Source organism: Veillonella rogosae JCM 15642, from assembly GCF_002959775.1.
GTDB lineage: Bacteria > Bacillota > Negativicutes > Veillonellales > Veillonellaceae > Veillonella > Veillonella rogosae.
The window spans coordinates 1-57,671 of the sequence record NZ_PPCX01000004.1 but is presented as its reverse complement, the minus strand read 5'-3'; the positions used below and the strand labels follow the sequence as shown (position 1 = coordinate 57,671).

Sequence of the window (57,671 nt, the reverse complement as noted above, 5' to 3'; positions counted from 1 at the left end):
ATCACCAAAGGATTGCAAAATGAAAGTACCTAAGACTATCTCACCTCGAGAGCTCAAAGAGAGTGAATATGAGGAACTCATTCGCTTACGAGCTGAAATTGCTTATATTAAAGCTGAAAATGAAGTCATAAAAAAAGAGATTGCCTTGAGAGAAGAAAAAGAGGCTGCGCGACTCAAGGCGAAAAAGCAGCGATTATCAAAACGCTCCGCCAACAAGGCTATCAACTAAAACATCTTTTGAAAGCTATGCCAATGTCCAAATCTACCTATTATTTTGAACTTACTAAAGTAGATCTTGTAGATAAAAGAAATACAGAGCTAAAAGATGAAATTCAAAAGATTTTTACAGAACATAAAGGCCGGTATGGTGTACGCCGTGTATATCAAGAGCTTCTTAATCGAGGCTTTGTAGTCAATCATAAACGAGTGCAAAGACTTATGCATATTATGGGGCTCGCAGGAAAGCGACCGAAAGAAAAGTACCACTCTTACAAAGGGAAAGTCGGTAAGGTAGCAGAAAATATCGTCAATAGAGATTTTAGTACAACTGCACCATTACAAAAATGGACTACTGATGTGTCTCAATTTAATTTCTCATGGGGAAAATGCTATTTGTCGCCTATTTTAGATATGAATACGAATGAGATTGTTGCTTATGACTTAGCATTAAGTCCTAACTTAGAACAAATTTCTCGTATGTTAGAGAAGGCATTCAAGAAGTTTACTAATCTTTCAGGATTAATCCTCCATTCTGATCAAGGATGGCAATACCAACATAAGTACTTTAGGAGAACACTCAAAGAGCATGGTATTATTCAATCTATGTCTCGAAAAGGAAATTGTTATGATAACTCTGTGATGGAAACCTTTTTTGGTAGATTGAAAACGGAAATATATTATGGTTTTGAGAGAGAATATTCATCTTTTAATGCTTTTGCAGCAGCGATAGAAGAATACATTAACTATTACAATAACAAAAGGATTCAAGCAAAAACAAAATGGATGCCCCCTGTGAAATACAGAGAAGCATCCATGTGTTTAGGCTAGTAAATAATATGTGTCCAGGAAAATGGGTACATATCAGAAGCGGTCCCTTTATAGTTATCATTTATTTGTAAATGTACGGTTCGCATATTCCCCCATCACCTTGCGGCTACTTGTCATGAAGAGATGCAAGAAGATAGTGATAGGCAATATAACTCCTAATTAAGGGTTATAGAGTAAAGATCATCTCCGTTTGCATGCGCGCATCTGTTTTGGATTTCTTATCTTTGGAACCAGCGTAGCGAATGCGTACTTCGTTATTTACCTTAACGCGAGAGTCATCAATTTTAAATTTCTTCATTTTTTCTTTGATTTGCTCGTCTGTTAAGGCACGCTCTTCTGGTTTCGCTACTTCATCATTAGCTTTATCAAGAGCCTCTTGTTGATCTTGAGACACTTGGTAAGTCTTGCCAGATTTCTTAGCCTTTGCAGCACGTTTTGCGTCTAATTTTTGGCGACGCTCTTCGGTGATTTTCTTATCGCGAGCGATGCGGTAATCCATTACATCACGCATGTTTTCTTGGTAAATACGCAACGCATATTGGCGATCATTTTCGTTCATTTGCTCCCGTTTTGTCACCACCTCATCGATAAGAGGCATGAGCTCATCTTTTGTATAGCTAGTGCCATCAAAAGCAAAGCCATGAGTATCAGTAATAGCACCATGTTTGATAAGTGTTTGCAGTGCCGTATATGTCCAATCATTTGGCGTTACAACATCTGCACTTACATGGTGTTGTACTTTAGTAGAGCTGCTAATTGTCTCTACATCAGCACCGATACCATCAATCATAGGACGTGCGCTTGGGATAGCAATACTTTCAGCGTGAACGAAACCAACAGAGGCTACTAAGCACAACGCTCCAATCCCTAATGCACGACGGATAACATTCATTTGACGTGTATGTTTTGTATTCATAAGAGTCTCCTTAAAATTACATTTTATACAATCTATTATATGAGTACCCTTGTGATACGTCAACTCTATAACCTTACACACCTGTGTAATACAATAATTATGAGTCCCTAGATTCACCTGAATCATTGCAATAACAGGACCTATAAAATTAAATCATAGTATACAAAAAGACCTTACACCAGATGATGTAAGGTCTCTGCATGGCGGAGGATTAGGGATTCGAACCCTAGCGACGGTAACCCGCCCTAACGATTTAGCAAACCGTCCTCTTCAGCCTCTTGAGTAATCCTCCATGCTTTACTGGGTAATCATATCATACCCAATAAGGCATTGTCAATCGTATTATTTCAACATGGATTCGATGAACCAGATTTGTTTTACTACTATATTAAATATAGTATTCTATGTAGTCATCGGGGATTTTCTTTTCCTCAGCCTTACCGTTATTAGTACGACGAGGTTTACGGACATACATATTTTCTGGATCCGTTTCAAAGATAACCATGTCTTTAGGGATATCATGTTTAATAACAAGGTTACAACCGATTTTTGTGCGCGCCCCAATAGTAATATCCCCTAAGATTTTTGTGCCTGTACCGATGAGCACTTCGTCTTCGATGGTTGGATGGCGTTTTACCTGTTTAGAGGACATCCCCCCTAGTGTAACTTGGTGGAATAGTGTTACATTGTCACCTACGATGGCGGTTTCACCGATTACAACGCCCATACCATGGTCAATAAATAAACCGCGGCCGATCGTTGCACCTGGATGAATTTCAATGCCCGTTACGTGACGAGAATGTAATGCCACACGACGCGCTAAGGTTGGCCACCCTGCCTTATAGAGGCGGTGTGCAAAGAAATGCCAGAACAAGGCCGTAATATGCGGATACGTCCAAATAACCATCCACACACTTGTTGCGGCTGGGTCAGAATCCATTACGCGCTTAATATTATATTGAATTTTGCCCCATAATTCACGCAAACCTTGCATCATAGTGACTCCATCTCAAATAACTCTACTCATATAACATATAGTATACAACATATGTGGTCTGTATTCCTATACATAAGATGTTTTATCTATGCGAAATCCGTTATTTTACATATTCGTTATTAGCAAAATCCAAGAGGGATAAATATTTTTCTACCCCATCTGGTGCAATAACCACTATATTCGCCTTTGGTTCTTCTCGTGCAATGCGCTTAGCTGCTACGATAGCGGCCCCCGCTGAAAGTCCAATAGAAACACCGCTTTCACGCATAAAGGTTTGTACTTCGCTAAAGGCTTCTTCATCGCTTACAGTTTGTACGCCATCCATCAAACTTTGGTCGAAGTTCTCTGGAATGAAGCCCGCACCAATGCCTTGAATTTTGTGAGGACCACCCTTGCCTTCTGTAATGGCCGGAGATCCTGTTGGTTCCACTGCGATAGCTTTCAGATTCGGATTATGCTCTTTCAATCGTCTAGTAACACCTGTGAAAGTACCACCTGTACCGATACCTGCCACAAATACATCTACATTCGGCACTTGCTCTACGATTTCAGCGCCCGTAGTACGGTAATGCATATCTGGATTCGCAGGATTTACAAATTGGCCCAAGGTAAATGCATTAGGATATTTCTCTAAGATTTCATTTGCTCGTTCAAGAGCGCCCTTCATGCCCATTTCTTTTGGTGTTAAGATGAGCTGTGCACCGTACGCCTTAATAAGTTCACGACGTTCTTTACTCATGCTTTCAGGCATAATAATTACAGTTTTAATATGTAAGATAGCGCCCACCATGGCAAGAGCAATACCTGTATTGCCACTTGTAGCCTCTACGATGATGCTATCCTCATGGATACGGCCTTTCTCCTTGGCGTCTTGTAACATGCCAAGAACGGCACGGTCTTTCACAGAGCCACCTACATTATATTTTTCAAGTTTTACATAAATATTGGTATTTTGTAATTGATATACCGGAGTTTTACCAATCAGTTCAGTTGTTTGATTTGTTACTATGCTCATCTGATCCTCCCTCTAGCGACAGATGATAAAAATCGCCCTCAGGAATATCCCAAGGACGATATGTATTTCACCTTGTTACTCACTATACACTAGGTATAAACGTTTATGTATTCTGATTAATACAACCATACTCTAACACCTGAATCAATTCATTGTCAAGAGAATGAGAATAACTTTTAAAACCCAAAAAACACAGGAAATAACAAGGTTCATCTATTTACTTGTAAGCACGTCCACCACCACATCCCACGTGATAGGAACGAATATGATGGCTAAAGATAATCCAATAAAGAGAACGGCCCCCACCAGTACACTTAGACGAGGAACTAAGGGTATGACAACGCTCTTGGCCAATCTATATGCTTTACTCAAGTCATGATGTAGCGCCACATGGCCCCATAAGAAGCCTGCCAGTACATAGGAAATAATATAAGGATCAAGAATCACATGTGTCGCTAGTTCATTATTGGTGTGCATAATGCGGTTGATAACGGGTGAAACTAGTACATTCATTAGCATAGCAAGTACCTTGAACCACACAACGCAGACAATATATGTCCACATGCTCCGCTTGGTCATCCACAGCATGTATAGGAGTCCTATTATACTTGCCCCTAGCGAGCCCTTCTCGCTTTCCAGGTATCGCTCCATCCAAGATGGCGGCTTCTTGCCCGTCTCTACTTGACTGTAGTAAAAGGATAGATTTCTTTCACCATGGGCTACATCGACGAGTCCCAAAACTTGGAATACGACGAGCAAAAACAAGACCGCTACAACGATTTGGAAACTTTCACTAAAGAAAATATCCATAAAATCAACATTGAGATGGCTTATGTTCATAAGGTTGCCGTATATATCGTAAAAGGCTAGATATTCAGCATTTGTTAGGAACAGGTCCATAACAAATAGGAGCAATATAAAGATAATATATCCGTTCCATCGAGTCCATTTGCTTTGTGATTCTATATAGGTATTCGTCCCTACCATAATCGACGCAGGGTGTATAGACAAGGTCACACCAATCATAAAAAACATTATGAACGATGTGACCACTGTTAAATATTCGTATGCCATATTAACGGTATGCTACGCGCTCAGGCTGCATGTCGTGGAAATGAAGGCGCTCTTTTGCAGTCTTTTCCCACTCTGTACCAGGCTTGCCGTAGTTTGCGTATGGATCTATGGACAAACCACCGCGCGGCGTAAACTTGCCCCATACCTCGATGTACTTAGGGTCCATCAACTTCACAAGGTCTTTCATGATGATATTGATGCAGTCCTCGTGAAAGTCCCCGTGATTACGGAAACTAAATAGATATAATTTTAAAGACTTGGACTCTACCATTTTCTTATCTGGTACATAGGAAATGTAGATTGTCGCAAAGTCTGGTTGACCTGTCATAGGGCACAAGCTTGTAAACTCAGGACAATTAAATTTAACAAAGTAATCGTTATCAGGGTGTTTGTTATCAAACGCCTCTAACACCTGTGGTGCATAATCAGTAGGGTAATCGGTCTTGTGACCTAACATCGTTACCCCTTGTAACTCTTTTTCAGATCTGCCGGATGCCATAAGGAACCTCTTTCTATAAATGCTATAACTCTATAATTAGATATATTAAATAGTTCATGTAACACTTAATTATAGCATATAAGGAATCACTTATATCACTACATCCTCATGTAATTCATCAAAGGTAAAAGCATATTCTTCTACACGCACAAACTCTTCCCAATCATTATGTAATAAAAGGGACATATGAATTTTACCCTATACCTCAAATAATGGATAAGGAGCTATTTTGTTACAGCCCCTTTATTGTATGTAAAAATACAATACCTCTTTTAGCTAATAAGCTTTAATTTTCTAATACCTCATAAGTTTTATAGCAATTAATATCATAAAAAATACGATTAGAAAAACATATGTCATATTGAATAGATTATTAATCTCTTTAAACCCATTTTGCTTAAATGCTTGTATTAATAAGTTTACTTGTTTACGACTTAATATATATAAAACTATGTGCAATACTATCCCCGCTAGTATTGCTGCTTTTAGATTTCCTTCGTATCCACCAGTTATCATTGCGCTAATAAGAGCTATATCCATAAGAATAATTGGAATGGTACATATAATAACTCTGTAGATAAAAAATTTACTATACATTAATTTACACCTTCTAAATAAGATACACTTTATTGAATAGTAGTGTTAGGAAAATAAAATCGTTTCTTTTTATTTTCATCAACCTCTTCAAAAATTTTACCACCTATTGAAATCTCCCCTTCAGCATAAAGACCATTTCGAGAAACAGCTCCAGCTATTGTAGGTTTAACCTCTTCCTTTTTATCATTTTTGGTTGAATACATAACCTTTCCGGAAATTCCAATACCGCCTCGGATAGCTCCTTCTAAATAAAAATTATCATTTCCTAATTTATTAACAGACTCAAGTTCAACTACTGCTAACTTTCCTCCTGCTCCTATCCCAGGGTTTTCAGGATTAACTACTGCAAGCCCTTTAACCTGTATTACACCAACATTATGATTTGCTTCAGAAGAAATTAGACCATTCTTATAATGCCATAAATTTTCTTGCCCAGCTATAATAGTTTTTCCTCCATCAAGTATAACTCCCGACTTTAAGTCTGTGAGTGGGACCTTCCCATCAAGACCTGGGCCCTTATTTACCTCCTTAAAACGCCCTGTAAGCTTACCATGGATTACCTCCCCACTGCGACTAAATGCATAGTCTTCACCAATAGAAGCTAAATTAGTATCTGCTACTGCTACGGTTGCTTCACGATTAGTATAATAAGCTTTACCACCGTAAAGAACATAACGTGAAGTCATATATGGGTTAGGTGGATACACAGGGACCAATTGATCAGCCAAGGCATTGCCAAACTGGTCCTCTGTATATTGAGCCGGGTAAGTTGTATAGTAAAATTCTACAGGATCTTTACCAACTATCGCATAATTATGCCCTCCCACAGTCACAACATGCGCGCCCGCTTCAGCTAATCTATCTCCTTCATTAGCATAAACTTTAGGTCGATTCATCTCGTTTTGTTCTGTGTAGTAGCCATTACTACCGCTGTTTTTTTCTAAATGGACATTATTTAAACTATCTCGCCAATCATTAGAGGCCGGTTTATTATTTCTAGCTTCCATGAAGGTTACTCCAGATTTACTGCTAATAATTTTAGCGCTTTGAAATGCCTTTTGATCTTCAAACTCAGCTATAACATCATCACCTTGACTATAAATATATTTATTTAAAACATTATACATTACATCAGAAAATGATGTATTTATTCCATCCGTTAATACATCAGGGTCAGTTTGCTTTAATACTGAATAAACTCCATCTATAGATAAATAATTACTAGTTTTATAGATATGATTATGATAATGTTGAAAATCCATCAAACTATCATAATATGCTAGTTTTTTGATTAATATTGATTGATTATTCTTAAATGCAACAAGATCATTAACAAAATTAACCTGATCTCCATGTGTCAACCAGTTATTGGTAGTTGCAGATAAAGCAATACCACTCTCAGTAGAACCTAAAGATTTACCTACAATAGTACTAAACCATTTATGTATATTTCCATCTCGATGCTTATCTAATACTTTATTTAAATATTCATTCCCTGCACCAATTGCTAATCCATTCAAAGAATTTCCACCAGATAGATTAGAAACAAATGCACCAAAAGCACCATGTAATGCAACTTTATATGCACCACCCTCACTCCAATTCTTAGCTTCTTTTTCATATCTAGCTTTCATACCAGCATCAGTTTCTGTCTGTGCTTTTAGCTCGTATTTTATCTTTTGAGCAAATGCTAAATCACCAATAAGTTTAAAGCCTTCATCAGATACAGCATTAACGTATTCCATACGTTCTTTTACATCAGCCTTATCAAATATTGGTTTAATACTATTGAGTGCATGTTCAGTGTCTCTGTTAATAGTAGTAAGAGTTTTACCCTCTACTTCTACCAATATAGCATCGCTAATAGCAGATTTAGTGGTAGATTGGGCTTCATCTGATACTGGAATAGAAACTATCGGAGATAGCCCTAATGGGTTGATTTTACCGAGAATACCTTTTGCTGTCAATCCGGATGTATTCATTGCTATACCAGATTTCTTAGCCTTATAAGACGCTTCATTATGAAGGTCTTCCATAACTAGAGATTTGGTAGATAGCTTATTTTTTTCAGGTGTAGCCTTACTAGTTATAGTAGCACCTTTTAATGTTGTCATATTGCCAACAGTAATATTCACACCATCATGACCTGCATAAATACCAGATTGATCTGTAACACTTTTATAAGTACTATCAATATTACCTTTTACATTAACACCATTAATCGTAGGTTGAGATATAAAGTTTGCGCCAGAGATAGAAATACCCTTGTTCTTAGATGTTTCATGATAGATTCGACTGTCTTGCAAACTCTCTACAGTCAGATTATTACCTACTTTCGCCGTTACACCTTGTCCAGAGATAGTAGAACCGATAAGGTTAGTATCATTGCCACTTTCGATAGACACATTGTTAGAACCTACAACATGTGTACCAGTATAAGTTGTAGTATCTTCTATGCCATTTTCTGACCCTTTATAAGCGGAAGCCGACCAGCCTACGAGCCCACCAGTTCTCATACCAATATTAGCAGAGACATTCCAGCCACTAGACTTACTATTTGTTTCAATACGTTGCGTATTTGAACCTGCCTCTAGATTAATATTATTGGAAGCAGCTAATTTTACATTCTTCCCTTTGATTTGTTCTCCAATCGCAGTAATATTACCTTTAATTGAATCTGTACTATTAGCATGAATCAAGACAGTTCCATCAGAGTCAATAGTCCCACTAGAATACGTATGACGTTCTAACTTCGACTCAGCTACACTTTTACTAGATCCAATACCTATTTGTACATTAATAGCTCTATCTATGGCTCTATCAGTAGCTTTATCAACCATACCTTTATTTTCTTCCAAATCACTTCGTTTTTTCATTAGCAGTTCTTGCTTAGATTTAAGCTCTGCTAACTTAGTCGTGTCTGTTGCTGGCGTGCTAGCTATATCAGTATTGATACGCTCCAATTGTGAGTCAATAGTTCTCATTTGGCCATTATAGCTTCTATCAACAATTCGCTTTGCTTCGCCAATGGCAGAAAGCAATCTATCGCTCGATTGTTTACCTTCTAATGATTTAAAATGATTATTTTTCCTATTAGATGCACTATGTTGTTTTTTGACAGCACTATCTAATTTTTCAACAACACTGCCACCTAAACTTACCGTTAAACCAGAGGACTTTTGCTCATGACGCTCCTCTTGTTTATACACGTCATCTTTACCATCTAATAGTATATCTTGACCTACAATGATAACACCATCTTTGCCTACCGCATTTGTAGTAGTCAAATGAACTGTATCACCAGCTTGTACAGTAACCTTACCATCAGTAGATCCTAAAGTAGTGGCTTTATGAGTAGTTTCATCGATATAATAGTTATCTTTAGATTGTTTTTTACCAATCATGATACCCATGCCAGCACCCATAATACCAGATTTTTTGACATGTTTAGATGCGGTACTTAGCGTATGCTCTGCTGCTGCATCAGTTATTACATTATGACCTGCTAATACAGATGTTCCTGCAGTACTCACCACATTAGAGGATGTAAGTGTCACATCATTATTAGCACCCACCACTACAGTGTGACCACTAAGTGTGCTCATTAATGCATTTTTAGATTCATCATTCGTTTTGATCTTAGTTTCTTTTTTATTAAGAAGACCTTTTTCTTTGTATTTTAACGCAAATGCATCCTTAGATTCACTGTATCCATTTTCAATAGATACGTCATGTTCACCAATGACTTTTACAGCACTAGAGTCACTGCTAACGGTCAAATTACGAGCCTTAACATCATGTTTAGCACCAATAGATATATCTCCACCAGCTTCTATTGTCGTTCCTAGCTCAGTTTGACGATAGGTTCGTAAATAATTATCGCCATCTTGAGTCATATCTTTTTTAGCAGTAAGAGTATCTGTAGTACTATTAATATCATGTCCAGCTGTAATAGTGATAGCACCTTCTTTACCCAATGCTTCGATAGTTGCACCACCTAGGTTTACATCATTGTCAGCAGAGACAATCATAACTCCTTTATCGCCAGTTACGGCAATACCTGCTGTTTTATGTAAAACATCTTGGTTTGTTAAATGTTCAATGGAATTGTTAAAAGTGATATTCTCTTTTGCTTGTAATTCTACAGCATCACGCCCTACAACTTGACCTTGTTGGTAAATATTTCTATCCGATTGCAAACCAACTTTTTCTGCATTAATGTGACCACTATTAATGATATCTTTATCAGTAGCAAGAATTACTGTTTTACCTTGAATAACACCTTCATTACGGATACTTTCCTTTGCATTCATAACTAATGCATTAGCGCTAATTAAGGTTCCATCAGTATGTAACTGTAAACCATTACTTTGTTTAAGGTATACCTTAGGATAGATTACCTCAACAGGTTTTCCCTCTACCATAACAACATCTTTTACAAGCCAGACCATATCACTAGTGAGACTAGCTGCTTGTTCTGCCGTCAGCGCTACACCTGGAGCAATACCATGTTGTTTGGCGTATGCAATACCAGCATCCATTAAGGCTTTAAATTGATTTTCATCATCTGTATACCCGTCAAGGAATCTATACCCTGTACCAGAGACAATCTGATTTCTAACTAAGGTCTGCTCATACAAGCCATCGCCTAGTCGTTTTTCAATATTCTCAGGCTTTGTCTTCATCTCTTTATACATATAATCAGATGATAAAAAGGCTTTTTTATTTGTAAATTGTGGATCTGTTTCAACTACATAGTTAGCAGTACTTTCAGGATGTATTCTATACAAAGATTCTGTAGGTAATTCTAAAATGTTAGTTCCTGCAGTTGGTTTAGAGGTATCATTACTGCTATCTTGTGCAAATGGATTTAAGAAGTCTTGTACCTCTTTACGGTGATTAGCCCCTACCTCACCTTTTGCCTTACTATTTTTGTCTTCTTTCTTGCCTACCCCAAGTGATATTGGATTCTCTTTGTCTACTTGTGGCGTCATAAATAATTGACCCTTATAACCTCGGCGCCAAGATTTATGTGGCCATCTTCTTTTATAAGTATACGTAGCTTCTGTAGTGCCAAATGTATTAGTCACTTCTTGATTTTCTTTTGCAACTTGATTAATAGCACCCGTAGTAGCTAACGTACCACCTACAATCATTTGACTATTTTCATTAGTACCATTTCCAGTAAATGACATATCTCCACCAAAGCGTACTACACCTGGTGTACTATTTTTTACTTCTTCATGAGAAGTCATGGTCTTAGTTCGAATTATAGTATAATCATTAATTTTTTCATTAGCCACACCAGAGATTTTTTGGTTATGCAATTGAGCCTTTGCATTATGAACTTTAATTTTATCATTCAACGTTGTCAAAATTGGCTTAAATTGTGCATCCCATGCCTCTTGTTCAGGACCTGCTGTTTGAGGACGCTCCGTCGTCATAGATGTAATGCCAAATTCCTTAAAAATTGGATCATCATAGGCATATGACGGTACTTGTGTGCCAATATATTCTGCCGGAATTGGTTCTTCACCAGCCGCTTGCTCTTCAGGTGTAATTTGTTCTACAGTAACATATTCTGCAGCTTCATAAATTGGCATAGGTGATGATTTTCCATGATCATGATAGGCACCATAGCCGCTAGTTAAAGAACTAAACTCAGACTTTTTAAAGGCTTGACCACGCTCACTGTGGTTTTTATCTGTAATTAAAATCTGATCTTCTTGCTCTGTAAGCATAGCATCATTACTTGCACCCGAAAGACCTTTTTCAATTTCAGGACTAACTCGTTTTGCTGTAAAAGAAGAGTTCTTATTTTGATAGTCTTTACTTCGGATGACACCTTTTCCTAATCCCTCAATAGTACCACCAATGTTGTGCAATGTGTCGCGACCATCCAATGTCATAGTATCACCACTATATATAAGAGATTTTTCTCTATTTAAAATGGAGTCCGCCTCAACAGTAACATCTTCTCGACCTGCTATAGTACTTCCTTTATGAGCAGATAATTCCTCTTGTACTAACTTAACAGCTTTAAGTTTTTCATCATATACTTGAGATAGTTCTTTGATTCGGTTCAAATATTCATCTTGTTCAGTTTTTGATGTAAAAGCTGTAGTATCTACAGCATAGGCTGCTTCAAGCTTATCTTCTGCAGCCTTCATATCTGCCATAGCAGCATCTAATTTGGATTCTAACGCTACATTCTTACGGTTTTCGAGCACCTTAGTTTCTATCGCTACTTTTCGACCATAAATGCGACCATTCTCTGTATTATGTAGTTCTTTACTATTAATTGTTGTAGTACCACCAGATACAATCACCGCATTAGTATTACGAACAGTACCTGCCTCAATAGACAAGGAACCATTATCTGTCACAGCGCCCTGCGTATTAGCGCCAGCTGCCATTGTATTTTTGTTAGTTAAGGTTTCTTTTACCTTAACATGTCCATTTTTAGCGGATGTAATATGCCCTGTATTATTTAACTCTTTTGTTTCTAAACCTAACTCTCCACCAGAAGCAATTGTCTTTGTATTCTGTATAGAGTTTGCTTTAACTACGAGACTTGTATCAGATTGAAGTGTCCCATTAACAGATAAATGACCATTAGCATCGACAGAAACAGATTGAGTCCCTGCGACTACGCCATTAAGATTAACACCTACACCAGCTTCGGTACCAACCATAGTAATATGATTTGCATACATCCCACCAACTGCAGCCACATCTAAGCCAATACTTGGCTTTGTTTCAGTAGACGACAAATCTAAAGCTGTAGCCTTTAAATTCTTGGCGTCAATATTATTTTTTCCAGTACGAGTATTGAGTTTATTTGCCCAAACACCTGCATTTACATCAATAGTTCGTGCCAAGATAGACACAGAATCTGCACGTTTCCCATCAAGACCTTTACCTTCAATAGAGACTTTGCCTTGTTCTACACGGTAATTTTGTAAATTTCCAGCACTATCTAATTCTGGTCTACCTGTAGTTAACACAGCATGCTCCGTATTGAGGAAGCCTCCACCATTAACTGTAATGCCATTAGGGTTAGCCACAACAACGGAGGCTTTTTGCCCCGCCACTTCTAAATAACCATTCATAGTTGTCGGTGTATCTGATGTAACTTGGTTTACGATAACCTTTGCAGTACCATTCACCATGTTGCTATTACCTTGCACATAGCCAGCAAGTTCTGTTTTACTCGTTACATATGAGTTATTTAAAATAGCCCCTTGTTTCTCTACATTAAATTGATCATATTTATTCATAGAGACGCCACCATTAGTAGGGGCCGTCACGTTAACTAGTGGAATCTGATTAGCTGTTTCCTGAACTAACGGTCGTTCAGTAATAACAGCATTATTATCTGGCGTAATTGGTGCAGCCAACACCATCGATTGAGATGCTACAAATACACCAAAGGTTAGCCAAGACATTATCTTTCGTCCTAGCGTACGTCGTTCTTGATTTGTTTTACACATACAACTCTCCAATTATATAAATACTAGCTCAACACATGCTAGTTCAACACATATACAGTCTTAATTATATTGAGATTAGAATCTGTACCCTACGGTAAATCCGCTATAAAACTTTTTCGTATGATAGCCTTGCGGTTTATATAAAGGGGTACTAACAAATGCATCAAACAGTAAACCTGATGCATAGTTACCCCGTACACCAAGCGCAGTACCTGCAATTGTTTTACCGACTAGAGATTCTGTACTTTTACCATATACAGCCCCAACATCAAAACCAAGATATACTTCTGTATTAAGGCGAGGAATAACAGATGATACTTCATTACGTACATACCAACCACTATCGCCCATAAGTGTATATTCGCCATCGAAGCCATAGATACTATATCGGTTACCAATATTTATAGTGTCTACGCTATACAGTCTTTTACCACCTTGAACCCACTGTCCATGGAACGAAGACGTAAAGGATGCAGGTCGATGGCCCATAACAAATGGTTTTCGATAATCTACATCTACAAGCCACATATGATATCTAGATGTAGGACCACCCATGGCAACAGAAGCCTTATGTTCAGGTTGTGCGCCAAGTGCACCTATCCCCCATTGGAACCCTAAACGAGAGTACAGCGTAGCATTCCCAATATATTTACGGTTAGAAACACCAAACTCCATTGAAGTGGTACGTAATGCTTGCACAGGTATTTCCATATCATTGATAAAGCGATGATTATGCCGTGTGCTAATAGAAATATCAAAGGCACGTTTTTCACGTTGTGTACGCGTCCAAACATGATTCCATTTCGTCTTCATAGTAGTGGACTTACCACTATATATGAAATCATAAGGATTAGATTGAATAGTTTGATGATATCTTGATTTAGAAAAACTTAAACTAAACGTATCTTTTCCATGAGGTATCACATAATTAAGACTAGCTGCACGAGTTCCTTTTATATTACCCGAACCACTAAGGTCACCTGATAGCGACAAAGTAAAGGTATCATTAGCTCTAAAAACTTGGTCAAAAGATGATGTAAAACTACCTTGATATACCCCTGTAGACTCTAGACCACTATTATCGAAGCTAATTGATCCATGTACTGGTTTATCTTGTTTAATCGATAGTTCAATAATAGAAGTACCAACAGATGTACCTGGAAGTAACTTCATTGTTACCGATTGAGATGATACCCGTTTCATCTGCTCTAGGCCTTGTTCTACATCTCGGATATTAAGGATATCTCCTGGACGCACAGGAAATGCAGTGCGCCAAGGACCATGAGCCGAAGAATCACTATATTGAATATCTTCCACTCGACCAGGCATAACCATAAATTGTAAGGTTCCAGCATTTAAATTTTGTTCTGGAATATATACCTGAGAAGTAACATAGCCTTTGTCTAGTAATTTACGTTGAAAGGCATTACGAATATTAGTAATATCTGATACAGTCACATGTTTTTGCTCATGCTTACGAGCAATCTTATTTAGAAACGATAATTCTTTAGGCACACCATCTAACTGTATTTGCTTAATATAAAAAGACGTACCATTCTTATTTGAAGGTACGTCTATAAGTGCCGGCTCACTGACAACGGTCCCCACGCGTTCCGCATCGAGGCGAAGATTACGTTCTCGTTGAGTATCTCGGTCTTTTTGTAATTGCTCTTGTTGAGTTATAGATATAACAGGATCAGCTGCCTGTATCATTAAAGGCATAGACAGGCTATATACACCTAAACTCAGAAGAACTAAGCGTTTTATATTCACAAAACTCTCCTATAAACATACTCTAACAACACCAATCATGACAAATTCATGAAATACGTATCATCAGAATAACATAATTAAAGTTTTCTTGTAAAGTATAAAATTATTTTAAATATAGTCTAATTAAAACTATTAATAAATGAATAAGATATACACTTACATTAATTGCATAAAATTTAAGTTTATAATAAAATTTTCATATACATTTGGTAACGTTAATACATTCAAAGAAATATAACACCTTATGGAGGTCCCTTATGAAATTAAAACAGCTTATTTTATCTAGTATCGCTGTAGCTGCACTAGCTTTCACATTTGGCGTTGCACAGCCTGCCCAAGCAGCTATTGGCATGGAGAATCCTGGTCCCGCGATGAACCTTGAGAAACCTGTATCTGTAACAACACAACATCACATTAATGTAGATGGCAAGGTAGTTGAGCCTATTAATGGTCAGCAAAACGTAATCTATGTAGACGGCCAACCGCTCGTAGCATTGCGCCAAGTATCTGAAGCATTGGGCTATAAAGTAGCTTGGGATGAACCTACTAAGACAGCATTGGTAGATATGAATATCGCTACACTAGCAATCCAACCAGACTCTGCTGAAGTAGTACGCCATGGCAAATTAAAGATTATCAACCTTGATACATCTGAATCCTTCTTACCAGCAGCTCGCAAGGTAGACGGAACTATCTTTGTAAAACCACAAGTATTCAAATTATTGTTGAACCAAGTAAACATTACAAAGGACGAAATCTTCATCGCTCCTCAACGCGCACAATTGGCATCCACTACAAACACAGAGGTATCTCATAAGAATGAACTCAACACCTTCTTACCGCCATCCCAAAAGGACGTAAAGAAAAAAGAAGATCCAAAAGCGACAGAAAAACCGCTTATTAAAATCAAAAAAACATTGGCTAAAGACTCTGCAACTACAACAAATACAGAGGCTACAGAAAAGTCTGAATACCAACGTCCAAGCGGCTTAGATCGCTAATTCACAGACATACAACAAAAGGTCCCCAATGGACTGCTCCCCCATTAGATATAATCTTAGGGTGTACAGTCCATAAGGGACCTTTTTATTCTGTAAAAGTAACTAAAAATGACTATTTCAAAATTAATTATTTGCCAAAACCATAGCGGTTAAGTGATGTATTACCATTGCCATAAATAGCCATAATCTTCGCCATGAAATAATCAGCCATTGCTACAGAGTATGCTGCAATATCATTGTAATCAGAATATTTAGGGGCCACATTAGTAGTGTTAACGCTTTCAATAGTTACAGTTTTATTATTAGTTACAGGTGCTGTAAGTTTGTTTGTATTAGTAGTAGGTGCAGGATCTGTAACTGTTACAGTCGAACCCATGGATGGATTAACATAACCTGTTGGAGTGGATACTGGTGGGCGTTGGGAATCAGTATATTTATAGCCATAAGAAGCGTCTGCTTGTTGTGGTGCTAGTGTAGCAACACCTAATGCAAGTACAGATGCAGCCAAAACGATAGAGAATTGTTTTGATACTTTCATAAAAACCTCCGTGAATACTAAAATGTGTTTTATCAAAAATTCTGATAACGGAGAGTTATTATAAACCTATCACTTAAACACCCAATGAAAGATTGTAAACATCATTTATATTTCATTTATCAATTAATTTTAATACTTTCAACGCTATCTTTTACGGAATCCATTTGTCGTTTCAAATCTTTAATAGATCCTTTTACATCGTCAGGAATCTTGACATCTTTAAGACCTTTGGCCGATTCCGAGGCACGCTTACTATTTTCACTAGCTTGCTTCATGCCCTCTTTAATTTGGTCCATATTCTCATCTAGATCATCAAATGAGTCTTCATCATAGAGAATAAAATTACTGCCCCCGTGGGACGTAATATTGAGTGGCCCCATCGTGAGCTGCCCATCATCAATACGCAACGCATTCGTGGAAATTGTAGTGACCCTCGTATTTACTTTCACATCACTAAAGGAGAGATGACGCCCCTTATTGTGAAAGTTCCCTGTAATGCTTTGAATAGGTATGAGCATATAGTGACCTTCACCAGACCAGAAATTACCCCACACCTCCATATCACGAGGCATGCCTTCGCTTTTAAAGTTCAAATTAGCAGATACAGGCACAAGAAACTCTGGCGTCTTAAGGGCTACACTGCTGTCTAAATCCTTTGCTACGCCAGTAATCGTATAGGCACGAGTGTCCAAATTATAAACACCTTTCGCCTCTAGTTTCCCGTTGAACACATTGGCATTGACGTTAGAGAAGTTCAATATACCATCTTGGTATGTCACATCGCCTACCACATTATCAAAGGTCAATGCAGGAATTCGCAATATAGGCATCGTTACCCGACCTTTAGCAAAAGGTCTGTTAAAGTCACCCGTCACCTCTGTGAGCAAGGTCATGGCATCGTGGATATTCTCACCGAATCCAAGGGATGATGGATCTACGCCTTTCACATCAAACTGTAAATCCAGCTGAGGCATGCGATGTTTTAGCACATCTTTTAAGTCTACTCTACCTTTTAAAACAAGTCCATCACCAATAGCAGTGCCGCCAAATTTACCAGTCTCCATATCAATATGTATAGCACGATTACTATCTAGGACTATCCTAGCATTTACATCCTTCATCACATAGTGACGATTGCGATCAAAAATCTCAAGTTGGTTGTTTCGCAACTTAATTGTTAGATCTAAATGTTGGCCCTCCCAATTAAAGTTTCGCACCCGCTTACCTAACTCCTCTTGTCGCTCTTGAGTAGTCTTTCTAGGTACCTTAGGGCGTGGCGCTACCTCATTAAGAGGCTTCTTTACATCAGGCGATGGTGGAACAAAATCGATTCGGTTGTTTTCATCCAAATCGACGACGATGACCGCATCATCTAGCTCAATACCATTAATAGCGGAGGCTTTAAAGTTGTGCGTCACCACATCCCACATGTTAACTCGTATCTTACCGCTAGGAACTGTTACTAGTTTTCGCCCATCGGGATCCGTCCATACTAAATCAGTAAAGGATAGCGTCCCCCACGGCGTGGCAGATAAACTTTCGACAGTAACAGTACCGCGCATCATGGTCTGGCGGGCCATAACCTCGTTAAAGATAACGCCCATCCCGCGACTAGCAATGGTAGCCAATACAAAGAAAACGATCGCTCCAATGGCAAGAAAAGCTGCAATGCCTTTAAGGCCCTTCTTATACAATTGTTTATATTTTGTCCAATAGGAACGTATATAATGTTTCATAGCCTTATTATATCATGTTGAGGATGTAAGTATTATTTTGATTGGTCTTGTTATATTACTACACTTAGATTGAAAAGGAGAGCCTATACCTTCTTCGCTCCAAAGCGAGCTAAGTCGCTTATCCGGTATAGGCTCTCCTTTTCATAACATTAGTTATAAAGATGTCCAATCAAAATAAAATTATTCTCTAAATGCTAATAATAAGGCTCTGAAGCATTAAGGGAAAAGCAGTAAAATTAAATATCTATTTACGTACATTTCAAGTCACATTGGGCGTCATATATGAGACTTCAAGGTATACATAGGTTGATGGGACTAATGTTTACTAAACGTAATAAAAAGCGTTGCCTATACCGTATGAGCGACTTAGCTCGCTTTGGAGCGAAGAAGGTATAGACAACGCTTTTTAATTTAAATGTCGAGTTAAAGTTGGGCCCCATCAACCTAATGCTAATAGCTTAAGAATTGACGCCCAAGTTAAGGAAATTACGCTTTTACGCCTTTGCCGTATTTTACAAGGCTTTCAGCTTCAATTTCTTCTTGAGTGCGATAGTCTTGAGGGATATTAGACAAGCGAATCCAGCTGCGAACTGCTTCTACTAATACGATAAGGATCATGAGGAACATGGCAGCACTGAATGCTACTAGGATCCATTTACCAGCTGGGATATAGCTGTTAAATACGTTTTCAAAGTCTGCAGCAATAGCAACGATAGCCATTAGGATACATGGAATACCTGTAACCCATGCATAGCGTTTGCGGCCAAGTCGCATAATAACTGTAGTACTTACAGCCAATGTCATAGTACCTAATAATTGGTTAGATACGCCGAATAGAGGCCAAATAATACCGATGTTACCTTGTAGAACTAGGTAGCCCCACAAGATACAAATTAAAGCTGCACAACCATATACGCCAGGAGCCCAATGTTGGTCGTTGAATTTAGGATGGAAATGACCTAATAATTCTTGAAGTAAGTAACGACCTACGCGAGTACCAGCATCGATCAAAGTCATGATGAACAAGGCTTCGAACATGATACAGAAGTGATACCAGTAACCCATCAAGTGATCCATGTTAGGCAATCTGGAGAAGATATGAGCCATACCTACTGCAAGGGATACGGCGCCACCAGGACGATGCATCAAGTCTTCCCCAACCATTGCGGACAATGCTGGCAATTCATGTACTTGAAGACCTAGTGCTTTAAAGGATTCTACTGTGGAGTTAATAGCAAAGTAATCGTCTGGATGCAATGCAGTGGCTGCAATCAACGCCATCATAGCGATGAAACCTTCTGTTAACATCGCACCATAACCGATAGGTAAGATTTCTCTTTCATTAGTAAGCATTTTAGGTGTTGTACCTGTAGCAATTACTGTATGGAAACCAGATAACGCACCACATGCGATAGTAATGAAGATGTAAGGGAATACAGAACCTTTCAATACAGGACCGCCACCCCAGATATATGGAGTAACAGCTGGCATTTGGATTTCAGGCATTACGATGATAATACCGAGAGCCAAGGCGCCAATTGTACCGATTTTAAGGTATGTAGATAGATAATCACGAGGAGCGAGCAATAACCATACTGGCAATGCTGCTGCAAAGAAGCCATACACAGCAAGCATAATTTCAATAGTTTGCAAGTCGTATGTGAACCAAGAAGCATATTCGCTAGCTGCGATGTTAGGACCGTAGATAATGCCTACGAAGATTAACGCTACACCAATGATAGTAGCCTCTTGGATTTTACCAGGACGCAACCATTTTAAATAAATACCGATAAAAATAGCAATTGGAATTGTAGCGAATACGGAGAAGAATCCCCAAGGAGAGTTATGCAATGCGTTGGCTACTACTACGGCCATACCAGCGAGGGTAATAACCAATAGGAACAAGGTAGCAAGCATAGCACCGAAACCAGCTAGTTTACTGATTTCTTCGCGCGCAATATCCGCGATTGACTTACCGTCATAGCGAACTGAAGCGAACAAGATAACCATGTCATGTACAGCACCGGCTAATACGGAGCCGATAAGGATCCATAAGGCACCAGGCAAATACCCGAACTGGGCTGCAATAACTGGGCCTACGAGAGGGCCTGCACCTGCAATGGCTGCAAAGTGATGACCAAAGGTTACCCATTTGTTAGTTGGCACGTAATCGTGACCATCGTTGTGAATCATAGCCGGCGTCGGACGATATTGGTCCAAGGTCAACACCTTAGCCGCTATGAAAGCCCCATAAAAGCGGTATGCTAGAATCAGAATACACGCGGAGGCAATAACTAAGTAAATACCATTCATAACCATATAAACACCTCCATTTGTTTCGTGACATGGAGTATATGAAAATTCTGATAAAACTTATGTTTCCATGCCACTTTGGCTTCTAAAAATGTTAGTACTTACACTTTCATTGTATAACTAATCATGAGAGTGTCAACTACTATTTAGTCATTTTGAAAGCCCTCTATAACTTAAAGACATAACAAAAAGGCATCCTCCACATAGGAGAACGCCTTAATAAGTGTAGAAAAATAGTTTATATCTATAGTCTTACCACGATACCAGCTTCGTGGAGAGCCTTCTTAATATCTTTTATAGTTAACACTTTATTGTGTAACAATACGCCAGCAAGGGCACCTGTTACATTCGTTTTTGTAAATAAATCCACAAAATGCTGTACATTACCTGCACCACCGAAAGCTGTTACAGGAACATCTACTACTTCGGCTAATGCTTGGTATAATTCAATATCAAAGCCAATGCCTGTGCCATGTCTATCGATGCTTGTAACCAACAATTCACCTGCACCGCGTTCTACAGCCTCTTTTGCCCATTCAAGAGCATTTCTACGCTGTCCAGATTCACCTACCTGACCATGACCATATGCATACCATACCTTATCAAAAGGATTATATTTTACATCAAGACATACAACGATGCCTTGGTTACCGAACTTTTTAGCCCCTTCTGTAATAAGGGATGGATTAGCCAAAGCGGCGGTATTAATGGAAATCTTATCAGCACCAGCTTTCATAAGAGCTGTCATATCCTCAACAGAGGTGATGCCACCACCAACAGTAAGCGGCATAAATACCTTATCAGAGGATTTAAGAACCATATCTGTGAAAGTTTTACGACCCTCTGTTGTAGCCGTAATATCTAATAATACAAGCTCATCTGCGCCTTGTATTTCATAACGTTCTGCACATTCTACTGGATCCCCTGCGTCAACCATATCACGGAATTGTACGCCATTCTGTACGCGGCCATTCGCCACGCTAAGGCAAGGGATAATACGTTTTGCTAACATTCAGTCGTCCTCCTATTTTTTTGAGTCTGCGTAAGCTTCTGTAATATTACCAAACGTACGCAACAAATTCAGACCTACAATACCACTTTTTTCAGGATGGAATTGCATTCCATACACTCTGCCACGTTCAACTACGCCAGGTACATCGATACCATAGTTAGCTGTGGAAATGATATATTCAGGATCTGTATCTACATAATAGGAATGAACGAAATAAGTATATTGATCGTCTACATTACTAAAAGGACTATCTTGATGATGAACTACATTCTTGTTCCAGCCCATGTGAGGCACACTGAGACCAAGATCGCGAGGAATTTCTTTTACCTTGCCAGGAATAAGACCTAAACCTGGAGTTGGACCGTACTCTTCGGATTCCTCAAATAATAATTGCATACCTAAACAAATGCCTAATAGTGGAATTTCACGCTTTACTACTTCATGAAGTACATCGACTAAGCCACGTTCTTTTAGAACTGCTACTGCCGATGCATACGCGCCTACACCTGGCAAGAGAACGCCATCAGCGTTTAATATAACCTCAGGATCCGCTGTTAGCACTGCATCGAGGCCGATGTAGGCAAAAGCTTTCTGGACGTTAAATGTGTTCCCTGCGTCATAATCTATAATGGCAATCATAATAAACTCCTTTCAACCGCCTTAATGAGCCCTAGAGAAAATACTAGGGCTCAAACATTCACGCATTCACGTTGTTTTCGATATATATATTCGTCAAAGGAAAAAGAAAGTCCTGCCTATAGATTGCGTAAAAGCTAAACTCCATTCTATAGAATGAAATTCGATATCAAAACGGTTAAATTATTAGTATATATGATAGATTCTACATTTATTTATTCACAAATTGTTTTAATATGTGACGCATTACATCTCCATCTTGAGCCATCGGAATAGTAAGGCGCAACCAACCTTCTCGTTGACCTCGGCGCACTTGATACCCTTCTATTAGCCACGCATCAGCAAGGCCATCTGCATCCGCATCAGGAGCCTCAAAGAATATAAAATTCGCTTCGCTCTTGTAATAGTGAATTCCTAGCTCATCAAATAGAGCCTCCCATTTAACTCGTTCCTCTGCATTTTGAGATACTGTTCTCGCCAAAAACGCTTGATCATCGAAGGCTGCCTCTGCGGCCACTTGGGACAAGGTATTGAGATTATAGGGCAAACACACCCTGATGTAGAAGATCTACATCATTATAAATCAAATTTGTTATTTCAAACTTATCATTTAAAGTAAAACAGCCTTTTAATTCATTATAAGAAAAGGAATATCCATTCATACTTTCACCATGGATAGAGATAACAGACATGGGGGCAACTACCACATCAATGGGTACTGCATAACGTCCTAGTTGATCGATTACAAACTTAGCTTGTGCTCTGTCACACGCCAAAATCTGGCCCAAATCATATATGGCTTGATTTTCCTTTTCCTTCCATTCATCATACTTCTTGCGTTGTCTACTATTATAGAGTATACCAATAAACATAATAAGGGTTAGGATTTTAAGTATTATCTCCATACGTTCTGTTCCTCTAAAATGCCTAATTAGCTAATACATTAAAAATTCATAAAAACAATTACAGTCATACAGACTAGCATATACGGAATGAAATAAAGATAAAGCATGTTAGCAGAACGGCATAAACGTTCTTTTTCAGAAGCCGATAAATCTGTAACCGCTTTAGCAACTTTATTTCTAGAATAAATATCACCTAATACTGCCAATAAAAAGATTACTGCGAATACTCTTGTCCCCCACAAGGTCTGTCCCCAAGAAATTACAGTATATGCTACCACAGCGAGACCTTTTATTAACTGAAAAATTTTAATTGCTACACTCTTCTTTAAATCAATATTATTTAATCGAAAAGACTGCACTTTAAAAACATCGAATAAGTATATGAAAAATACGCAAATTATTATATATGTTCCAGCACTATAATTCATATTATCTCCTATAATACTTAACGATTCTGTGCATCTAAATCACGGTAATATATAAAAAAGGCCTATACTTTCACCCATATGTTACATAGAACAGAGCCAAGTATAGACCTTTTGTAATTATCCCCAAATTTTTTCTATATCTGCCACGCTATGTGCATCAGAGCCAAGTACGAATGGCACACCGATAACGGCTGCCATGCCTTGGATGAAGCGGCTTGGATACATTTCACGGCAATCTGCTTTGAAGAAGCCACTCATGTTGTAGTCTAGTTCGCGCCCTTGTACGCGCATAATATGCAAGATATCGCTTACCACCTGCGCATTGCGGCGATCCAAGTGCCGCTCAAAACCAAAGTGGTGTTGGTATTTCTTGATCAAATCAAAGTGACCAATTCGTTTTGGCGTATATTCACCGAGGTCAGCGCGCACGGCTTGGCGCACAGTAGAGTAATATTTGTAATATAACTCATATTGCTTTTGAATCCACGGACCAAAGCCACGCTCAAATTCTTTAGGGCTGTAGTCTAAGCAATAAAAGGCATTATTAACGCCTTCCATAAAGTGAACAGATAAAATATTATCATCCGTCAACGGACCGTAGCGATCAAGGAACTCTTGAATATCCGTCTCAAAGCCTGGAATGTAATCCACTTCAAAGCCAAGGGAGATGTCGATATGCGTGCCATAAGCACGTTGCAATTGACGGCCTAATTCTAGATAGGAATCTACTTGATTCAATTTCAAAGACGCCGTGTTATAAGCCTTTTTATCGCCACCGTATTCAGCAGCAAATCCCGCAGGCAATGGTGCATGCTCAGTGAGACACACCTTTTCAATGCGCAACTCGATGGCCTTTTCAATCATCAACGCAGTGCGATCGCCACTACCATGGGGACACAATTCTGTATGTACATGACCGTCCACAAGTCGGCTGCGATACTTGCTATAGCCAACGAACTGTCGTTCATCTTTCATGTTCATTCAATCACCCTATTCGCCCTAACCCGTAGCGAACCCTTATCTTTCATCTGTACTTTATTAATATATCTGATTAACATATCAATTAATATATCTAGTTTATATATGTATTATTATCTACGTTTTATTATACCAATAATGCGTATGTTTCGGTATCCTGATATTTACCATGTTTGAAACCAACTTGCGGTGTTAGACCACAGTAAGTAAATTCAAACCGTTCATGTAGCGCCGTACTAGCTGCATTTCCTGCCGTAATGACAGATACCACCGTATGTAATGTTTCCGTTTGTTTAGCATGTTCTAATATATGGGCCATCAATTTAGACGCCACGCCTTTGCCGCGATACTCTTGATGAATGTAGATAGATAATTCGACGGTACTTTTGAAAGCATCCTTTGTTCTATACGGTGAAAGCGATGCATAGCCTACAACTACATCATCTATAAGGCCCACAAAAATGCAGTGCTCAGACGTTTGATGAGCCTCATACCACGCCTGCCACTCTGGCAACGTACGTGGCTCAAGATCAAGGGTAGCTACACCGTTTACAACCTCGTAATTATAAATATCTAAACAAGATGCTATATCATCCTTTGTAATTGGTCGTATTACTAATTCACTCATAAGTATTCCTCAAAATTGTGGATATCCTAAAAAACATTATTTCTATTTAACATAATATATAAAAAGAGCACACATACGCAAGAAAAAGGATAAACTGTTCATAGTACATACCATTTCACATTTCTGCATTTTTAAGAAGTAAAAATTGCATATTTTACTTCTATATCCCCAATACAACAAAACTGAGTGGTAAAAACATCAATTTTTACCACTCAGTTTATGTATTTAAGTTTTAATTGTAAATATATGAGAAGATTAAACTACTAGAAATAAAAGCACTGTAATAACAATCAAAGCACCAATCACAGCATAGTCCACAGTTTTCAATCCTACAGATGCGGCAAAGCTATGTGTAGGTCCACCGAAGCCGCGTAGTTCTAGGGACAGCGCCATTGTTTCGGAGCGACCCAAGGATTTTAAAAGCAATGGTTGGATTACAGATGCGTAAGATTTCATGCGCTTCAAGAAGTTGCCTTCTAAGGATAAACCACGGCATGCTTGTGCCTCTTGTACAGCATGGCTTTCAGCAATGAAATCAGGCACAAAGCGAAGTGCTGCAGTGAACATAAATGCATATTCGTAAGGAATTTTGCATTGTGTTACGAGCGCTGCTGTAAGGTCTTGCAATTTTGTAGTTGCTAATAAGCAAATGAATACAAGTGTCATCGCAAGCATACGCAAGCCGGATACGATGGCAGATGTTACATCGCCGCTACCAAGGAATTGGATAACACCAAGGAATACAGCAAAGCTAGTCAAAGCCAACACTGCCTTATGTTGTTTAAATAGCAAACCAGCTACAAATAACACGCCCAGCTCTACAACGACCAAAGCCAATAACGATGCCCAGTCGCGCAATAGAATGGCCCACACGGATACGGCGAGGGTCATCAAGATTTTTGTTAACGGTACTAAACGTTCCATATGTCCCTCCTATTTTCCGCTCAACTGAGCCACTAACTTAGATTTCAATTCATCCATGGATTTGCAATAGCCTAGGGATGGTACCGCTAGTGAAAGTTCCACACTTGGCGGTTTTGTAAGACCTAGGTCTTGCAATTCATCCGTAGACTTCTTGAATAATTCTTCTGGACTGCCATCAAAGGCAACGGTTTGGTTACCCATGATGAGTGCACGGCTACATTCGCTAGCCATGATTTCCATATCATGTGTAATAAGAAGGATCGTAATGCCTTCTTGATTAAGTTGACGCAATAGAGCTAACAACTCTTTAGTTTCCTTACCATCTTGACCACTTGTTGGTTCATCGAGGATGAGGATTTTTGATTGCATTGCTAGTGCAGAAGCGATAGCAACGCGTTGCTTTTCGCCGCGACGCAATGTTGGAGGATAGGCTTCACGCAAGTGAGCGATACCTGTACGCTCCAACACTTCATCAACGATGCGTTTCACTTCGGATTTACTGCGACCTAGTGATTCAGGACCAAAGGCAACCTCTGTGGCTACTGTTGGTCTGAACATTTGGCGATCTGGTTGTTGGAATACATAACCAATAAATTGACCCCGTTTAGATGGCGGCATAGACGTAATATTCGTGCCGTTATAGTACATGCGACCTTCGTTCGCCTTTTCAAGACCAACGAGCAAACGAGTGATAGTCGTTTTACCACAACCATTGCGACCACCGATGGCAATATATTCGCCCCCTTCGATGGTGAAAGTCACATCACGGAAGATGTCTACAGATGGCACATAGCCAAAGCGGATATTTTCAACCTTAAGCATGAGCGCCACCGTCCTTTCCTTGTACATCATCAACGCGTTGAATAGGTTTTCTATCTTCTACTGCAGTAGTATTTGTTTGGTTATTGGCAGAGTTGCTTTCACTATGCACCTCAGTTTGAATGGCATGAGCCATTTCAATTTGGTGCAAGCCCTTGATAGCAGACTCGATGCTGAGCCAAGGCTCATCGCTGTGGAAGCCCGCTTGTTCAAGTTCCATATACGTGGTGAACACGGATGGCAACGCATCAACGTGAATATTGTGTTCGTACATGTAACGAAGCGTAGTTGGCACATCGTCATCACAAGCAATAGAGCCATCCACCATGAGAGCCATGCGGTTTGCATATGGCAATACAGCGTGTAAGTCATGGTCGATAACGACAACGGTAATACCGTGTTTTTGATTTAAATCACCTACGAGGCGATATAATTCGGCAGTCCCATCTGGGTCGAGGGAGCTAGTTGGTTCATCAAGAACAAGAACAGTTGGGTTCGTAGCCAATACGGAAGCGATCGCCAAACGTTGGCGTTGACCACCGGATAGACTAGTAATTTTGCGATCTTCTAAGCCGATAAGACCAACTTGTGCAAACACCTCTTCAGAACGTGCTTTGATGGTGTCACGGTCATAACCGCGATTTTCCATGGCAAAGGCTACTTCTTCTCGAACTGTCATCGTTACGAGTTGAGTGTCGTAATCAGCGAGAACCACACCGATATGGTTCGCTAACTCTGGAATTTCCATTTGTGTAGTCGCTTTACCATCTACGAACACCATGCCTTCAAGGCGGCCACCGTAGAATTTAGGCACAGCCCCTACCATAGCCATGCAAAGAGTACTTTTACCACAACCTGCAGGACCTGTCACAACGAGGAAGTCACCATCATGGACATCGAGATTGATATTTTCAAGAGATGGTGTAGTCGCCTTAGGATGGTAGTAATTTACGTGTTCAATGGAAATCTTAGCTTGGCGCTCAGGCAAGATTGTCAAATGACTGTGATCGGAGCCCAATTCCTCTGCACTCGGCAACATGCCTCGTTTAGAGAATAGACGTTGCGCCGGAATGTACAAGATTGGCGTAATGGCACCGTTCAAAGCGCCTACGATAAGAACCATCGGCCACATACCATACATATATACATTGTCTGGTAAGCCCAATACTTTCCACAAGATGGTAACGAAGATACCGCCAGATACAACAGTCGCTAAGAAGCCAGATAGGATTGGCGTTAAATCAAAGCCACCGATTTTACGGAACTTCACGGACAACATAGCGCGCGTCACGAGAGCTGCTGTCAACGCACCACCTGGTTCAGACAACAAGTTGCCATAAGGGAATGCTGACTTAGATGTCAAAACATTGATGAGGGCCGCTACAAGGCCAATCCCCAACGTTTGACTCAAACTTGGACGAGTCAATAAAATAGCTACGCAGTACGTAGCAATCGTCCAGTTCGGCGTTACCCCAGCCACACTAGGGCTCACCAAATGCAATATCGTGCCCAATGCGAGCATCAATGTGCTGACAGTGACCCATCTAAACTGGCCACCCTGCACATGTGTGTACACAAGATCTTGAATCCGTTCCATAATAGCCTCTTTTCTAAAAATGAATATATAATCTATATTGTATCACTCTTTAGGGACTTTTGCACGCATGAGGGTTAAGAGTAGTATCTTGACTATTATAAACTTACTTCAGATCTTTTAATCTTTCAGTAAGAAACATTTCTACACATTCCTCAAAACTTAGATCCATGCGTTCCGCGAGGATTGCTAACCACCATACACATTCGCCGATTTTAGATGGTAACAATTCTTTGTCTGCACTAGGCCACCGACCTTGGTTATCCATAGTCAATCGCCCCACTAAGCCCGCATCAGTTAAGAATGCCAATGCATCTTCTTCTACTGACCAAACAGAACCATGTATCTCTTTTTCTAGTTCAAAATATTTATTTCTTATTTCTTTTGAAAGTAAGTTGACTTCTTTTAAATCCATAGTGTCCTCCTAGAAAGATTTCTTAAATACATAAGCCTTGTTCTCCATTTATACAAAGGAAAGAGGCTACGTAAGTAGCCTCTTATTAATATTTTAATATACTATCAAAATATATTAAAACTATAAAATCCTATGCCATATACCCAAATCTAGTATATACATACTCAAAGACATCTCCACGACAAACTTCTATTTGTTGTTCATCATAGCTTTCTGGAAGTTCTCTCCAAAGGATATCACGAATTAGATTTTGTATCTCTGCTGTTGTTTCATCTTTATCCGTCCAGTGATCCATCTTAGAAATTGCTTCTGTTATTTTGGTATACATCTCTGTAGCAGTCGCTTTTACTTTCTTAATATCTGCTTTATTAGGATTGCCTCTTGTTAACAAATCAAAGATAGCCAATTCATCATCAGTGGTAAATCCTTCACGGATATAGCGGGATTCTTCTTCCGTTAACTCTTTTACTAACTGTATTAATGCTTCAAATGTTTTTTCTATATTAGTACGGTCTTTTCCAGAGTTATACTCTTCAATAATTTGTCTATAGCGCTCATAGTAATCTCTACGGTTAGGATTAGCTGCTACCAGTCTATCCAAACTACGTTCAATAAAATCACCTAAATCATTGAATAGTAAATTCTTATGTTTGACCCTCGTAAACTCTTTACGCAGAATATTAAAATTGATAGCACTTATATCAATACGAGTTATATACGCTGAACCGACTGCATCTTCTGTTTGCCCTAGAGATTCTTTCATCCCTATATGGTCACTAATAATCGCATTAATAGTAACCATCAAGTCAGTAGTATCTACATCTCGGCGCTTAGGCTTTAACATCCGATGTATTGCTGCAATGGTCTCATACACTCTTCGTGTATCCACAGAAATATCATCACGCTCAATATATTTCATCAACTTATGCAACTCTGATGCACAAGCAGTGAAGGTTTGTTTATCTGCTACAGTATCACAGACAGCATTGGCGGCCTTATTTAAATTAGATAATCTATCAAAAGCATTAATTTTAGCATCAGAAAAATCTTCTATATATATATCCTTCTGTTTAAAAAAGGATATTACCATATTGATTAATTCTAGTATGCGAGAAACGAGCTTCTCTTTATCGATGGTCGGATCTACGCCATCATGATTACCAACATTTGCAGTATATTCAGCCAACGCCTTTTTAAGTGCGTCTACAATACCAATATAATCAATTATTAAACCATTGCTCTTTCCTTCATTAACACGATTAGCACGAGCAATTGTTTGCATTAAGGTATGTGCTTTTAATGGTTTATCTAGATATAAACAGGACAAGCATTTAACATCAAAGCCTGTAAGCCACATAGCACATACAAACACAATACGTAATGGATTATCTGAATCTTTAAACTCTTTATCGAGGTCTCGTTTTACCATTTTCCGTCGATGTGTTTCAATATCTAGACCCCAAGCTTTAAATGTTTGAATTTCATTTTGTTCTTGGCTGATAACAACAGCCATATCCGTTTCTTCCATCCATTTTAGTTTGCGTATTAGTTCTTGTGCTTCTTGTTGTGTCGATGCTTTAATTTGTTTTTTTAGATGCTTAATCTCTTCTTTCCAATATTCCTGTACATAATCGTACATACGAACACAGGTAACTTTATTTAAGCACACAAACATGGCTTTACCACTAGTCCACACATCGGAATAATGTCGTACAAAGTCCTTAGCAATAGAGCGAAGTCTTGGCTCAGCAGTAAGAATATGAATTGATTTTTCAAATTCCTTCTCTAACTTCTCTTGTTGTGCGCTATCTAAATCTGCTGCTTCGATAGCATCAAGAATCTCATCAGTTATCTCTGGATTTTGTAAATCATCTAGCTTAGCACCACGATTTTCATAATACAATGGCACCGTAGCGCCATCTTCAACAGCTCGTTTAAAATCATAGACCGATATATAGCCACCAAAGGTACGTTCTGTAATATTATCATATGAAAGTAATGGTGTACCAGTAAACCCAATACGGGCCGCTGTTGGCAATAGTTTCATCATATTATCTGCATACAGTCCATACTGACTACGATGGGCCTCATCAGACATGATAATGATGTCATGATCAGGATAAATCGGCTCTACATCAGATTTATTGAACTTATGAATCAATGTAAAGATAAAACTAGGATTCCCCTTTAATTTGTTAATTAAATCCTCACCACTAGTGGCAATACATTGTTTTGCCTTACTATCCTTACCAAGAATGCCACAATTTTCAAAGGTATCACTGATTTGTGTATTCAGCTCTTCTCGATCTGTAAGCACTACAAAGGTTGGTGAACATGCCATCTTGCGACGTATCTTCTGTGCAAAAAAAGCCATAGAATAGCTTTTGCCAGAACCTTGTGTATGCCAAAAGACCCCAAGTTTACCAGCTCTTAATTTTCTATCAGCATACGCCTCTACCGCCTTATTTACACCTAAATATTGGTGATTCCGAGCTAATATTTTAGCAGTACGACCGTCAGAATGATCAAAGAGGATAAAATTCTCTAGCAAATCAAGAAAATTTTCCTTATTACAAATACCAAGAAGCATAGTTTCAAAAGCTACACTTCCTTTTTCATCTTCATCTAGCCGCTTCCATTCATGAAAGAATTCATATTTACTACCAACAGTACCAACCTTCGCCTCTAAACCATTAGAAAGCATTACAAAGGCATTGTAATAAAATAATTGTGGAATGGTATCTAGATAGTCTTTATAGTTACCCTCATACGCATTTCGTACATCTATATCCGGCCGTTTCGACTCAACAAACAGCAAAGGAATACCATTCACAAAGCCAACAATATCTGCTCGCCGATTATACAAATCACCATAAACAATAAGCTCCTTTACCGTTAAGAATTCATTATTACGTGCATTATTGAAATCTATAATGGCAGCCTTTTTAATCTCTGTTCTCCCATCAGAACGCTTAACTGTTACAGGAATACCATCACGAAGATAGTTGTATTTCTCTTCGTTAATTTGTAGTAAGGATGCTGTTGATATTCTACGAGTTAATTTAGTAATCGCCTCTATAATTTGTTGTTCATTAATCCAAGGATTTAGTCGTTTAAGGACCTTGCGTATTTCTCTGGTCAATAAGACTTCTTTATAACTAGTCCTACCAAATGTGCCATCTACTCCGAGTTGCTCAGTATTATATGCATATGCAACTTTCCACCCCAATTTATTCTGTAGCACATCACAAGCACTATCCTGAACTAGTTTCTCTTCAGAATAATCATGGCTCATAGGAACACCTCCTTTACACCTCTATTTCCCCACTCATAAGCTTAGGGAGTAAACGATCGCGGGCTTCAGTTAAACAATTTATATTTTTACTTAAATTAAGTATTTTATCAAACAATGGCTTGCTATATTCATAATACTTTTCTAGTAATAAAGTATTAGGGCATAAAATTGATAAATTGCTAAACTTCTCCTTATTAACATTTGTCATAGTGGCCCCATTACTACCAACACCATCTAACAAAGATTTCAAATCCTTCATAGCAAAATATAGATAATATAAAGACCTTTCATCAGCTAAAACTATAGAGTTAATTTGTTGATTAGTCTGACAATCTTCTATAGAAATATTTACAAGACCAACTGTAGCAATACAAGACACCATAATACTATTTTTAGGTATAAATTTATTTTTTTGAGATTTTGCACCTTCTAATGATAGCGTAACTTCTGTCACTAAAGGAAAAATACCTTTATGCATATCTGGTATTTTAATAAAAGGTACTTCACCACCATAATATTGACTTTTCGCTGTAGAAGGTGTTTTACCTGTAATAACCGATCCAAATGATGATACCTTTTTATACTGCCAACCTTCTGGAACCCCATCTACAATTTCCACATTTTCATACCCAGGAAATCGTAAATCTATAAACCATTCTTTATATAAACGCTGTGCAGCCTCCTCAAGGAGCTTGATTTGCTTTTGGTTGTTTTCAATGAGGTTATCATAAGCTGATAGTATATCAACAATCTTATCTTGTATGTCTCTACTAGGACATATCACTTCTAAATTTGATAAATCACTCCCTCGAATACCTGCCTGTGCACATTGACTAACAATAGTTGAAACTGGAGATAACGGTGATTTAAAATAATAATAGTAAAAAAGTGGATTCTCCTCTGATTTCAATCGAACACGTATAATATGAGATTCAAACACCGTTAAATCAGATGTTTCCATTATAATACTACATTTTCCGGCCCCTTCTAAAACTAAAGACTGTCTAGCAAATAGTAGATCACCAACCTCAACCTTTGCATTAATCTTTTCCGAATCTGTCAAAGGAACCAATTCCATTGGTATATCATAAATTCGATCGTAAGAAAATAATTCACCCATATTAATCATTTTATAACCTTCACCACGCACCTTACTGGGTTTTGTTAGGCCATTTCTAGAGTCAATTTTATACAGTGAACCAAACTTAACTTTTTTCCAACTCATAACCCCATCTCCTTCATATTTTTAGAGATAGTTTCCATGAGTATATTAGCTTCTCGTTGTAATACTAATAGTTCTTCATGTATTTCAGCCATGCGTTCTTCAAAGTTAACACCATCATCTTCTACAGGGGCTACACCAACATAAGCACCTGGTGTGAGGGACCACCCTTTATCTTCGATGCTTACACCCTCATTGTCACCTTTAGCTTCATTTGTGATATACGCAACCTTACATAAACCTGGGACGTCTAGATATTCACCATCGCCAAATTTTTCATATAACCATTGAGCTTCTTGAGCAATGGTTAATGTTGCTTTAATAGCTTCTACCTTTTCATCGTATTCTTGTTGAACTTTTTTGCCTTTACCTCGACCCGCATCAGCAACAGCTTGTTTACCTTCTACCTCAATAGCTTTCACTTGTTCAGAAAGAGTCTCTATATGTTCAGCAAAGGTTTTATCATCACCTAATACTTGGCGATATTCATTAAGCAGTTCTGTATATTTCTCAACTTCCCCACGATAGAGCCAAACGATAGCATTTAAATTCTTTAATTGCCATTCTGTCCATTCGTTTAATGTACGATCAACAACTGTATAGTAATTACGGGCATCAATAAATAGTACCTTATCTTTTATGGACTCTGGTTTTGCTTTATCAAAGAACCATAAGGAACATGGCAAGGATTTTGTATAGAAGAAGTTATTACCAACGCTCACCATTACATCGACAGCACCAGTTTTAACTAGGCTTTCACGAATATCCTTATCCTTACCTTGACTATCCGTAGCAGAGGACGCCATAACGAAACCAGCACGACCTGTATCATTTAGATAGCTATAAAAATAAGAAATCCAAAGATAATTGGCATTACCAATCTCCTTATTTTTATTAATACCAGGCATACCAAATGGCAAACGTCCCGCAGCCTGTGTAGATTCAGATTTAACTTTATCTACATTAAATGGAGGATTAGCCATAATATAGTCACAGCGACCATCTAATTGATGAGCATCATTGTAAAAGCTATTGCCTTCATCACCTGATTTAATAACACCAGTTAAACCATGAACGGCCATATTCATTAAACAAAGTTGAGCGTTATACTCTACCTTTTCTTGACCATAAAATGTCATCGCACTATTTGCATTCATGCCATGAGAATTAACAAAGTCACCAGATTGAATGAACATACCACCAGATCCGCAGGCAGGGTCAAATAGCGTACCATGAATTGGCTCAAGAACATTAACAATCATCTTAACTAGAGATTTAGGCGTAAAGAATACACCATCATCGGAAGCAATGTTCTTAGCAAATTTGTTTAAGAAATACTCATAGATTCGCCCAATGATATCTCCACCTACTTCATCAAGGGCAGAGTTATTAAAGATACGAAGGATTTCGGCTAATAGTTCGTCTGAAAAGTCTGTATAATTCTTAGGCAATATCCCTGTAAGTTGTGTACTTTGCTCTTCGATTAAAGCCATGGCATTATTGACTACTTCACCAAGGCTAGTCATAACTTGACCATCTTTACTAGTTAAAGTTGCACCTTTGATATCCTCTGGCAAATTAAGAAGATAGTCATATTGTGCTTCTACTGGTAAATAAAGGGCACTTTTAGCCTTAAAGTCACTAGCTTCTACAGGCATAACGCGACCATTACGCATAGGTCTATCTTTTAAAATTTCAGCCTCAACAAGTTTAAAACGACTATACGCATAGCGTAAGAAGATAAGACCTAAAACAGGCATACAATATTGATTTGACGTTAGTTTAGAGCCTGCACGTAATGCATCTGCAGCTTCCCATAATTCGTTCTCTAGCTTTCGTATATTAATCATCGTTTCAACCCTTACATTATCAATAATACATGCAAAGTCATATAAAGTTTTAATACCAATATATGACTTTAAAACATGTATTTTTACCTATTTTATATCAATATTATACCATTATAAAGATAGTTACTAGTTATGGACTCTAGAGACTATGCTATGCAGCCAAAAATCCAGATTCCAATTCTTCTCGAAGAATTTGTTTAATGTTGGTTTTTGTAATCTTCAAGCTACCATTAGCAGTAGCTCGTCTTACACAAGGGAATCCCTCTGTATTTTCCATTCGATTAATAACACTACTGAATTCATCCTTGCCATAAGTAGAATGTGGCATTGGTCCAACTATGATCAGTCTATATTTATTGTTATACATAAGGTTATTAAACTGATAACGTTGAATATCTTCGTAATCAGTATGGCATTCTACTCGGCCTCTTAATCCCATTGCATTAAAGATGCCTTGGAGATCCTTTACCTTGCAATTCGTTTCACCGATGATAAGGATTTTTCCGTCCGGAGAGCCAATAGAATCATCAACCATAGATGGTGTTAAATCTGGATAGTGATATTTTGTTAAAACAGTTTTTAAGTTATTGTTTTTAAAAGCTTGTGTAAGTTCTTCTGTAAAGTATTTAATCGCTTCACCCAATAAGGATGCATCATTCATGATATTAACATGTGTTACCAATTGAATTCCTCCTCTACAATTAATTCTTTTTGTCCGTTCAATGTTTTTAGTTCTTCTTTTATTGTTTTGATTTGAGTTTCTATCATTTGTATACGATTGACAACTTCTCTTTGCCTTTCAATAGAAACTTTTGGAATCTGCAGAGTTTTCAAATCTTTGAGAGATAAAGACTTAATTAATTGACCTACTGCAAATCGTTCTATTTGTTCACGACCCGCCTTACTATTGAAATAAAGTGCTAAGTATGGAAGCAAATATTGATTTTTATATTTTGGCAAGATAGTAATAGAGAATTGGTTGCCATTGGCAATCAATTTATCATTACCTTCAACATATAGCATGTTAGATCTAAATGGTGATGTTCTCCCCAATAGCCAAGTATCATTATCTAAAAGCGTAAACTTTCTTTTAAGTTTTTCCACATCAATGAATGGGCTTTGTGAATAATCTACAGCATCACCATCAGCATCTTTTGTGTATAAATAACGAACACCTGTATCTACATCTGTAACAAAATCATCTAATTCTTTAGAAGAAATGACTAGACCCCGACTAATATTACAGATTTCTCCTAAAGGTATACCATCAATAACATTAGTTTTTAAGGTGTATCGTTTAGGTAATAAATTATAACCTTCTCTTGCAATAGATTCGATACTTTCAAATCTACAAATCTCGGGATTAGCCAAGTCTTCTAGTACTGTAGCTACCTCTATGTCTTTTCTACGACGCTGCTCTGTATAGGCTTGACTTGCATCTAAGAATTTAACACCTTTATTGCCATATGATAATACGACTGCATATAACTCAATGCCTGTATTCTCAAGCAAACGATCTGGAAGTTCAATAATACTTTCAATATAGCCCTTCTCAACTAATGCTTGTCTTGTTTTTACACTGAGATTATTCGCTAATGTTGAGTTAGTAATCAAAGTTACCATTTTACCATTTCGATCTAGCAAACTGAGATTAAAGAGAATTTCATGCCACTCACCATCAGCAATCTTAGATTCTGGAACATCTAATTTTGATAAGGATGTTCTTTCTGGAAAGTACTCCATAGCCTTAGAGGAAGGTCGCCAAAGAGGCATTGTTAAAATTCGATCAAATAATTGATTTTCAACAATATCTTTAGGCTGAATAACCCCACCTGACTTCATATCTTGTTGAATTATTTGAAGCAATAACAATCGTAATTGTAAAACAACCATTAAGTCAGGGTGTATTGCATATGCAGTATAGTTAAGTGAAGGCATTCTACTTGCCATATCTACTAATATACGACCTGGATTTGCATTACCTTGTAAGAAAGAGCATTCCTTAAGACTATTACAATCTACCAGTTCCTCTAATAAATTATTGAGAGACTCATTATCTTCTCTTGCTCCATCCTCTCGATATAGCTTTTGCTCATCATAGAATAATGCTATACCTAATAAGAAATCATCCACATAGTGTGCATTATGACTAATAAATTTTCGTATATATTCCTCATGGATATATGCTTTCATTGTATTTTGAAATCCTGGATTATTAATTTTACCAGAGCCTAAAAAATTATCTAATGAACCAAAATCCATATCATAATGTTTGTAAAGATAAATCAATGCAGCCGTAACATTAATATCATGTCTTTTACGACCATTTGTAAAACGAACATCATCCCAATCACGTTTAAATTCTCTTACTTTGTCTTGAGAATTAAAATACATTTTTTTCAAATTCATAAGTGTCTTTTTCAAAAGATCCTCCATTCTGGTTTTTATAAACCGTTATAAATCACTGTAAAAATTTCGCCCCTTTTATATAGGAGCATTTTATTTGGTTTAAACATACCATTTTATAAATCCATATTTTTTTACTCCTGGAATCCAGGAGCTCTAACTTGGTTTAATAATACCATTTTTATACCGTTCTGTCAAACGGTTTCTTTAAACCAAATTATAAATATCAAAAAATAAAATAGCAATATATTCTACCTCCTCCTTATTCTGGTTTTAATAAACCAATTTTATTGTAATTGTTTTTTTGCTCCCATACTCGGGAGCTTTATCTTGGTTTTATTCTAACACTTTCAGATTTTCATGTCAAGTGGTTTTTATAAACCACTTTCAAATCCCAAATTCACACTTTAGTTCTTCTGGTGAAATCCACCCTTGTTCTTCACCAGATTTACGACCGGTCTCTAAAGCGCTCATAAGTTTTATCGTAGCCATTATACGTTCATGATCTTGAATTTCCATAATTACATATCTTCCTTTACCATTTAAATTTATATCATAAATGATTACTTTCAATTGGCTCTTCTTATGTAGTATTATACTACATCTAACTTTATTTTACGGCTCATTAATCGAACTTTTACGATCATAATGTAAATTATATTCTCACTTTCCCGTCATATAATTGTGATATAATGCCTGTAAATACTTATGCCCGGGACATAGGAGGTCTATATGTACAAATATATTACTATTTTAGGGGCCGCTGGCCAGATTGCACAGAAGTTAACTGCTACATTATTAACATATACAGACATGCACCTTACATTATATGGTCGCCAATTATCCACGCGTTTACATCCTGAAATCTTGGAACATGAACGAGTGACTGTCATCGAGGGCTCCTTCCAAAATCCTGCAAAATTAGAACAAGCTGTAACAAACGCTGAAATTGTTTTCGTAGGTGCCATGGAGGCTGGTAGTGATATGGCATCCATCGTGAAAGCATTGAGTCGCAAAAATGTACGCCGCGTTATTGGCCTTTCCATGGCTGGTCTTTCTGGTGAATTTCCTGCAGCACTTGAAAAATGGACCTTCGACAACTTACCGATTAGCTATGTACAAGGCGAACGCCAAGCACGCAATGTATTGCGCGAATCCAACTTAAACTACACAATCTTGCGCCTCACCTGGCTCTACAATGATCCGGAAAATACAAATTACGAGCTCATCCCTGAAGGGGCTCAATTTAACGATGCTCAAGTGACACGCGAAGCCGTTGTAAAAGCCATTTTCGATATTTTACATGTAGAGGATGAAACTCCGTTCCACCGCACCAGTATTGGCGTAGGTGAGCCCGGTACACACTACGACAAACCAAGCTTTCACTAATATATAACTATATTAAGAACAAAGGCCTAACAAACTATGAATATAGGTAAAAGAAACCTTTGATAGCATAGACAAAATGTTAGAAAAAATATAAATAGTATAATCTATTATTTTTTTATATAAGGTATATCCAAAATCCAGAGAGTACATTTTTACTCATATAACACAGATTTTGGGTATACCTTTTCTTATTCATATATTTTATAGTTATTTATATAGATAAACTTCTGTATTTCGGCTATACTAATAAATGATTAAGTTATACTAATAGATATGTGAAAGTAAACGCTCATGCGGTTATCAATTACATGTATATATATATTTTACTGAATAAACCCCTGGGTTATTTATGTATAAATATTAATGATATCCATTTTTAGCCCCACTTGGAGCTGATACTTATTAAGGAGTTATTATGAATCGCATTGTTGTTATTGGCAGTTGCAACATGGATATTGTAGTGCTCGCCGATAAACGTCCGGCGGCAGGTGAAACAATCATGGGCAACGAATTGCACATCGCCCACGGCGGTAAAGGTGCTAACCAAGCAGTAGCAGCTGCACGTCTTGGTGCAGAGGTGACTATGGTAGGTTGTATCGGTGCAGATGCATACGGCCAAATGATTTTAGATAATCTAAAAGAAAATCATATCAATACAGACTACATCGTTACGGTTCCAAATACTACAACTGGCACAGCCCACATCACATTGGCTGAAGGGGATAACAGTATTATCGTTATTGCAGGTGCTAATGCAAAGGTGGACCAATCTGTCGTAGATAATGCTTGGTCTGCTATTGAGCAAGCAGATCTCGTAATGGTGCAAAACGAAATTCCTATTCCCACAATCGAATACATCGTTCGTCGTTGCCACGAGGCTAATGTGAAAGTCCTCTTAAATCCAGCTCCAGCAGCTGACCTCAATCCTGAATGGTTAGAATTGGCAACCTATATTACGCCAAACGAGCATGAACTATCTGCTCTCTACCCTAATCAATCGACAGAGGAAACATTATTGGCAAACGAAAATAAAATCATCGTTACCCTTGGTAGCAAGGGTGTAGGCTACGCCGACAACGGTGAAATCCACACCGTATCTGGCTTCAAGGTTGAACCGGTAGATACAACAGGCGCAGGTGATACCTTCAACGGGGCCTTTGCAACAGCTATCGTCAATGGTAAAAGCTTAGCTGACGCGTTGCACTACGGTAATGCAGCTGCGGCCCTCTCCATCCAACGTTTGGGTGCCCAAGGCGGCATGCCAACAAAGGACGAGGTCGCTGTATTCTTGGCAAAGAATTAGCATATTGAATAGAAAAAGGAGTTATCCATGCAACGATACGGCATTTTAAATAGCCATATTGCTAAGGTGCTTGCTGATTTAGGTCACACAGATACAATTTGTATCTCCGACTGCGGATTGCCAGTACCTGAAGGGGTTCAAAAGATTGATTTAGCCTTAGATTTTGGTGTACCAAGCTTTGAACAAGTGGTATCCATCATCGCTAAGCATATGAAATCCGAAGCGGTTCATGTGGCAAAGGAAATTAAGGAACATAATCCTAAAGCTTATGACTTCTTGGAGTCTACCTTCCCATCCAATCAATACGAATGGATTGAAACGAGCCATGATGCTTTCAAAGAAGCAACAAAACAATGCAAATGCATTATTAGAACTGGTGAAGCATCTCCGTATGCCAACATTATCTTGCGCGCCGATTGTATTTTCAGCGATCGTCCCTAGAGCAATAGATTAACTGACCCTCAAATCTATTACATACATTAGAGATACTTTCACAAGGCATATAGGAGTAGTTATGGAAATTGTTATGTCAGGCATTGCAAAGGCATTTGGTACGAACCAAGTACTACGCGATGTAAGTATTACCCTCAAGGAGGGCGAGGTTCACGCCTTGATGGGTGAAAACGGCGCCGGCAAATCCACCCTCATGAATATCCTTACGGGCATTCACAAGGCAGATGCTGGTAAAATCACCATCGACGGTGTAGAGCGGACCTTCCCGAACCCGAGAGAGGCCGAACTAAACGGTGTAGCTTTCATCCACCAAGAGCTCAACATTTGGCCAAATCTAACCTTGTTAGAAAATCTATATTTAATGAGACCGAAGCGCAATAAATTCGGTATGCTCGATAAAAAGGCGATGCTCGAAGAAGCACAAAATACGTGCCGCGAACTAGGCATCGAATTGCCGCTCACAACGGAAGCAGGCCTTTGCTCCGTCGGTCACCAACAGATGACGGAAATCCTTCGTATCTTGATGTTAGATGCCAAGGTTGTCATCATGGACGAACCGACAGCAGCCCTCACAGAGCGTGAAACGGCGACATTGTTCAAAATGATGCGCAAAATGAAAGCCCGTGGCGTGGCTATCGTATATATCTCTCACCGTATGGAAGAAGTATTTAGCGAATGCGATACCATCACGGTTATGCGTGATGGTCACACCATCATTACGAAGCCAACTGCTGAGATTTCTGTAGATGAAGTAGTACGCCACATGGTAGGTCGTTCTATCGATGAGTTCTACCCAGCTCGCACTACTACACCAGGCGAAGTTGTGATGAGCGTCGATAACCTTAAACCAGAAGGTTTCGACAACGAAATCTCCTTCTCCTTACGCAAAGGCGAAATCCTCGGCGTCGCAGGCCTCATGGGTGCTGGCCGTACAGAAATTATGCGCGCTATCTTCGGTGTAGATAAACACAATGGCGGTACCGTAACAGTTAACGGATCCGTTCTCAACTGTAAAAAACCAGAAGATGCCATCAAAGCTGGCATTGCTTTCATCACAGAAAACAGAAAAAGCGAAGGCTTGATCCTCGATTTCTCCATCGGTTCCAATATTACATTGCCGAACCTTAGCGAAATTTGTCCATCTCATGTACTGGATAAGGGCAAGCTCAATTCCTTTGCTGACGAATTGTCTAAAAAGCTAGGCGTTAAAACACAATCTATTCACGAACCGGCGTCCTCCCTCTCTGGTGGTAACCAACAAAAGGTGGTTATCGCGAAATGGGTTGGTAAAAAGCCATCCATTATCATCATGGACGAACCGACGCGAGGTATCGATATCGGTGCGAAACGTGATATTTATGATTTAATGAACGAATTAACGAACGATGGTGTGTCCATTATCATGGTGTCCTCTGAGTTACCTGAAGTGCTAGGCATGAGCGACCGCGTTATGGTCATTCATGAAGGTCGCGTAGCAGGTATCTTGGACCGCTGCGATGCAACACCAGAATCGATTATGACATTAGCCACAGGAGGACAATAATGGACAGCAAAGCTCTACAGTATATAAAAAAATTAGGCCCCCTCATCGGCCTCATCCTATTATTTATCATTATCTCTGTCATGAACGACAGTTTCCTTGAATTCTCTAACTTGCGTAACTTATTACGCCAAGTATCCATCAATGCGATTATCGCCTTTGGTATGACGTTCGTCATCTTAACAGGCGGTATCGACTTATCCGTCGGTTCCATCCTTGCCCTCTCTAGTGCAGTGATGGCCAACCTCATCGTAACTGGTACTGACCCTGTATTGGCTATCGTGTTGGCTGCCGGTGCAGGCCTTGTATTGGGCGGTATTAACGGTCTCGTTATTACCTATGGTCGCGTAGCTCCATTTATTGCTACCTTGGCGACCATGACAATCTACCGTGGTGCGACGCTAGTATTTACAGACGGTAACCCAATCTCCGGCCTTACACAAGATCCTCTATTCCACGGCTTTGGCCAAGGGGATATTGCAGGCCTTCCAGTTCCAGCCATCACAATGTTCCTAGCTTTCATCGCCCTCTGGTTCGTATTGAGCCGCACATCCTTAGGCCGTAAAACATACGCCGTAGGTGGTAGCGAAAAGGTTAGTTACATTGCTGGTATCAAGATTGACCGCGTTAAAATCTTCGTGTATGCCTTAACTGGTATGCTCTGTGGTATCGCTGGTGCAATCATTACTTCTCGTCTTAACTCTGCACAACCTACAGCAGGTGCAGGCTACGAACTTGACGCTATCGCAGCGGTAGTTCTTGGCGGTACAAGCCTTGCTGGTGGTCGTGGTCATATCGTTGGCACATTAATTGGTGCCCTAATTATCGGTACCCTCAACAACGGGTTAAATATTCTCGACGTTTCCAGTTTCTATCAACAAGTTGTAAAAGGTATTGTTATTTTACTGGCTGTTCTTGCAGACCGTAAGAAAGCCTAGGAGGTTCCTATGAAAAAACTATTGTTACTATTGGCGATGGCCGTTATGGTTATCGGTCTTGTAGCAGGCTGTGGTAAAAGCGCTGATAACGGCGGCGATAAAAAATCCGGCACAATCGGCTTCTCTGTTTCCACATTGAACAACCCATTCTTCGTAACTATGAAGGAAGGCGTTGAGGCTCAAGCTAAAGCGCTTGGTCTTAAAGTTAAAATCGTTGATGCTCAAAACGACCCTGCAAAACAAGCAAACGATATTTCTGACTTGCTTGAAAGCGGCGTTTCCGTATTGATCATTAACCCTGTAGACTCTGCAGCTATCTCTACTTCCGTAGAAGCAGCAAATGCTAAAAACATTCCTGTAATCACTGTTGACCGTTCTGCGGATAAAGGCAAAGTAGTAGCTCACATCGCTTCCGATAACGTAAAAGGCGGCGAAATGGCAGCTCAATTGATCGTTGAAAAAGTAGGCAAAGCTGCAAAAGTAGCTGAAATCGAAGGTATCCCTGGCGCTTCCGCTACACGTGAACGCGGCCAAGGTTTCCACAACGTAGCTGACAAAGACTTAACAGTAGTAGCAAAACAAAGTGCTGACTTCGACCGCACAAAAGGTTTGAACGTAGCAACAAATATCTTGCAAGCTAACCCTGATGTACAAGCTATCTTCGCTCATAACGACGAAATGGCATTGGGCGCTATTCAAGCAGCTAAATCCGCAGGCAAAACAATCTTCATCGTAGGCTTCGACGGTACTGCTGACGCAGACAAAGCCGTTAAAGACGGCACATTGGCTGCAACAATTGCTCAACAACCAGACCAAATGGGTAAAATCGCTATCGATACAGCTCAAAAAGTTATCAAAGGCGAAGCTGTAGAAGCTAAAATCCCTGTAGATCTTAAAGTTGTTAAAAAATAATTGTATATAGAAACTGGGTACAGAAAAAGAGTCGCATCTTAAAGACGCGACTCTTTTTATTTCGGCTCTCTTTCCAAAAATTCTCTGAAAAATTCAATAAACCTCGGTAAATATGTTTGATCTAAACTTTCAATAGTCATATTACATTTGTAATTATAAATGGTACAGATGTTAATCTCCATTGTTAGAGCACCCTTTTGATCTAACGAGAATACAAGTGTATCCCCTTCTCCAGTTAATACATAAGTGAAGGTTGCGGTCCCTTTACAATTCTCATATAGCTCAACTAATTCTTTGTATCCCCTATGAATACCAGACCAGTCACTAGGGTCAATGTACCCAGCACAGATATTGTAGCCCTGTTTAATATATACGCCAAACACACCAAATTGAGATAACTCTATATCCATATCAAAAGCAATGGTTAAATTTGGTTCATTTACAATTTCATACATCCTATTCACACTCCACAAATAGTAATATTTTCATTTATTATAACATTACATGCATTAACAAAATAGTAACTAGAAATAAAATAGCGACTAGTTGATTATCTTAACTAGTCGCTATTTGTATTGTACATCCCTAAAAATATTTCTGATTTAGAAAATAAGTTAAGTTATCTAAATTTGTAATCCAAACAATTCGGGAATTTTATTACAATGTTTTCTTAAAAAATATGGTCGTATGTACTTTTCCAGGTAGTTGTACTCGTTTGTATTCTTTAAAGCCAAAACTTTCATACATTTTAGCAAGCCATGGGTGTTCTGCAGCGGTACCAAGTGTTACGGCTGGTGTTTTATATACGTTGCGCAATAGTTCTTCTGCTTCGGCCAGGACTTCACGAGCATAGCCCTTTCCTTTATGTTCAGGGGCCGTCACAAAGTGTGCAATATGCGGGTATACATCTGGTGTAGCCTTTGGTATCCAAGGCATGCGGAATGAAATAGAGCATACCAAGGAACTCTCTACGTAGAGACCGAATACAGGATATTTTAAGATCCATGCACGAGACTCTTCTTGGCTAAAGTTGATGGCATCAAAGGATATAGGATAGTTCTTATTCTCTGCATATCCTGCAATCAACACCTCATGATACTCAGCCGCATCATCTACAGTTAATTGTCTAAATTCTTTCATTATGTACCTCGTTTAAAGTGCTGCGCTATCTAGAGGCAATTCACTATCGAGTGTAAGGTAACGGCTCAAGAATTTACGTGTTCGTTCTTCTTTAGGATGTTCAAGGACCACTTTAGGATCGCCTTGTTCTACGATGACGCCGCCTTCCATGAATACGACTTGGTCAGCTACTTCTTTAGCAAAGCCAATTTCATGGGTTACGATGATCATCGTAACCTCTAACTCTTTAGCAATTTTACGGATAACAGCCAATACTTCCCCTACGAGCTCTGGGTCAAGGGCTGATGTAGGTTCGTCAAAGAGAATAACCTCTGGATCCATCGCAAGGGCACGAGCGATACCGATACGTTGTTGTTGCCCCCCTGAAAGTTGTACAGGATAGTAATCATCATAGCCTTCCATGCCTACTTCCTTGAGGAAGCGTTGCGCAATGTCACGGGCTTCAGATTTTTTCATCTTCTTAACCGTTACAAGGCCTTCCATGATGTTTTCAATAACTGTCTTATTAGAAAATAAGTTATAAGACTGGAATACCATGGATGTATTGCGGCGTACGTTTAAGATTTCCTTGTTAGACGCTTTATGTAGGTCTACAGAAATATCGTTTAATTGCATCGTCCCAGCATCGGCCTTTTCAAGGAAGTTCAATGTTCTAAGGAACGTCGTCTTACCACTGCCAGATGGGCCAAGGATAACCGTTACGGACCCTGTTGGCACATGTAGGTCGATGCCCTTTAAAATTTCACGGTTCCCGAAGGATTTGTGAACTTGTTTAATATCTATCATAATGCATTACCTCGTTTATACTTGCTTGCATAGACTTCTAAACGATGGAAGATAAATTCAAAGACAATCCCCATCACCCAGAATAGACCGGCCACCACGATGTAGGCCTCAAAATACTGCGAATTTTCCTCTGTATATAACTTTGCAGCGCCAAATAATTCAATAACAGTGATGACAAATACAATACTGGTACTCTTCATGGTATTAAGGAATTGGTTTGTAAATAGTGGCAATGCAAAGACTGTCGCTTGTGGCAATACAATGCGACGGAACGCTTGGAACCAAGTCATACCAATGGCTTGAGCCGCTTCCATTTGTCCTTTCGGTACAGATTGCAAGGCAGCCCGGAAGATTTCACTCAAATAGGCCCCTGTATGCAAGGTTAAGCCTACAACGGCTACGAAGGTAGCTGGCACCTTTTCAAAAGGCACATGCACCCCTGTTTGATCCTCTAAGGCGAGGAAAAGAATTGGCAAGCCATAGTACACAAGGTATAAGAGAACCATGTTCGGAATACTACGGCACAATAATACGTACAAATAACTGAGCTGACTGAGCACAGGTACTTTATTTTGTTGTAGCACGCAACTCAATAACCCTAGGATTGTACCCAAACCAACGCTGAGGAAGGTGATCATGAGGGTTACTTTCACATAAGGAATGACAGCAAAGAAGGTGCCATAAATATAGGTTGAATCAATTATATGTCCCATACGCCCCTACTCCTCACTGATCAAAATGCGTTGCGATTCTTTGCCCGCAACGGTAAAACGTTTTTCAAGCAATCGGCCCAAGAGGGACACGATGATAATTAAAATGCCATAAATGATGGCTGCATCTACGAATAATTCAAGATAGCGCTGACTATTGCCGCCCATGAGGTCCGCCTTACGCATCATATCTACAACGCCGACGTTAAAGATGAGGGCCGTCCCTTTCAACATGCCGATAACGAGGTTCGTCAACGGTGGAATGCTCATGGTGAAAGCCTGTGGCAAGATGATGCGCACATAGCTTTGGAACTCGGTCATACCAAGGCTTTTAGCGGCTTCCTTTTCACCAGGCGCAACCGCATCAATACTGGAGCGCATGATTTCGGCACTATATGCTGCGATATGTAAAGTAAACACGGCGTATACGAATACGAGGCCCGGCACATTTTTCATGTTAAGCCCCATATGGGACATGATTTCTGGCACCCCAAAGTATATGAGGAACAGCTGTACCAAGAATGGCGTGCCCCGCATAAAGGATATAAATACGATAAATAATTGGTTTAATACTGGTACCTTCTTGAGGCGAATGATAGCTATAATAGAGCCTAATATAACACCTAAGATGGCAGAAATAACGGTGATGAGCACCGTTACGTGCACATAATTCAAGAGCTGTGGAAACGCTTGGATCATGTAGGACACATCAAAATACTTGCCCACAGTAGCACCTCGTTTCTATACATAATAGAATAAGGCCGCCAAGGCGGCCTATTCGTTATTTTTGTGTTGGATCGAATGTGTAATCCCCACCAAGATATTGTTCAGAAAGTTTTTTCAACGTACCATCAGCACGCATTTCTTTCATCGTTTTATCGATTTTTTCGTTTACTTGTTTCATATCATCTGTACGTTTAGACAAGAAGTATGTTGGTACTACTGCCAATACATCGCCTACGGCTTTGAGTGGTAAGCCACGGTCCTTAATAGCAGAATTAATTACGTATTCGTATTCACCTGCTGCATCGGCACGACCGGTAGCAACGAGGTTCAATGTTTCAGCGCCTGCTTTATCTGTGTAGATAATGTCAATTGGTGGATTAGCTGTTTCGTTGAATTGTTTTACCAATTCGTTGAACTCAGAGGATGTAGTAACGGCGATTTTTTTGCCTTTCAAATCATCTAGTTTAGAAATGTCATTGCGGTCATTTTTAACTACTAATTTACGAGTAGAGTAGTTGTTAACCTCATTTGTGTAGTAGTATTTTGCTTCACGAGTTGGGTTACGACGCATTTGGTTCGCAATCATATCCACTTGGCCTGCATCCATCGCTACGAAGGCAGCATCAACGGCCATAGGCTTAAAGTTGAAGTGAAGGTCTGGATTACGACGTTCAATTTCTTTCAACAATTCCACGTCAAAACCTGTAAGGTTGCCGTTATCATCTGTGTAGGAATAAGGACGAACTGTACCGCGTGTAGCTACGTTAATCACTTTTGCATCTGGATTTACTTTCGTCTCCTTAGATGTATCATCGCCGCAACCAGCCACAACAAGCACGCCTAGTGCTAATGCGCCGATGGCGAATAATTTCGTCAATTTCTTTGTATTAAACATGTAAAACTCCTTCTTTTCGCAATGTTTGCAAGAATGGCTCTACCTCATCGGTACGGGTAAAAGCCTCCATTATTCTATCTATTTGGTCCGCCTGCAAGGTGAGGCCAAGCTTAATGCGTATATCCTCTAAGGTAAGAGGATTATTCGGCGATCCTTTCGAATTGTTCACCGTTTCTGTGAAAGTTTCTCCATTTTTCAAGGTAACGGTTACTTTCGTAATCCGCTCTGTTTGGGATACCTTCGGCAAATCATAGAGCCGTTCTATACGATTCATATAGTCTCGTACTGATTGGTCTATGGTATCTATCTTAAATAGTTCGTCTTGTACCGCCCCATAAGCGAGGACTTGGTACACGATGTACTCTATAGAAAACTGACCTTCTCGACCTGTTATTGGCGATGTATAGCGCAATGCCGTATCAGCACCAGGTGGGAAGTGTACAGTAACTCTATCTATATCATCCCAAAGGGAAGAAACGAGGGTGGCACATAGTCTACGTTTACCTTGTTCCTCTGCATCTGGTGAAACGTTGTAGTGCTTAGACACATACGAAGAAGATGTAGTATATATACTATGTGCCACGGTTTCAGCTGCTTCAGCGCCACAAATGGCTGCCGAGCAATAAGGGTGGACTTTCATCCATAAACCAGGGTCAATGAGTTGCCCTGGTGCAAGCCAACGGCTAATAATATCATTTGATGTAACGGTAATATTACCGATGGTTTTAAACCAACCCCGTTCAGGGTCAAACGGTTTTGTGCTTGTTTGAAGTGATGTATATTGCAACAGTTCGTAAGCCCATACACCATTGCGTGCTGCTAGTCCCGCATGGAGCGGCTTACCATCTGTACCACTTTGAAAGAACATGCCCGCCGATTGAGTGGCAGCCAGAGACAGGAGCTGAGCCAAGTTTTCACCATGAAGGCCTCGCAAAGCGCCTATAGCGGCCGCCGCCCCAATAACACCAACGGTCCCCGTAGAATGCCATCCTTGGGTCCGATGGGCAGGATTGATGAGAGAACCAATGATTCCCTCAAGCTCGGCACCAATGATATAAGCACGAAGGAAATCGTACCACCTATCGGTGGGCTCGAGCACTGCTAATAGAGCAGAATATAAAACAGTACTGAAGTGACCCGCCAAATTTGCCTGGGCATCATCAAAATCTAGATAATGAGAAGCAAAACCATAATATAAGGCTTTATCAGCTTTAGATACATTTTCTCCATTAGTCCCGCTGAGCCGAGCCAAGTCCTGAACGGCTTGTTCCGACTCAGCTGGCGCTAGGGACGCCAGATAATCTAGAAAGGCAATACGCGCTACTGACAAGAGGTCCTCACGGTTCGACACATTCGTTTGTTCTATGTAGTTCACAATCGTCTGTGTTACTGAATCCATGGGCCCTCCTCTGAGCTATTTATAATTGAATAGATAATCTATTAAGTATTTAGCAATGATATATGTATCCAACTAATTATCTATCTAATTATTAATCTAATGATTTATCTAATTATTTACCAAATTTCTCAGCACGGTCATTTGGTTCTAACCAAATAGAATCGTCTGGACCTTTTGGAATGAGGCGTGGTAGATCTTCAAATGGTGTATGGTCTACGTAGTAGAAACGTTTACGCATAGAGTCGAAGTCTGTTGTACCACCGAATGCTGGATTGGAGTACAAATCCTTCGCGTAGTTCCAAAGGTTTGGATAGTCTACGAGGCGTTTTTTATTAACCAAGTATTTTTGGTAGAATACGAGGTCAAAGCGAGCCAATGTTGGGAAGATACGGATATCTGGATCTGTAATCGTATCGCCCATCAAGTAACGTTGCTTGCTAAGGCGTTCTTCAAGCCAGTCCAAGCGAGCAAAGATACGATCGTAGTAGTACTCGTAATCTTTTTGGTTTGTTACGAGAGCCGCCAAGTTTACCGCTAAGTTAAAATCAGCGTAGATAATAACGTTCAACGCATCGATATCGGCACGTAATTCCTCTGGATAAATATCTGGTGCATCAGGCGAGATGAAATCTTTAAAGCCCAATGCTAATTCTGTAGTCAACGCATGGTAATCGTTGTTTACTACCGCACCAGTTGTAACATCTACAATGGCTGGTACTGTGGAACGTGCATCGTAGTTCGGATCACCTTTGCGGTACGCTTCACCTAAGGAGTGAATGCCTAGTACCGGATCCTTTTCATCTTTATCAAGGGTAAAGAACCAGTCTGCAATAACCCCTGCTGGACGCAATGGATCAACAGTACCTTTAGAGATTACCGTATCTAAGCCAAGCAAATCGATGGCTATAGCAATACGGTGAGCCCAAGGGCAATGTTTAGACCATACAAGACGGTAACGGTCTTTTTCTACAGGTAAAAACCCTGGTTCACTCCCAAAAGGTGTTGTGAATTGAGGTTCTTCGCTATCAGAATATTTTTGACGACGGTTAAAATTCGATGCATCTTTACCTTCATACTCCTTTTGCTCCCCTTGAGAACGAGGGTTACTAGACTGAAACTCAGAAAAATCGATAGGACAAGGATTCATAGCACGTTGAAACTCAACTTCTTTTCGAGCTGCCGCGATACTGGGATCCTTGATGTTGCTTACATCTACGTGTTCACTCATTCTATACTCCTATAGAGGTCATCTCTATTCGCTTTACAATTCTTATTTTGAAAGCTACTGTGATATCCCTCACTTATTCCTACTAACTTAATATGATTATGTAATTATAATATATTATTTAAATACCTATGTCAATAGTAGGTATTTAAAATTTATAATGATTATTGAAAATAAAATATCATTCTATGTAAAAGTATAGAAAATCATGCTACATACATCACCTAAAGGAGAAATACTCCATTTAACCTTATAAACATAAAAATAGAGCTATATCTACTGCAGATATAGCTCTATTTGCACATTACACAAGATAAGTTATTGTATACATCATATAAGAATATTATTTACTATTATTTCTATTCGTTTGATTTTCTATTTGCTAGCGCATTAACCTTTGCTTCCAATGCAGCAATACGATTTACATCAGCTTCATGTTGAGCTTTTAATGTCTCTACCTCTTGTGAAAGTACATTGATAGCATTAGTATCTTGACTAGCCATCTTTTCACTAGCAGGACCAACCTTAAAAGAGGCACCTACATTAAACATAGTACTGTTTTGCCCAACCGTAGAGCCTACAGAGAATTGAGCGATCTTGTTTGGCGTGAAGAAGGCACCTAAAGCCATCGCTTTTTCGCCTTTATAAGAACCGCCTGCTACCGCTAGATTCCACTTTGTTCCATCATCAGACTGTACTGGATGGAGCCCTGCTAATGCCGCACTCATAGCACCTACTCTATTAATATTACTATCTAAACGATTAATATTAGAGTCTAATCGTTCAATAGATCCTGTGCTAGCTGATATGGATTGCTTCAAAGCATTTACATCAGCTGCTTTTACATCAGCTACCAATTTATTATCCTCTACATGCAAACCATCTCCCACATTTACATTAACTACATGATCATCTCCAATAGTAGTGCCAACGCCACCTGTATAGGTCGCATAGTCGCGAACTCGTTTCAATTGCGCCACATTAACCGCATCATCATCGCGTGTCCCTGCAGTTAAGTTTGTAATTTGACGATTCCCATAAGACTTAGAGCCAACTGCGACAGCACCCATTTTAGATACCCAAGTATTACTATTCCCGTCACTGTCCTCTATGAGATAGCCCTTCTCTCCTGCCCCAACAATAGCGTGGGAGCGCGCCCCTAAAGCTACAGCGTTATCTATTTTGGGTTCTACTTGTGAGAAGTAACCTAGCGCAGTACTTTCTGTTGCATAAGCTTTACTATAGCTACCAAGCGCTACAGCCCCTGTTGTTTTTGCACTATACATAGAAGCAGATGCATTAGAACCTATAACCGTAGAATTTTCACCATTTGTACTCGCACGTTGGCCTACAACAGTGGCACCGCGTGCGTTACTAGCACTAGCATTACCAACAACTACAGTCTCTCCAGCTAATGCATCTTGTTTACCAAAACCACCATAACCGATAGCTAGAACCTCTCCAACCCAGCCTTTATTAGTGTAGCCTTGATCTTTACCAATAAAGATCGCCTTCTTCCCCGCTACAAATGTTACCGTAGGCGCATCTGTACTAGGATTAACAGCTGTACTATCTGCTGCTAAACTAGTTGTCATCACGCCACAACCAAGACACGCTGCTAACACTAATGCTTTTTTACTTACCCTCATAAATTCCTCCTGACTACAAATAACTTATCAGGTTAAGTATACTGTAATATGAATTTTTATTAAAATTAGACATTCTAATCAATATCCCCTAAAACTCAAACAAGAAAAGCAGCATGTATCTTTAACTATCATATCTATTCTAAGACTATTAATAAGTTATAATTATGCATACCAAGAACCAGTTACACCTCCTATATAAGCGGCTATTATACCATCCACTATAAGAGGCGATTATACGATTCTACTATAAGAGATTATTATCCGCCTTATAGAAACTATTATTTTTCCTATAAAAGTTATTATCCAGGCTATGCAAGAAACGATTATATAAAATTAAAGAGAGCCTATAGATTGTCTCCCCATCAAGTAAAACCGGGAATAGACAACCCATAGACTCTCTATCAACTTTTTATTTTATAAATAGAACAGGACTGTTAAGAATTAGTCCTTAGATTATTCGTGTGGCGTTGTATATGTTATGTTTTGTGCTTCGTAGCTTTCACCATGAGCTAATACGTGAACAATAGTTTCTAACGTAGCGCGTACGGTCTCAACAGCCATGCTCGGTTGATCTGGCTTGTTCACTACTTGGGATGGCAAGTACGGAATATGCATGAAGCCCGCTTTAACATTACCTTTTTGAGTTGCATAATGTAGCACACCGTACATAATATGATTACATACAAAGGTGCCTGCTGTATTAGACACTCTCGCAGGAATACCTGCTTGGTGCAACGCATTTACCATATCCTTAATAGGAAGTGTAGCAAAGTAAGCACTTGGGCCATCAGCTACAACAGGTTCATCGGTAGGTTGGTTGCCACCATTGTCTGGAATGCGGAAATCATCGCAATTTATGGCTACCCGTTCAATCGTAATATCTGGGCGACCGCCAGCTTGGCCTACACAAAGAATAAAATCAGGGTTGCATGTATCGGCTGCTTCTATCGCAGTTTTAACAGATGTATACCGCACAGTTGGCACCATTTGAGTCACCACTTTGTAGTCCCCGTCTGTGTAACCATCCATCGTTTTAACAGCTTCCCACGCAGGATTGATACTTTCACCACCGAAAGGATCAAAACCGGTAATCAAAATCGTTTTCATCATAGTACCTCATAACAATATCAAAGGATATTATACATAAAATAGATTAAAGGAAATAGTACATTAACAGAATATTCAATGTAAGCATTACGATAGCTACAGGAATTTGAGCCTTAATAACACCGTAGGTATCCTTCATTTCAAGAAGCGCCACAGGAACAATATTGAAATTTGCTGCCATTGGCGTCATCAAGGTACCACAATAACCAGCAAGCATTGCAATAGGACCAATCACCGCTGGATTAGCACCATGACCTGCAACAAGCATCGGTACGCCAATAGCACTAGTAATCATAGCAAAGGCTGCAAAGGCATTCCCCATAATCATTGTGAAGAAAGCCATGCCAATACAATACGCTACAACGATGAGAAATACGTTATCTGCAGGAACTATGCTAGCTACCATACTTGAGATCAACTTGCCTACCCCTGCAAGGTTAAATAGATACCCAAGGGCTGCTAATAATTGAGACAAGATAGCAGTCCAACCGATAGCATCGAGAAGACGACGACCTTCATGGAAACTTTGACCGACCTTAGCTTTCGTAATATATAAGGCTACACATAGGGCAATAATAGAAGCAATGGCAAGGCCTACAAGAGCACCCAGTTTCGTGAAGAACCCGATGATGAACGTAATAATACCAACGAGCAATGCCGGAATAAAGATCACATTACCAATACGCAAGGCTTCCATTTTTTTGAAATCTATAGCAGATTCAAAATAATTCCCTTTACCAAGTTGTTTAAACAACACAATTGCCGCCATAGCAATTACGAGCCAACCATTGATTTCTTTAGACATATAAGAGCCAAAGATAAAGGAAATACCATATAATAGCCAGAACAGACCAGTACCAATACGATGATTATGGTCCTTATCGACAAAAGATTGTATGGAAAAAATAACTAAGATAATACCTACTAAAAGATATACAAAGTCTAAGGGCTGCATTTTATATAATAACTCCAACATATTATTTGCCCCCTTTCGCTAACTCTTCTGGTGTAACGAGGATATTAAGCTCATTTGGCACAAGTTTGCCAGCTTTCATATCCGCCTCGTCTTGAGCCACACTAGCTTGAATTGTTTTATCAAAAATAAAGAATCGAATAACACTCACTATATAGGCACATATTGCTGTAGGAACTCCATATAGCACCATATCTGTAAGCTCAACATTATAGCCGAGCTGCTCCATAACACCTTTAATCAATAAAAGGCCACCCGCTGCAAGGAACAAATTTTGACCAAAAAAGTTACCAATATTATCTGTAGATGCCGCTACACCACGAATCTTATCGAGTGTAGATTGAGATATAGGGCGACCTTGCGCTACCGCAGCTTCACTCATAGGAGAAATCAAAGGACGAACCATAGCTACAAGACCCGACATACTAATACCCAAAGCTACTGTTACTTGTCGAACAAATAGATATATCATGAAAATACGGCCAGCTGTTGCGGCTTGAATCTTACCGATCAATATTTCTGCCCGTTCACGTAAACCGTGGCGTTCCATAATACCAATTACAGGAAGTACCAAGGCAAATAGTGACATATAACGGTTTTTTACGAAAGCCTCCCCAATAGCACCAACGATCTCGTTTATGCTCAGCCCTGCCGAAAGCCCTGTCACAAAGCCTGCTGCAATAACAACTAACAATGCATTAAAGCGTAGCATCAAACCGATGACCATCACTAAAATGCCCGATAAAATAATCATATGGACACATCCTTTCTACAAACTACCCATAATCGTATATAACCGCAAAGGCACAGTATATATATTATGTATATTATATATGAATATATTATATATCAAATAGTAATAATATCACACAATAAATCGCCTTGTAATGTATTTTAATAGATTGCTACAAACCAAAAACTACTAAAAGTGTATTACAAGGCGATTTACTTATTTAACTCAACTCTTTTTTGAACAAAATTGTAGTATGTTGTTTTCCTCTAAAATGAACTTTATCATACGCTGTAAAGCCAAAGGATTCATACATCTTAGGCAACCATGGATGCTCCTTGGCAGTCCCCAAGGTTACTGTATGTGTTTTAAACTGTTCCTTTAAAAGCTCTTCTGCATAGCCCAAGGTTTCCCGTGCATAGCCTTTACCTTTGAAAGCTGGCGCTGTTACAAAGTGTGCAATATGTGGATATTTATCCGGTGTAGAATATTTCACCCAAGGCATGCAAAACGTAATGGAGCTCACTAATTCTCCATCGATATATAACCCATACACGGGATAATTTTCAATCCACTCCTTAGATTCTGCTTCTGTAAAATCAATGGCATCAAAGGTGATTGGATAGTCTTTAATCGCTGCATAGCCATCGATTAACACCTTATGATATTCTGCTGTATCTGCTACTGTTAATTGTCTAAATTCTTTCATGGTCTTTCTCCTCATTCTATATTTTTATTCACAAACTATGTATATTTATTTGATTTATGAACGTAATTATACACCTATACGTATCAACTTGCAATATTTTTACATAAATATTATATATAATGTTAATGCCTAATATAGAATTATACTATTAAATATAGTAATAATCGCATTTTAGCGTATAAGAGAATCAATTGACGTCAAGTGCATAAAGATAAAACTCTCCATATGTTATACCTATCATTAATACTTTCTATTTTTGGGGGTTATAGGACAAAAAGTGTGTGTGACTAATCCCAATAAGTTGGAAAATCTGTAGACATATGTAGCTCATTCCAAACAGGAGCATCCCCCCATTGAGGGATTGAACGATCTATTTGGCAATAATCAGATAACCGTTTGTAGATAGCAGTAATCGATTCATCTGTAGGCATATAATTTAATATATCTGAAATAGAAAGCGGTCTTGGTGAGTGCATATAGCACCACTAATAGACCGCTTTTAGTCTTCTTTCAAGTGAAAGACCCCTATGAGCCCGTAACATACTTCTTAGTTGAGCATTTACTCCACCTTCAATACGATTATTTGTTGTAGGTATTGTAATATCAAAACATTCCAAAAAAGTAAATAAAGTTTGTTGCCTAATCAGACGCCATAATGATGATTCAGCCTTAAGCAAACGCTCATGTGTAGAGCGTTTGTTTCCGAATTCATCAATCGTCATTTCTCGTAAAAAATCAGAATATGTCATTCGCCACGCTGAAAGCTCATTAATCCATATAAAGGCTTGATCCATTGTTTTCACATTAAATAAAGCTTTGGCAAGACTATAAAGGTCCTTCCCAGCTAACGTTTTAGGTCTACTTGTCGTATATCGTCTAACCTGACAAAAAATGTGAAACAGGCATCTTTGGTGACTGCTATGAGGCCAAACTTTACGTAATGCTTTAGGCAAACCATTAGCACCATCAGACACAA

The 57,671-nt window shown here is 39.1% G+C and carries 49 protein-coding genes, 1 tRNA gene and 1 pseudogene (1 of these 51 running past the window's edge); 9 read left to right on the top strand and 42 right to left on the bottom strand.

What is annotated here, in order from left to right; all coding sequences use genetic code 11:
- Together VRHSUH09_RS02400 and VRHSUH09_RS02395 are read left to right on the top strand one after the other, a co-directional pair.
- Nucleotides 1-229: the 3' portion of a transposase gene (locus tag VRHSUH09_RS02400; RefSeq protein WP_233187909.1), read on the top strand. Its footprint begins 341 nt before the window's first position; 229 of the gene's 570 nt are visible here — the last part of the coding sequence; its start codon lies off the left edge, out of view; the stop codon is at nt 227-229.
- On the top strand, nt 193-1,047 hold the full coding sequence (locus tag VRHSUH09_RS02395) for an IS3 family transposase (protein ID WP_233187914.1): 855 nt from the start codon (nt 193-195) through the stop codon (nt 1,045-1,047). Before VRHSUH09_RS02400 ends, VRHSUH09_RS02395 begins: the two co-directional genes overlap by 37 nt.
- 166 nt (nt 1,048-1,213) lie before the next feature.
- On the opposite strand, the gene VRHSUH09_RS02390 is transcribed toward VRHSUH09_RS02395, so the two are convergent.
- From VRHSUH09_RS02390 to VRHSUH09_RS02350, 8 genes are all read right to left on the bottom strand, one after another.
- Nucleotides 1,214-1,963, bottom strand: coding sequence for a hypothetical protein (locus VRHSUH09_RS02390; RefSeq protein WP_054748286.1), 750 nt, complete (start codon nt 1,961-1,963; stop codon nt 1,214-1,216).
- A gap of 201 nt (nt 1,964-2,164) precedes the next feature.
- Nucleotides 2,165-2,255: transfer RNA gene (locus tag VRHSUH09_RS02385), tRNA-Ser, on the bottom strand.
- Between the two features lie 96 nt (nt 2,256-2,351).
- On the bottom strand, nt 2,352-2,960 hold the full coding sequence (gene epsC / locus VRHSUH09_RS02380) for a serine O-acetyltransferase EpsC (protein WP_105081267.1): 609 nt from the start codon (nt 2,958-2,960) through the stop codon (nt 2,352-2,354).
- Between the two features lie 100 nt (nt 2,961-3,060).
- On the bottom strand, nt 3,061-3,975 hold the full coding sequence (gene cysK / locus VRHSUH09_RS02375) for a cysteine synthase A (RefSeq protein ID WP_105081266.1): 915 nt from the start codon (nt 3,973-3,975) through the stop codon (nt 3,061-3,063).
- A gap of 213 nt (nt 3,976-4,188) precedes the next feature.
- A complete protein-coding gene (locus VRHSUH09_RS02370) occupies nt 4,189-4,815 on the bottom strand; it encodes a hypothetical protein (protein ID WP_245875983.1) in 627 nt (208 codons plus the stop codon).
- A gap of 235 nt (nt 4,816-5,050) precedes the next feature.
- Entirely contained in the window at nt 5,051-5,548 is a 498-nt protein-coding gene (queF, locus tag VRHSUH09_RS02365; protein ID WP_004697960.1) for a preQ(1) synthase, read from the bottom strand.
- A 626-nt stretch (nt 5,549-6,174) separates the two neighbouring features.
- A complete protein-coding gene (locus VRHSUH09_RS02355; protein ID WP_245875982.1) occupies nt 6,175-13,638 on the bottom strand; it encodes a two-partner secretion domain-containing protein in 7,464 nt (2,487 codons plus the stop codon).
- Nucleotides 13,639-13,713: 75 nt separating this feature from the next.
- On the bottom strand, nt 13,714-15,411 hold the full coding sequence (locus tag VRHSUH09_RS02350; RefSeq protein ID WP_105081263.1) for a ShlB/FhaC/HecB family hemolysin secretion/activation protein: 1,698 nt from the start codon (nt 15,409-15,411) through the stop codon (nt 13,714-13,716).
- Between the two features lie 257 nt (nt 15,412-15,668).
- Here VRHSUH09_RS02350 and VRHSUH09_RS02345 point away from each other — a divergent pair, with 257 nt between their 5' ends.
- Nucleotides 15,669-16,412 (top strand): stalk domain-containing protein, encoded by a 744-nt coding sequence (locus VRHSUH09_RS02345; protein ID WP_054748294.1) that lies wholly within the window; start codon nt 15,669-15,671, stop codon nt 16,410-16,412.
- 127 nt (nt 16,413-16,539) lie between these two features.
- Here VRHSUH09_RS02345 and VRHSUH09_RS02340 read toward each other — a convergent pair whose 3' ends face one another.
- The 20 genes from VRHSUH09_RS02340 to VRHSUH09_RS10590 form a co-directional block, all read right to left on the bottom strand.
- Nucleotides 16,540-16,950 (bottom strand): hypothetical protein, encoded by a 411-nt coding sequence (locus VRHSUH09_RS02340; RefSeq protein WP_054748296.1) that lies wholly within the window; start codon nt 16,948-16,950, stop codon nt 16,540-16,542.
- Nucleotides 16,951-17,069: 119 nt separating this feature from the next.
- On the bottom strand, nt 17,070-18,686 hold the full coding sequence (locus VRHSUH09_RS02335; protein WP_105081262.1) for an AsmA family protein: 1,617 nt from the start codon (nt 18,684-18,686) through the stop codon (nt 17,070-17,072).
- A 486-nt stretch (nt 18,687-19,172) separates the two neighbouring features.
- Nucleotides 19,173-21,005: a carbon starvation CstA family protein gene (locus VRHSUH09_RS02330; protein ID WP_105081261.1), complete on the bottom strand. Its 1,833-nt coding sequence runs from the start codon at nt 21,003-21,005 to the stop codon at nt 19,173-19,175.
- Nucleotides 21,006-21,243: 238 nt separating this feature from the next.
- Nucleotides 21,244-22,011 (bottom strand): imidazole glycerol phosphate synthase subunit HisF, encoded by a 768-nt coding sequence (hisF, locus tag VRHSUH09_RS02325; protein WP_105081260.1) that lies wholly within the window; start codon nt 22,009-22,011, stop codon nt 21,244-21,246.
- A gap of 12 nt (nt 22,012-22,023) precedes the next feature.
- The gene (gene hisH / locus VRHSUH09_RS02320) at nt 22,024-22,650 is read right to left on the bottom strand and encodes an imidazole glycerol phosphate synthase subunit HisH (protein WP_054748299.1); all 627 of its coding nucleotides are present in this window, start codon (nt 22,648-22,650) and stop codon (nt 22,024-22,026) included.
- A 208-nt stretch (nt 22,651-22,858) separates the two neighbouring features.
- The gene (locus VRHSUH09_RS02315) at nt 22,859-23,194 is read right to left on the bottom strand and encodes an aminotransferase class I/II-fold pyridoxal phosphate-dependent enzyme (RefSeq protein ID WP_054748301.1); all 336 of its coding nucleotides are present in this window, start codon (nt 23,192-23,194) and stop codon (nt 22,859-22,861) included.
- Entirely contained in the window at nt 23,184-23,552 is a 369-nt protein-coding gene (locus tag VRHSUH09_RS02310; protein ID WP_105081259.1) for a hypothetical protein, read from the bottom strand. The genes VRHSUH09_RS02315 and VRHSUH09_RS02310 overlap by 11 nt, the downstream gene beginning before the upstream one ends.
- A gap of 38 nt (nt 23,553-23,590) precedes the next feature.
- Complete coding sequence (locus VRHSUH09_RS02305) at nt 23,591-23,980, bottom strand: hypothetical protein (RefSeq protein WP_105081258.1); 390 nt, start codon at nt 23,978-23,980, stop codon at nt 23,591-23,593.
- Between the two features lie 117 nt (nt 23,981-24,097).
- Complete coding sequence (gene hisJ / locus VRHSUH09_RS02300) at nt 24,098-24,961, bottom strand: histidinol-phosphatase HisJ (RefSeq protein WP_105081257.1); 864 nt, start codon at nt 24,959-24,961, stop codon at nt 24,098-24,100.
- 124 nt (nt 24,962-25,085) lie between these two features.
- A complete protein-coding gene (locus VRHSUH09_RS02295; RefSeq protein WP_054748309.1) occupies nt 25,086-25,586 on the bottom strand; it encodes a GNAT family N-acetyltransferase in 501 nt (166 codons plus the stop codon).
- 255 nt (nt 25,587-25,841) lie between these two features.
- Nucleotides 25,842-26,510: an energy-coupling factor transporter transmembrane component T family protein gene (locus VRHSUH09_RS02290; RefSeq protein ID WP_054748310.1), complete on the bottom strand. Its 669-nt coding sequence runs from the start codon at nt 26,508-26,510 to the stop codon at nt 25,842-25,844.
- A gap of 9 nt (nt 26,511-26,519) precedes the next feature.
- Entirely contained in the window at nt 26,520-27,332 is an 813-nt protein-coding gene (locus VRHSUH09_RS02285) for an energy-coupling factor ABC transporter ATP-binding protein (protein ID WP_105081256.1), read from the bottom strand.
- Nucleotides 27,325-28,926, bottom strand: a complete 1,602-nt coding sequence (locus VRHSUH09_RS02280) for a tryptophan transporter (RefSeq protein ID WP_105081255.1) — start codon at nt 28,924-28,926, stop codon at nt 27,325-27,327. Before VRHSUH09_RS02280 ends, VRHSUH09_RS02285 begins: the two co-directional genes overlap by 8 nt.
- A 103-nt stretch (nt 28,927-29,029) precedes the next feature.
- On the bottom strand, nt 29,030-29,338 hold the full coding sequence (locus tag VRHSUH09_RS02275; protein ID WP_105081254.1) for a nucleoside triphosphate pyrophosphohydrolase family protein: 309 nt from the start codon (nt 29,336-29,338) through the stop codon (nt 29,030-29,032).
- A 130-nt stretch (nt 29,339-29,468) separates the two neighbouring features.
- On the bottom strand, nt 29,469-32,633 hold the full coding sequence (locus VRHSUH09_RS02270; RefSeq protein ID WP_105081253.1) for a type I restriction endonuclease subunit R: 3,165 nt from the start codon (nt 32,631-32,633) through the stop codon (nt 29,469-29,471).
- 13 nt (nt 32,634-32,646) lie between these two features.
- Nucleotides 32,647-33,858 (bottom strand): restriction endonuclease subunit S, encoded by a 1,212-nt coding sequence (locus tag VRHSUH09_RS02265; protein WP_105081252.1) that lies wholly within the window; start codon nt 33,856-33,858, stop codon nt 32,647-32,649.
- Nucleotides 33,855-35,705, bottom strand: coding sequence for a type I restriction-modification system subunit M (locus tag VRHSUH09_RS02260; protein WP_105081251.1), 1,851 nt, complete (start codon nt 35,703-35,705; stop codon nt 33,855-33,857). Before VRHSUH09_RS02260 ends, VRHSUH09_RS02265 begins: the two co-directional genes overlap by 4 nt.
- Nucleotides 35,706-35,856: 151 nt before the next feature.
- Nucleotides 35,857-36,387, bottom strand: coding sequence for a nucleoside/nucleotide kinase family protein (locus VRHSUH09_RS02255; protein WP_245875981.1), 531 nt, complete (start codon nt 36,385-36,387; stop codon nt 35,857-35,859).
- The gene (locus VRHSUH09_RS02250; RefSeq protein ID WP_167386468.1) at nt 36,381-38,129 is read right to left on the bottom strand and encodes an N-6 DNA methylase; all 1,749 of its coding nucleotides are present in this window, start codon (nt 38,127-38,129) and stop codon (nt 36,381-36,383) included. The genes VRHSUH09_RS02255 and VRHSUH09_RS02250 overlap by 7 nt, the downstream gene beginning before the upstream one ends.
- Before the next feature lie 369 nt (nt 38,130-38,498).
- Nucleotides 38,499-38,630: a hypothetical protein gene (locus VRHSUH09_RS10590; protein ID WP_276329521.1), complete on the bottom strand. Its 132-nt coding sequence runs from the start codon at nt 38,628-38,630 to the stop codon at nt 38,499-38,501.
- 213 nt (nt 38,631-38,843) lie between these two features.
- Here VRHSUH09_RS10590 and VRHSUH09_RS02240 point away from each other — a divergent pair, with 213 nt between their 5' ends.
- The 6 genes from VRHSUH09_RS02240 to rbsB all read left to right on the top strand — a co-directional run bounded on the left by VRHSUH09_RS02240 (nt 38,844) and on the right by rbsB (nt 44,646).
- Nucleotides 38,844-39,500, top strand: coding sequence for an NAD(P)H-binding protein (locus tag VRHSUH09_RS02240; RefSeq protein ID WP_105081249.1), 657 nt, complete (start codon nt 38,844-38,846; stop codon nt 39,498-39,500).
- A gap of 415 nt (nt 39,501-39,915) precedes the next feature.
- Nucleotides 39,916-40,803 (top strand): ribokinase, encoded by an 888-nt coding sequence (gene rbsK / locus VRHSUH09_RS02235; RefSeq protein ID WP_105081248.1) that lies wholly within the window; start codon nt 39,916-39,918, stop codon nt 40,801-40,803.
- 27 nt (nt 40,804-40,830) lie between these two features.
- Complete coding sequence (gene rbsD, locus VRHSUH09_RS02230; protein ID WP_054748328.1) at nt 40,831-41,244, top strand: D-ribose pyranase; 414 nt, start codon at nt 40,831-40,833, stop codon at nt 41,242-41,244.
- 73 nt (nt 41,245-41,317) lie between these two features.
- The gene (locus VRHSUH09_RS02225; protein ID WP_105081247.1) at nt 41,318-42,799 is read left to right on the top strand and encodes a sugar ABC transporter ATP-binding protein; all 1,482 of its coding nucleotides are present in this window, start codon (nt 41,318-41,320) and stop codon (nt 42,797-42,799) included.
- Nucleotides 42,799-43,734 (top strand): ABC transporter permease, encoded by a 936-nt coding sequence (locus VRHSUH09_RS02220; protein WP_060925007.1) that lies wholly within the window; start codon nt 42,799-42,801, stop codon nt 43,732-43,734. The genes VRHSUH09_RS02225 and VRHSUH09_RS02220 overlap by 1 nt, the downstream gene beginning before the upstream one ends.
- A 9-nt stretch (nt 43,735-43,743) precedes the next feature.
- Entirely contained in the window at nt 43,744-44,646 is a 903-nt protein-coding gene (gene rbsB, locus VRHSUH09_RS02215) for a ribose ABC transporter substrate-binding protein RbsB (RefSeq protein WP_054748330.1), read from the top strand.
- 56 nt (nt 44,647-44,702) lie between these two features.
- Here rbsB and VRHSUH09_RS02210 read toward each other — a convergent pair whose 3' ends face one another.
- The 14 genes and pseudogenes from VRHSUH09_RS02210 to VRHSUH09_RS02145 form a co-directional block, all read right to left on the bottom strand.
- Entirely contained in the window at nt 44,703-45,101 is a 399-nt protein-coding gene (locus VRHSUH09_RS02210) for a hypothetical protein (protein WP_105081246.1), read from the bottom strand.
- Nucleotides 45,102-45,303: 202 nt separating this feature from the next.
- Nucleotides 45,304-45,786: a GNAT family N-acetyltransferase gene (locus tag VRHSUH09_RS02205; RefSeq protein ID WP_105081245.1), complete on the bottom strand. Its 483-nt coding sequence runs from the start codon at nt 45,784-45,786 to the stop codon at nt 45,304-45,306.
- A gap of 12 nt (nt 45,787-45,798) precedes the next feature.
- A complete protein-coding gene (locus tag VRHSUH09_RS02200; protein WP_105081244.1) occupies nt 45,799-46,572 on the bottom strand; it encodes an amino acid ABC transporter ATP-binding protein in 774 nt (257 codons plus the stop codon).
- Nucleotides 46,569-47,285, bottom strand: coding sequence for an amino acid ABC transporter permease (locus VRHSUH09_RS02195; protein ID WP_008603263.1), 717 nt, complete (start codon nt 47,283-47,285; stop codon nt 46,569-46,571). The genes VRHSUH09_RS02200 and VRHSUH09_RS02195 overlap by 4 nt, the downstream gene beginning before the upstream one ends.
- 6 nt (nt 47,286-47,291) lie before the next feature.
- Entirely contained in the window at nt 47,292-48,008 is a 717-nt protein-coding gene (locus tag VRHSUH09_RS02190) for an amino acid ABC transporter permease (RefSeq protein WP_105081243.1), read from the bottom strand.
- 55 nt (nt 48,009-48,063) lie between these two features.
- Nucleotides 48,064-48,903, bottom strand: coding sequence for a transporter substrate-binding domain-containing protein (locus VRHSUH09_RS02185; RefSeq protein ID WP_105081242.1), 840 nt, complete (start codon nt 48,901-48,903; stop codon nt 48,064-48,066).
- Nucleotides 48,896-50,302: an MmgE/PrpD family protein gene (locus tag VRHSUH09_RS02180; RefSeq protein ID WP_105081241.1), complete on the bottom strand. Its 1,407-nt coding sequence runs from the start codon at nt 50,300-50,302 to the stop codon at nt 48,896-48,898. Before VRHSUH09_RS02180 ends, VRHSUH09_RS02185 begins: the two co-directional genes overlap by 8 nt.
- 112 nt (nt 50,303-50,414) lie before the next feature.
- Nucleotides 50,415-51,530, bottom strand: a complete 1,116-nt coding sequence (locus tag VRHSUH09_RS02175; protein WP_054748335.1) for a glutathione S-transferase C-terminal domain-containing protein — start codon at nt 51,528-51,530, stop codon at nt 50,415-50,417.
- A gap of 356 nt (nt 51,531-51,886) precedes the next feature.
- Nucleotides 51,887-53,176, bottom strand: a complete 1,290-nt coding sequence (locus VRHSUH09_RS02170) for a YadA-like family protein (protein ID WP_105081240.1) — start codon at nt 53,174-53,176, stop codon at nt 51,887-51,889.
- Between the two features lie 453 nt (nt 53,177-53,629).
- On the bottom strand, nt 53,630-54,283 hold the full coding sequence (pcp, locus tag VRHSUH09_RS02165; protein ID WP_105081239.1) for a pyroglutamyl-peptidase I: 654 nt from the start codon (nt 54,281-54,283) through the stop codon (nt 53,630-53,632).
- 46 nt (nt 54,284-54,329) lie between these two features.
- A complete protein-coding gene (locus VRHSUH09_RS02160) occupies nt 54,330-55,259 on the bottom strand; it encodes a DUF979 domain-containing protein (RefSeq protein ID WP_105081238.1) in 930 nt (309 codons plus the stop codon).
- A gap of 1 nt (nt 55,260) precedes the next feature.
- Nucleotides 55,261-56,010: a DUF969 domain-containing protein gene (locus VRHSUH09_RS02155; protein ID WP_105081237.1), complete on the bottom strand. Its 750-nt coding sequence runs from the start codon at nt 56,008-56,010 to the stop codon at nt 55,261-55,263.
- Nucleotides 56,011-56,209: 199 nt separating this feature from the next.
- A complete protein-coding gene (locus VRHSUH09_RS02150; RefSeq protein WP_054748344.1) occupies nt 56,210-56,695 on the bottom strand; it encodes a GNAT family N-acetyltransferase in 486 nt (161 codons plus the stop codon).
- A gap of 287 nt (nt 56,696-56,982) precedes the next feature.
- A pseudogene (locus tag VRHSUH09_RS02145) lies at nt 56,983-57,671 on the bottom strand (transposase); the annotation flags it as partial.

Bases quoted from the DNA above. Each gene is read 5' to 3' on its own strand.
- VRHSUH09_RS02390 (WP_054748286.1), bottom strand. From the start codon at position 1,963: ATGAATACAAAACATACACGTCAAATGAATGTTATCCGTCGTGCATTA.
- epsC (WP_105081267.1), bottom strand. From the start codon at position 2,960: ATGATGCAAGGTTTGCGTGAATTATGGGGCAAAATTCAATATAATATT.
- cysK (WP_105081266.1), bottom strand. From the start codon at position 3,975: ATGAGCATAGTAACAAATCAAACAACTGAACTGATTGGTAAAACTCCG.
- VRHSUH09_RS02370 (WP_245875983.1), bottom strand. From the start codon at position 4,815: ATGAACATAAGCCATCTCAATGTTGATTTTATGGATATTTTCTTTAGT.
- queF (WP_004697960.1), bottom strand. From the start codon at position 5,548: ATGGCATCCGGCAGATCTGAAAAAGAGTTACAAGGGGTAACGATGTTA.
- VRHSUH09_RS02355 (WP_245875982.1), bottom strand. From the start codon at position 13,638: ATGTGTAAAACAAATCAAGAACGACGTACGCTAGGACGAAAGATAATG.
- VRHSUH09_RS02345 (WP_054748294.1), top strand. From the start codon at position 15,669: ATGAAATTAAAACAGCTTATTTTATCTAGTATCGCTGTAGCTGCACTA.
- VRHSUH09_RS02340 (WP_054748296.1), bottom strand. From the start codon at position 16,950: ATGAAAGTATCAAAACAATTCTCTATCGTTTTGGCTGCATCTGTACTT.
- VRHSUH09_RS02335 (WP_105081262.1), bottom strand. From the start codon at position 18,686: ATGAAACATTATATACGTTCCTATTGGACAAAATATAAACAATTGTAT.
- VRHSUH09_RS02330 (WP_105081261.1), bottom strand. From the start codon at position 21,005: ATGGTTATGAATGGTATTTACTTAGTTATTGCCTCCGCGTGTATTCTG.
- hisF (WP_105081260.1), bottom strand. From the start codon at position 22,011: ATGTTAGCAAAACGTATTATCCCTTGCCTTAGCGTGGCGAATGGCCGC.
- hisH (WP_054748299.1), bottom strand. From the start codon at position 22,650: ATGATTGCCATTATAGATTATGACGCAGGGAACACATTTAACGTCCAG.
- VRHSUH09_RS02310 (WP_105081259.1), bottom strand. From the start codon at position 23,552: ATGGAGATAATACTTAAAATCCTAACCCTTATTATGTTTATTGGTATA.
- VRHSUH09_RS02305 (WP_105081258.1), bottom strand. From the start codon at position 23,980: ATGAATTATAGTGCTGGAACATATATAATAATTTGCGTATTTTTCATA.
- hisJ (WP_105081257.1), bottom strand. From the start codon at position 24,961: ATGAACATGAAAGATGAACGACAGTTCGTTGGCTATAGCAAGTATCGC.
- VRHSUH09_RS02295 (WP_054748309.1), bottom strand. From the start codon at position 25,586: ATGAGTGAATTAGTAATACGACCAATTACAAAGGATGATATAGCATCT.
- VRHSUH09_RS02290 (WP_054748310.1), bottom strand. From the start codon at position 26,510: ATGGAACGTTTAGTACCGTTAACAAAAATCTTGATGACCCTCGCCGTA.
- VRHSUH09_RS02285 (WP_105081256.1), bottom strand. From the start codon at position 27,332: ATGCTTAAGGTTGAAAATATCCGCTTTGGCTATGTGCCATCTGTAGAC.
- VRHSUH09_RS02280 (WP_105081255.1), bottom strand. From the start codon at position 28,926: ATGGAACGGATTCAAGATCTTGTGTACACACATGTGCAGGGTGGCCAG.
- VRHSUH09_RS02275 (WP_105081254.1), bottom strand. From the start codon at position 29,338: ATGGATTTAAAAGAAGTCAACTTACTTTCAAAAGAAATAAGAAATAAA.
- VRHSUH09_RS02270 (WP_105081253.1), bottom strand. From the start codon at position 32,633: ATGAGCCATGATTATTCTGAAGAGAAACTAGTTCAGGATAGTGCTTGT.
- VRHSUH09_RS02265 (WP_105081252.1), bottom strand. From the start codon at position 33,858: ATGAGTTGGAAAAAAGTTAAGTTTGGTTCACTGTATAAAATTGACTCT.
- VRHSUH09_RS02260 (WP_105081251.1), bottom strand. From the start codon at position 35,705: ATGATTAATATACGAAAGCTAGAGAACGAATTATGGGAAGCTGCAGAT.
- VRHSUH09_RS10590 (WP_276329521.1), bottom strand. From the start codon at position 38,630: ATGGAAATTCAAGATCATGAACGTATAATGGCTACGATAAAACTTATG.
- VRHSUH09_RS02240 (WP_105081249.1), top strand. From the start codon at position 38,844: ATGTACAAATATATTACTATTTTAGGGGCCGCTGGCCAGATTGCACAG.
- rbsK (WP_105081248.1), top strand. From the start codon at position 39,916: ATGAATCGCATTGTTGTTATTGGCAGTTGCAACATGGATATTGTAGTG.
- rbsD (WP_054748328.1), top strand. From the start codon at position 40,831: ATGCAACGATACGGCATTTTAAATAGCCATATTGCTAAGGTGCTTGCT.
- VRHSUH09_RS02225 (WP_105081247.1), top strand. From the start codon at position 41,318: ATGGAAATTGTTATGTCAGGCATTGCAAAGGCATTTGGTACGAACCAA.
- VRHSUH09_RS02220 (WP_060925007.1), top strand. From the start codon at position 42,799: ATGGACAGCAAAGCTCTACAGTATATAAAAAAATTAGGCCCCCTCATC.
- rbsB (WP_054748330.1), top strand. From the start codon at position 43,744: ATGAAAAAACTATTGTTACTATTGGCGATGGCCGTTATGGTTATCGGT.
- VRHSUH09_RS02210 (WP_105081246.1), bottom strand. From the start codon at position 45,101: ATGTATGAAATTGTAAATGAACCAAATTTAACCATTGCTTTTGATATG.
- VRHSUH09_RS02205 (WP_105081245.1), bottom strand. From the start codon at position 45,786: ATGAAAGAATTTAGACAATTAACTGTAGATGATGCGGCTGAGTATCAT.
- VRHSUH09_RS02200 (WP_105081244.1), bottom strand. From the start codon at position 46,572: ATGATAGATATTAAACAAGTTCACAAATCCTTCGGGAACCGTGAAATT.
- VRHSUH09_RS02195 (WP_008603263.1), bottom strand. From the start codon at position 47,285: ATGGGACATATAATTGATTCAACCTATATTTATGGCACCTTCTTTGCT.
- VRHSUH09_RS02185 (WP_105081242.1), bottom strand. From the start codon at position 48,903: ATGTTTAATACAAAGAAATTGACGAAATTATTCGCCATCGGCGCATTA.
- VRHSUH09_RS02180 (WP_105081241.1), bottom strand. From the start codon at position 50,302: ATGGATTCAGTAACACAGACGATTGTGAACTACATAGAACAAACGAAT.
- VRHSUH09_RS02175 (WP_054748335.1), bottom strand. From the start codon at position 51,530: ATGAGTGAACACGTAGATGTAAGCAACATCAAGGATCCCAGTATCGCG.
- VRHSUH09_RS02170 (WP_105081240.1), bottom strand. From the start codon at position 53,176: ATGAGGGTAAGTAAAAAAGCATTAGTGTTAGCAGCGTGTCTTGGTTGT.
- pcp (WP_105081239.1), bottom strand. From the start codon at position 54,283: ATGAAAACGATTTTGATTACCGGTTTTGATCCTTTCGGTGGTGAAAGT.
- VRHSUH09_RS02160 (WP_105081238.1), bottom strand. From the start codon at position 55,259: ATGTTGGAGTTATTATATAAAATGCAGCCCTTAGACTTTGTATATCTT.
- VRHSUH09_RS02155 (WP_105081237.1), bottom strand. From the start codon at position 56,010: ATGATTATTTTATCGGGCATTTTAGTGATGGTCATCGGTTTGATGCTA.
- VRHSUH09_RS02150 (WP_054748344.1), bottom strand. From the start codon at position 56,695: ATGAAAGAATTTAGACAATTAACAGTAGCAGATACAGCAGAATATCAT.